At 61.6% G+C, this 55,254-nt stretch carries 56 protein-coding genes (2 of these 56 running past the window's edge); 27 read left to right on the plus strand and 29 right to left on the minus strand.

Annotated features, from left to right (window positions below; all coding sequences use genetic code 11):
- The 7 genes from ABDB84_RS09415 to dnaA form a co-directional block, all read right to left on the minus strand.
- A protein-coding gene (locus ABDB84_RS09415) for a restriction endonuclease subunit S (RefSeq protein WP_345919465.1) crosses the window boundary here: on the minus strand, positions 1-497 show its 5' end (the start). 742 nt of this gene lie to the left of the window's left edge; only the first 497 of its 1,239 coding nucleotides appear in the window; its start codon is at positions 495-497; its stop codon lies off the left edge, out of view.
- Complete coding sequence (locus ABDB84_RS09420; RefSeq protein ID WP_345919466.1) at positions 490-1,668, minus strand: PDDEXK nuclease domain-containing protein; 1,179 nt, start codon at positions 1,666-1,668, stop codon at positions 490-492. The genes ABDB84_RS09415 and ABDB84_RS09420 overlap by 8 nt, the downstream gene beginning before the upstream one ends.
- Before the next feature lie 42 nt (positions 1,669-1,710).
- Positions 1,711-3,345 (minus strand): class I SAM-dependent DNA methyltransferase, encoded by a 1,635-nt coding sequence (locus ABDB84_RS09425; protein ID WP_345919467.1) that lies wholly within the window; start codon positions 3,343-3,345, stop codon positions 1,711-1,713.
- Positions 3,346-3,384: 39 nt separating this feature from the next.
- Positions 3,385-4,500 (minus strand): Fic family protein, encoded by a 1,116-nt coding sequence (locus ABDB84_RS09430; RefSeq protein WP_345919468.1) that lies wholly within the window; start codon positions 4,498-4,500, stop codon positions 3,385-3,387.
- 179 nt (positions 4,501-4,679) lie between these two features.
- Positions 4,680-7,190 carry a DNA topoisomerase (ATP-hydrolyzing) subunit B gene (gene gyrB, locus ABDB84_RS09435; protein ID WP_345919469.1) on the minus strand — a complete coding sequence of 837 codons (2,511 nt, stop codon included), beginning with the start codon at positions 7,188-7,190 and terminating at the stop codon, positions 4,680-4,682.
- A gap of 194 nt (positions 7,191-7,384) precedes the next feature.
- Positions 7,385-8,491, minus strand: coding sequence for a DNA polymerase III subunit beta (gene dnaN, locus ABDB84_RS09440; protein WP_345919470.1), 1,107 nt, complete (start codon positions 8,489-8,491; stop codon positions 7,385-7,387).
- 881 nt (positions 8,492-9,372) lie between these two features.
- Entirely contained in the window at positions 9,373-10,797 is a 1,425-nt protein-coding gene (gene dnaA, locus ABDB84_RS09445) for a chromosomal replication initiator protein DnaA (protein ID WP_345919471.1), read from the minus strand.
- Between the two features lie 439 nt (positions 10,798-11,236).
- Between dnaA and rpmH the strand changes: the two genes are divergently transcribed.
- From rpmH to ABDB84_RS09485, 8 genes are all read left to right on the plus strand, one after another.
- A complete protein-coding gene (gene rpmH, locus ABDB84_RS09450; RefSeq protein ID WP_345919472.1) occupies positions 11,237-11,371 on the plus strand; it encodes a 50S ribosomal protein L34 in 135 nt (44 codons plus the stop codon).
- A gap of 51 nt (positions 11,372-11,422) precedes the next feature.
- Complete coding sequence (gene rnpA, locus ABDB84_RS09455) at positions 11,423-11,812, plus strand: ribonuclease P protein component (protein ID WP_345919473.1); 390 nt, start codon at positions 11,423-11,425, stop codon at positions 11,810-11,812.
- A 14-nt stretch (positions 11,813-11,826) separates the two neighbouring features.
- Positions 11,827-12,018 carry a membrane protein insertion efficiency factor YidD gene (gene yidD / locus ABDB84_RS09460; RefSeq protein WP_428715085.1) on the plus strand — a complete coding sequence of 64 codons (192 nt, stop codon included), beginning with the start codon at positions 11,827-11,829 and terminating at the stop codon, positions 12,016-12,018.
- A gap of 34 nt (positions 12,019-12,052) precedes the next feature.
- Positions 12,053-13,714 carry a membrane protein insertase YidC gene (yidC, locus tag ABDB84_RS09465; RefSeq protein WP_345919475.1) on the plus strand — a complete coding sequence of 554 codons (1,662 nt, stop codon included), beginning with the start codon at positions 12,053-12,055 and terminating at the stop codon, positions 13,712-13,714.
- On the plus strand, positions 13,701-15,050 hold the full coding sequence (mnmE, locus tag ABDB84_RS09470; RefSeq protein ID WP_345919476.1) for a tRNA uridine-5-carboxymethylaminomethyl(34) synthesis GTPase MnmE: 1,350 nt from the start codon (positions 13,701-13,703) through the stop codon (positions 15,048-15,050). The genes yidC and mnmE overlap by 14 nt, the downstream gene beginning before the upstream one ends.
- A 2-nt stretch (positions 15,051-15,052) precedes the next feature.
- Complete coding sequence (locus ABDB84_RS09475) at positions 15,053-15,409, plus strand: hypothetical protein (protein ID WP_345919477.1); 357 nt, start codon at positions 15,053-15,055, stop codon at positions 15,407-15,409.
- The gene (locus tag ABDB84_RS09480) at positions 15,406-16,170 is read left to right on the plus strand and encodes a sulfite exporter TauE/SafE family protein (protein ID WP_345919478.1); all 765 of its coding nucleotides are present in this window, start codon (positions 15,406-15,408) and stop codon (positions 16,168-16,170) included. The genes ABDB84_RS09475 and ABDB84_RS09480 overlap by 4 nt, the downstream gene beginning before the upstream one ends.
- Before the next feature lie 87 nt (positions 16,171-16,257).
- Entirely contained in the window at positions 16,258-17,391 is a 1,134-nt protein-coding gene (locus tag ABDB84_RS09485) for a PQQ-dependent sugar dehydrogenase (RefSeq protein WP_345919479.1), read from the plus strand.
- 27 nt (positions 17,392-17,418) lie between these two features.
- Here the strand turns inward: ABDB84_RS09485 and ABDB84_RS09490 are convergent, their stop codons facing one another.
- Positions 17,419-18,228 carry a siderophore-interacting protein gene (locus ABDB84_RS09490; protein WP_345919480.1) on the minus strand — a complete coding sequence of 270 codons (810 nt, stop codon included), beginning with the start codon at positions 18,226-18,228 and terminating at the stop codon, positions 17,419-17,421.
- Between the two features lie 99 nt (positions 18,229-18,327).
- Between ABDB84_RS09490 and ABDB84_RS09495 the strand changes: the two genes are divergently transcribed.
- The 3 genes from ABDB84_RS09495 to ABDB84_RS09505 all read left to right on the plus strand — a co-directional run bounded on the left by ABDB84_RS09495 (position 18,328) and on the right by ABDB84_RS09505 (position 20,942).
- Complete coding sequence (locus ABDB84_RS09495) at positions 18,328-18,768, plus strand: MarR family winged helix-turn-helix transcriptional regulator (RefSeq protein ID WP_345919481.1); 441 nt, start codon at positions 18,328-18,330, stop codon at positions 18,766-18,768.
- 262 nt (positions 18,769-19,030) lie between these two features.
- Positions 19,031-19,471, plus strand: a complete 441-nt coding sequence (locus ABDB84_RS09500) for a YqaA family protein (RefSeq protein ID WP_345919482.1) — start codon at positions 19,031-19,033, stop codon at positions 19,469-19,471.
- A 127-nt stretch (positions 19,472-19,598) separates the two neighbouring features.
- On the plus strand, positions 19,599-20,942 hold the full coding sequence (locus tag ABDB84_RS09505) for a hemolysin family protein (RefSeq protein ID WP_345919483.1): 1,344 nt from the start codon (positions 19,599-19,601) through the stop codon (positions 20,940-20,942).
- Position 20,943: 1 nt separating this feature from the next.
- Here the strand turns inward: ABDB84_RS09505 and gntR are convergent, their stop codons facing one another.
- Entirely contained in the window at positions 20,944-21,960 is a 1,017-nt protein-coding gene (gene gntR / locus ABDB84_RS09510; protein WP_345919484.1) for an HTH-type transcriptional regulator GntR, read from the minus strand.
- 193 nt (positions 21,961-22,153) lie between these two features.
- On the opposite strand from gntR, the gene ABDB84_RS09515 reads away from it, so the two are divergent.
- Genes ABDB84_RS09515 through ABDB84_RS09530 form a run of 4 tightly spaced genes read left to right on the plus strand, consistent with a single transcriptional unit; the run spans position 22,154 to position 25,563 of the window.
- Entirely contained in the window at positions 22,154-22,678 is a 525-nt protein-coding gene (locus ABDB84_RS09515; protein ID WP_345919485.1) for a gluconokinase, read from the plus strand.
- 22 nt (positions 22,679-22,700) lie between these two features.
- Positions 22,701-23,210, plus strand: a complete 510-nt coding sequence (locus ABDB84_RS09520) for a TRAP transporter small permease (protein ID WP_345919486.1) — start codon at positions 22,701-22,703, stop codon at positions 23,208-23,210.
- Between the two features lie 3 nt (positions 23,211-23,213).
- Positions 23,214-24,494 (plus strand): TRAP transporter large permease, encoded by a 1,281-nt coding sequence (locus tag ABDB84_RS09525; RefSeq protein ID WP_345919487.1) that lies wholly within the window; start codon positions 23,214-23,216, stop codon positions 24,492-24,494.
- A gap of 55 nt (positions 24,495-24,549) precedes the next feature.
- Complete coding sequence (locus ABDB84_RS09530) at positions 24,550-25,563, plus strand: TRAP transporter substrate-binding protein (RefSeq protein ID WP_345919488.1); 1,014 nt, start codon at positions 24,550-24,552, stop codon at positions 25,561-25,563.
- Positions 25,564-25,695: 132 nt separating this feature from the next.
- On the opposite strand, the gene creD is transcribed toward ABDB84_RS09530, so the two are convergent.
- From creD to creB, 3 genes are all read right to left on the minus strand, one after another.
- Entirely contained in the window at positions 25,696-27,048 is a 1,353-nt protein-coding gene (gene creD, locus ABDB84_RS09535) for a cell envelope integrity protein CreD (protein ID WP_345919489.1), read from the minus strand.
- Positions 27,049-27,180: 132 nt separating this feature from the next.
- Complete coding sequence (creC, locus tag ABDB84_RS09540; RefSeq protein ID WP_345919490.1) at positions 27,181-28,614, minus strand: two-component system sensor histidine kinase CreC; 1,434 nt, start codon at positions 28,612-28,614, stop codon at positions 27,181-27,183.
- Between the two features lie 9 nt (positions 28,615-28,623).
- On the minus strand, positions 28,624-29,310 hold the full coding sequence (creB, locus tag ABDB84_RS09545; protein ID WP_345919491.1) for a two-component system response regulator CreB: 687 nt from the start codon (positions 29,308-29,310) through the stop codon (positions 28,624-28,626).
- A 147-nt stretch (positions 29,311-29,457) separates the two neighbouring features.
- Between creB and mnmG the strand changes: the two genes are divergently transcribed.
- Positions 29,458-31,380, plus strand: a complete 1,923-nt coding sequence (gene mnmG / locus ABDB84_RS09550; RefSeq protein WP_345919492.1) for a tRNA uridine-5-carboxymethylaminomethyl(34) synthesis enzyme MnmG — start codon at positions 29,458-29,460, stop codon at positions 31,378-31,380.
- A gap of 14 nt (positions 31,381-31,394) precedes the next feature.
- On the opposite strand, the gene ABDB84_RS09555 is transcribed toward mnmG, so the two are convergent.
- Positions 31,395-31,940, minus strand: a complete 546-nt coding sequence (locus tag ABDB84_RS09555) for a DUF6036 family nucleotidyltransferase (protein WP_345919493.1) — start codon at positions 31,938-31,940, stop codon at positions 31,395-31,397.
- A complete protein-coding gene (locus tag ABDB84_RS09560; protein ID WP_345919494.1) occupies positions 31,937-32,638 on the minus strand; it encodes a helix-turn-helix transcriptional regulator in 702 nt (233 codons plus the stop codon). The genes ABDB84_RS09555 and ABDB84_RS09560 overlap by 4 nt, the downstream gene beginning before the upstream one ends.
- Before the next feature lie 79 nt (positions 32,639-32,717).
- On the opposite strand from ABDB84_RS09560, the gene ABDB84_RS09565 reads away from it, so the two are divergent.
- Positions 32,718-33,065 carry a PIN domain-containing protein gene (locus tag ABDB84_RS09565; protein ID WP_345919495.1) on the plus strand — a complete coding sequence of 116 codons (348 nt, stop codon included), beginning with the start codon at positions 32,718-32,720 and terminating at the stop codon, positions 33,063-33,065.
- A gap of 13 nt (positions 33,066-33,078) precedes the next feature.
- Here ABDB84_RS09565 and ABDB84_RS09570 read toward each other — a convergent pair whose 3' ends face one another.
- Positions 33,079-33,255, minus strand: a complete 177-nt coding sequence (locus tag ABDB84_RS09570; RefSeq protein ID WP_345919496.1) for an AbrB/MazE/SpoVT family DNA-binding domain-containing protein — start codon at positions 33,253-33,255, stop codon at positions 33,079-33,081.
- 320 nt (positions 33,256-33,575) lie between these two features.
- On the opposite strand from ABDB84_RS09570, the gene rsmG reads away from it, so the two are divergent.
- The 7 genes from rsmG to ABDB84_RS09605 are packed head-to-tail and all read left to right on the plus strand — an operon-like array spanning position 33,576 to position 37,284.
- Positions 33,576-34,205, plus strand: a complete 630-nt coding sequence (gene rsmG / locus ABDB84_RS09575; RefSeq protein ID WP_345919497.1) for a 16S rRNA (guanine(527)-N(7))-methyltransferase RsmG — start codon at positions 33,576-33,578, stop codon at positions 34,203-34,205.
- Positions 34,206-34,213: 8 nt separating this feature from the next.
- A complete protein-coding gene (locus ABDB84_RS09580) occupies positions 34,214-34,984 on the plus strand; it encodes a ParA family protein (RefSeq protein WP_345919498.1) in 771 nt (256 codons plus the stop codon).
- 3 nt (positions 34,985-34,987) lie between these two features.
- Complete coding sequence (locus ABDB84_RS09585) at positions 34,988-35,281, plus strand: nucleotidyltransferase family protein (protein ID WP_345919499.1); 294 nt, start codon at positions 34,988-34,990, stop codon at positions 35,279-35,281.
- A gap of 20 nt (positions 35,282-35,301) precedes the next feature.
- Positions 35,302-35,631, plus strand: coding sequence for a HepT-like ribonuclease domain-containing protein (locus tag ABDB84_RS09590; protein WP_345919500.1), 330 nt, complete (start codon positions 35,302-35,304; stop codon positions 35,629-35,631).
- Entirely contained in the window at positions 35,628-36,485 is an 858-nt protein-coding gene (locus ABDB84_RS09595; RefSeq protein WP_345919501.1) for a ParB/RepB/Spo0J family partition protein, read from the plus strand. The genes ABDB84_RS09590 and ABDB84_RS09595 overlap by 4 nt, the downstream gene beginning before the upstream one ends.
- A 13-nt stretch (positions 36,486-36,498) precedes the next feature.
- Positions 36,499-36,822 (plus strand): cupin domain-containing protein, encoded by a 324-nt coding sequence (locus ABDB84_RS09600; protein ID WP_345919502.1) that lies wholly within the window; start codon positions 36,499-36,501, stop codon positions 36,820-36,822.
- Positions 36,823-36,855: 33 nt separating this feature from the next.
- The gene (locus ABDB84_RS09605) at positions 36,856-37,284 is read left to right on the plus strand and encodes an EamA family transporter (RefSeq protein ID WP_345919503.1); all 429 of its coding nucleotides are present in this window, start codon (positions 36,856-36,858) and stop codon (positions 37,282-37,284) included.
- Between the two features lie 8 nt (positions 37,285-37,292).
- Here the strand turns inward: ABDB84_RS09605 and ABDB84_RS09610 are convergent, their stop codons facing one another.
- Positions 37,293-37,802: a hypothetical protein gene (locus ABDB84_RS09610; RefSeq protein WP_345919504.1), complete on the minus strand. Its 510-nt coding sequence runs from the start codon at positions 37,800-37,802 to the stop codon at positions 37,293-37,295.
- An 87-nt stretch (positions 37,803-37,889) separates the two neighbouring features.
- Between ABDB84_RS09610 and ABDB84_RS09615 the strand changes: the two genes are divergently transcribed.
- Positions 37,890-38,576, plus strand: coding sequence for a DUF4197 domain-containing protein (locus tag ABDB84_RS09615; protein ID WP_345919505.1), 687 nt, complete (start codon positions 37,890-37,892; stop codon positions 38,574-38,576).
- A 274-nt stretch (positions 38,577-38,850) separates the two neighbouring features.
- On the opposite strand, the gene ABDB84_RS09620 is transcribed toward ABDB84_RS09615, so the two are convergent.
- The 6 genes from ABDB84_RS09620 to aas all read right to left on the minus strand — a co-directional run bounded on the left by ABDB84_RS09620 (position 38,851) and on the right by aas (position 47,416).
- Complete coding sequence (locus ABDB84_RS09620) at positions 38,851-40,035, minus strand: multidrug effflux MFS transporter (protein WP_345919506.1); 1,185 nt, start codon at positions 40,033-40,035, stop codon at positions 38,851-38,853.
- Positions 40,036-40,098: 63 nt separating this feature from the next.
- Positions 40,099-40,569 carry a protease complex subunit PrcB family protein gene (locus ABDB84_RS09625; RefSeq protein WP_345919507.1) on the minus strand — a complete coding sequence of 157 codons (471 nt, stop codon included), beginning with the start codon at positions 40,567-40,569 and terminating at the stop codon, positions 40,099-40,101.
- Positions 40,566-43,220 carry a S8 family serine peptidase gene (locus tag ABDB84_RS09630; protein ID WP_345919508.1) on the minus strand — a complete coding sequence of 885 codons (2,655 nt, stop codon included), beginning with the start codon at positions 43,218-43,220 and terminating at the stop codon, positions 40,566-40,568. Before ABDB84_RS09630 ends, ABDB84_RS09625 begins: the two co-directional genes overlap by 4 nt.
- 205 nt (positions 43,221-43,425) lie before the next feature.
- Positions 43,426-44,778 carry an MFS transporter gene (locus ABDB84_RS09635; protein WP_345919509.1) on the minus strand — a complete coding sequence of 451 codons (1,353 nt, stop codon included), beginning with the start codon at positions 44,776-44,778 and terminating at the stop codon, positions 43,426-43,428.
- Positions 44,775-45,269 (minus strand): endonuclease domain-containing protein, encoded by a 495-nt coding sequence (locus tag ABDB84_RS09640; protein ID WP_345919510.1) that lies wholly within the window; start codon positions 45,267-45,269, stop codon positions 44,775-44,777. The genes ABDB84_RS09635 and ABDB84_RS09640 overlap by 4 nt, the downstream gene beginning before the upstream one ends.
- Entirely contained in the window at positions 45,266-47,416 is a 2,151-nt protein-coding gene (gene aas / locus ABDB84_RS09645; RefSeq protein WP_345919511.1) for a bifunctional acyl-ACP--phospholipid O-acyltransferase/long-chain-fatty-acid--ACP ligase, read from the minus strand. The genes ABDB84_RS09640 and aas overlap by 4 nt, the downstream gene beginning before the upstream one ends.
- 178 nt (positions 47,417-47,594) lie before the next feature.
- Here aas and ABDB84_RS09650 point away from each other — a divergent pair, with 178 nt between their 5' ends.
- Positions 47,595-49,076, plus strand: a complete 1,482-nt coding sequence (locus ABDB84_RS09650) for a pectinesterase family protein (RefSeq protein ID WP_345919512.1) — start codon at positions 47,595-47,597, stop codon at positions 49,074-49,076.
- Between the two features lie 62 nt (positions 49,077-49,138).
- Here ABDB84_RS09650 and ABDB84_RS09655 read toward each other — a convergent pair whose 3' ends face one another.
- The 4 genes from ABDB84_RS09655 to ABDB84_RS09670 all read right to left on the minus strand — a co-directional run bounded on the left by ABDB84_RS09655 (position 49,139) and on the right by ABDB84_RS09670 (position 51,157).
- Positions 49,139-49,678, minus strand: coding sequence for a YebB family permuted papain-like enzyme (locus tag ABDB84_RS09655; RefSeq protein ID WP_345919672.1), 540 nt, complete (start codon positions 49,676-49,678; stop codon positions 49,139-49,141).
- 69 nt (positions 49,679-49,747) lie between these two features.
- A complete protein-coding gene (locus ABDB84_RS09660; protein WP_345919513.1) occupies positions 49,748-50,077 on the minus strand; it encodes an ArsR/SmtB family transcription factor in 330 nt (109 codons plus the stop codon).
- Between the two features lie 112 nt (positions 50,078-50,189).
- Complete coding sequence (gene pncC, locus ABDB84_RS09665; RefSeq protein ID WP_428715086.1) at positions 50,190-50,678, minus strand: nicotinamide-nucleotide amidase; 489 nt, start codon at positions 50,676-50,678, stop codon at positions 50,190-50,192.
- A complete protein-coding gene (locus ABDB84_RS09670; protein WP_345919515.1) occupies positions 50,675-51,157 on the minus strand; it encodes a phosphatidylglycerophosphatase A family protein in 483 nt (160 codons plus the stop codon). The genes pncC and ABDB84_RS09670 overlap by 4 nt, the downstream gene beginning before the upstream one ends.
- A 155-nt stretch (positions 51,158-51,312) precedes the next feature.
- Here ABDB84_RS09670 and ABDB84_RS09675 point away from each other — a divergent pair, with 155 nt between their 5' ends.
- Positions 51,313-51,933 carry a hypothetical protein gene (locus tag ABDB84_RS09675; RefSeq protein ID WP_345919516.1) on the plus strand — a complete coding sequence of 207 codons (621 nt, stop codon included), beginning with the start codon at positions 51,313-51,315 and terminating at the stop codon, positions 51,931-51,933.
- Here ABDB84_RS09675 and ptsP read toward each other — a convergent pair whose 3' ends face one another.
- From ptsP to ABDB84_RS09690, 3 genes are all read right to left on the minus strand, one after another.
- Positions 51,934-53,652 carry a phosphoenolpyruvate--protein phosphotransferase gene (gene ptsP, locus ABDB84_RS09680; protein WP_345919517.1) on the minus strand — a complete coding sequence of 573 codons (1,719 nt, stop codon included), beginning with the start codon at positions 53,650-53,652 and terminating at the stop codon, positions 51,934-51,936. It lies immediately after the preceding gene.
- Positions 53,653-53,658: 6 nt separating this feature from the next.
- The gene (locus ABDB84_RS09685) at positions 53,659-53,928 is read right to left on the minus strand and encodes an HPr family phosphocarrier protein (protein ID WP_345919518.1); all 270 of its coding nucleotides are present in this window, start codon (positions 53,926-53,928) and stop codon (positions 53,659-53,661) included.
- 288 nt (positions 53,929-54,216) lie between these two features.
- Positions 54,217-55,254: the 3' portion of an FAD:protein FMN transferase gene (locus tag ABDB84_RS09690; protein ID WP_345919519.1), read on the minus strand. 36 nt of this gene lie beyond the right edge of the window; 1,038 of the gene's 1,074 nt are visible here — the last part of the coding sequence; its start codon lies off the right edge, out of view; it ends in the stop codon at positions 54,217-54,219.

Below are 55,254 nucleotides of genomic sequence, written 5' to 3' on the forward strand. Positions count from 1 at the left end.
GCACTAATGGTGTAGTACATGTCACCGATGATTTTCTGAACTGCTGGGTTCGGTACTGGAATACCTAATTTGTCGAAGTCGCCTTTTTTGAAGTGTGGAATCAGTGTCCCTACATGCATATTGCCAATGGCCTGTTGGACTTGGTAGGAACGTAAGGCCGCGAACAGATACTTTGGATAGATCTTGTTCGAGTCAGGTCGCACTGCAACCATATCTTGGGCAATGCAGAAATCGACTGGATCAGGCGCCATACATACTCGGCCGGGAGACCCTTTGGTAACAAATATCAAATCGCCAGGTTCAGGGTGACCTCTAAACCACGTGTCGTAAGTCTCTTGTGAAACGTATCTGGCCTTTTCATAGGTCGGGTAGAGTGAATCGTTGTTGATGCAATTGGTAGCAATCAACGGAATTCCTTGTTCGCTGGTCGGACAACTTCTTCCTCGATTGTCGACAATGCCCGATAGTAGTTCGGTGAAGGGCTTTAACTCACTCATCCCCGCCCCCTACATCCCCACTCAACTCTGCCTCAATCTGCTCAATTGTCGGCAGGCTGCCTTCCAGTTCCTGCGGTAGCGCTCGGGTGAGCTGGGTTTCCCATTCGGCGACGCTGATGGGCTGGGTGCTGCCAGCGAGGGCGTATTCGACCAGCACGCGGTTCTTCTCGCGCACGAGTAGCAGGCCCAGGGTGGGTTTGTCGTCGGGGTGGGCGAGCAGGCGGTCAACGGCGGTCATGTACATGCCGAGCTGGGCGCCATCGCCGGGCGTGAACTTGCGTGCCTTGAGTTCGATGACGACGTAGCGGCGCAGCTTGAGGTGGTAGAAGAGCAGGTCGAGGTAGAAGTCGTCGTCGCCAATTTCGAGGTGCACCTGGCGGCCGACGAAGGCGAAACCCTGGCCGAGTTCGAGCAGGAATTTCTGGATGTGCTCGATGAGGCCTTGTTCGAGCTGTTGCTCGCGGCGCGGGGCGTCGGTGCCGAGAAAGTCGAACAGGTAAGGGTCTTTGAAAACCTGGGCGGCCATGTCGGATTCGGGCGGCGGCAGGGTGGCGGCGAAGTTGTGCTGGGCCTTGCCCTGGCGCTGGTGGCTACGACCTTCAATCTGCACAGCAAGAACGTTACGTGACCAGCCATGCTCAACGGTCTTGGCGGCGTACCAAAGACGGTCTTCAGCCGAGCTTAGTTTTTCCAGCAGGGTGAGGTTGTGGTACCAAGTCACTTGTGCAAGCGACGCTTGCACAACTTGCCGATCCGGCCAGGCGGCGGCAAAGGCGCGCATGTACTTGAGGTTGCGCGGCGAGAAGCCCTTCATGTCGGGGAAGGCATCGCGCAGGTCGGCGGCCAGCCGGTCGATGACCTTGCTGCCGTAGCCTTGCTCGGCCTGCTTGTGCAGAATGCGCTGGCCGATGTCCCAGTAGAGCTGGATCATCACACTGTTGCTGGCCAACACCAGGCGCAGGCGTTCGCCGTGGATGCGCTGCTTGATCTCGGCAAACCATGCGGCGTAGTCGGCGGGCATCTCGCCTGCCGGAGCGGCCACCGGGAACATGGTGCTGCGATCCACGCGGCCGAGTTGCCGGCGCTCGTCGGCCCTTGCGTCTTCGGTCGCCACCCTTGCTGTCGGCGCCTTGGCGGCCTTGCGGGCGGGTGCTTTCTTTGGCGCGATCATGGTCTGACGCCCGTGCAGCGCACCGTTGCACAAGTAAGAGCCTCAGAGCGCATAACCCAGCCCGGCGAGGTTTTTGCGGATTTCGGCTTCGAGACGGGCGCTCTCCTTGAACTGCTCGCCTAAGGCGGCGGTGAGGCGAGCCATCTTGTCTTCGAAGGCTTCGGCGTCCACTTCCTGCGCGGCGGCGCCGACGTAGCGGCCCGGGGTGAGGACGTAGTCGCTCTTGCGAATATCGTCGAGCTTGGCGGCCTTGCAGAAGCCGGCTTCGTCGGCATAGCCCTCGCCACGTTGCCAGGCGTGGAAGGTGGCGGCGATTTTCGCGATGTCCTCAATCTTGAAGTCGCGCAGCACGCGGTCTTTCATGTAGCCGAGATTGCGCGCGTCAATGAACAGTACTTCGCCCTTGCGATTGCGGCTGGCCTTGCGCTGGGCCTTGCTGCGGGTGAGGAACCAGATGCAAGCGGGAATCTGGGTGTTGGTGAACAGCTGGCCGGGGAGTGCCACCATGCATTCAACAAGGTCGGCTTCAACGATGGTTTTGCGGATCTCGCCTTCGTTGTTGGTGTTGCTGCTCATCGAGCCGTTGGCAAGCAGCAGGGCCATGCTGCCGTGCGGCGCGAGGTGGTGGATCATGTGCTGCATCCACGCGAAGTTGGCGTTGCCATCGGGCGGCGTGCCGTACTTCCAGCGCGGGTCGTCGTCCTTCACGCCTTCTTTCCAGGCCTTCATGTTGAAGGGCGGATTGGCCATGATGAAGTCGGCACGCAGGTCGAGGTGCTGGGGCTTGGTGTAGGTGCTGGCGGGCTCTTTGCCGAAATCGAAATCCAGCCCACGAATGGCCATGTTCATCGAGGCCAGGCGCCAGGTGGTGGGGTTGGCCTCTTGCCCATAGATGCTGATCTGGCCGATCTTGCCGCCGTGCTCGACGACAAAACGTTCACTCTGCACGAAGAAGCCACCCGAGCCGCAGCAGGGGTCATACACGCGCCCCTCGTAGGGCTCGAGCATTTCGACGATGAGGCTGACGATGCTCTTCGGTGTGTAGAACTCGCCACCACGCTTGCCGGCAGCTATCGAGAATTCACCAAGGAAGTATTCGTAGATGTGGCCAAGGATGTCTTTGGCTTTGAGCGAGTCGTGGTTGAACGGGATCTTGGAGAATTCGTCGATCAGGCCCGGCAGGGATTCGTCGACGCGCCAGCGCGCGTAGCTCTTGTCGAGCACGTTCTTGAGTTTGGGGTTTTCCTTTTCAACGGCTTCGAGTGCGTCGTCCAGCAGTCTGCCAATGCCTTTGAATTTGTACTCGTAGGTCTTGCCGTTCTTCACTTCAAGAACGGTATCGATGGCGACCTTGGCGTTGTCCTTAAGGAAGTCCCAACGCGCCAGAGCAGGCACCCAGAAGACATTTTTTTCGGTGTAGTAATCGCGTGCTTCGAGTTCTTGCTCGATCAGCTCGCCTGCGTCGTCGCCAAGGTAGTAGTCGTTAGCAGGCTCCGTGAATGCGGCTTCCAGCTCGGTGCGGCGTTCCTTGAAAGCGTCGGAGATGTACTTGAGAAAGACCAGCCCGAGTACGACATGCATGTACTCGCTGGGATTGACCGAGCCGCGTAGGCGGTCAGCTGCTGACCAGAGTTGCTTGTCGAGATTGTTCAGGAAACTTTGTTCTTCGTTATTCATGTTTGCTTTTACAAGGTGCGCATGGCATCTGGATAAGAATCATTGTGACACGACAGGGGCTTTGGCTTCGTCCCGCGTGAGTATCCGGTTCAGTTCACGATTGATGTAGTAATTGGAGCGGCCAACTTTGCGTTTTTCCAGAAAGCCCTCCTTGCACAGCGCGTCCAGGTACTTGGTGGCGGTGAGGCGAGAGACGTTGAGGTCGTGCTCGATGAATTCAATCTTGGTGTAGGGATGCTGGAACAGGCTGTTGATAAGGTCTTGGCTGTAGAAGCGGAAGTTGTCGCGGATGCGGTGTTTGTAGTCCATGACCGCATCGCGAATCAGCGTAACGGTTTCAATGCTGTGCTGGGCAGTCTCTTCCACAGCGCTGAGCATGTAGAGCACCCATTCTTCCCAGGCAGCAGCTCTGTCATCGCCCTCGCGCACGCTTTGCAGCAGCCGGTAGTAGTCGGCCTTGTTGCGCACAATGTGGCGTGAGAGATAGAGCAGCGGAATATCTAGCAAACCCTTCTGCATCAGGTAGAGCACGTTGATGATGCGGCCAGTGCGGCCATTACCGTCGTAGAAGGGGTGAATGCTCTCGAACTGGTGATGAATGATGGCCATCTTGATGAGCGGGTCAGCATCGAATACCGCGTCGTCGTTGATGAAGTGCTCCAGATCACGCATCAGGGCGATGATGGTGTCTGGCTCTTGCGGCGGGGTGTAAACGGTATTGCCCTGTCCGTCTTTGAGCGCGGTGCCGGGCAATTTGCGGAACCCGGCTCGGTTCTTTTCCAGCTCGGCCTGGATCTGGATGATGTGGTTACTGGTCAGCAAACCGGTTCGGGTGACCAGCTCATGCCCGATATGCAGCGCCTGGATGTAGTGACGAACCTCTTTGGCAGCGGGATTGCCCATCTCAGGGAAGGCATCGGACTTGAAAAGCTCGTCATGGGTCGTAACGATATTTTCAATGGCGGAGCTGTCCTTTGCTTCCTGCATCGCCAAGGTGTTGATGAGGATACCGTCGTTGGGCATGGACGCCGCCAGCCCCTTGAGCTCGGCGAGCTTGCGACCCGCCGTCATCGCCTTTTTGAGGATGGCAGCGGTTTCAAATTGCTCCGGTTTTAATGCGCTGAGGTTTTCCAAGGCTGAAAAAACATCGTTCATGTGTAAACAGTCTCCGTTTTTTCTATACATGTTTTTGTGACGTGTATAGAAAATAGCCGTTTTCTATACATTTGTCGCGGACATGTATAGAAAACGGCTATTTTTTAACTGCTGCTTTTTCGAGGCTGAAACCTTGGTGCTTGAAGATCACCCACTGAGTGGATGATGTTCAGCCACGCTTACACATCAATATTCCGTGCATTCAATGCGTTGCGCTCAATGAAGTCCCGACGCGGCTCGACGTTGTCGCCCATCAGCGTGGTGAAGATTTCGTCGGCGGCGATGGCGTCGTCGATTTGCACTTTGAGCAGGCGGCGGACGGCGGGGTCGAGGGTGGTTTCCCAGAGTTGCTCGGGGTTCATTTCGCCAAGACCTTTGTAGCGCTGCTTGCTGATGCCGCGCTCAACTTCATTGAGCAACCAGGTGACGGCTTCGGAGAAGCTCTTGACCGGGCTGTTCTTGTCGTTGCGGCGGATCGCGGCGCCTTCGCCGATGAGGCCGCTGATGAGCTGGGCGGCGCGGCGGATCTGGGCGTAGTCGCCGGAGACGAGGAAGTCGGCTTCGATCAGGGTGCGCTTGATGTTGCCGTGGTGCATGCGTTCGAGCGCGAGCTGCCAGGATTCGCTGATCACGTCGAAGTGCGGGCGCACATTGAGGCTGCTGGAGAGCTGCGCTTGCAGCTTGGCGGCGGAGTCGATGGCGCTGGCTTCGTCGGCCAGTTGCAGTTCGATGTCATGCGCGAGCATGGCGTGCAGGACTTCGCTGTCGATCCAGCTGGTGAGGCGGTTGATCACCGCTTCGGCGAGCAGGTAGCCGCGTGCCAGTTCTTCGAGCGGCGCGCCGGCGATCTCTTCTGCGCCGGCCTTGGGTGTCAGCGCGGCGCCGTCGAGCGCGAGCTTGAGCAGGTGGGCGGAGAGTTCGTGGTCGTCCTTGATGTACATCTCGCTGCGGCCGTGCTTGATCTTGTAGAGCGGCGGCTGGGCGATGTAGATGTGGCCGCCTTCGACCAGCTCGGGCATCTGGCGGTAGAAGAAGGTCAGCAGCAGGGTGCGGATGTGGGCACCGTCAACGTCCGCATCGGTCATGATGATGATGCGGTGGTAGCGCAGTTTTTCGGGCTTGTAGTCGTCTTTGCCGATACTGGTGCCGAGCGCGGTGATCAGGGTGGCGATCTGCTCGGAGCTGATCAGCTTGTCGAAACGTGCGCGTTCAACGTTGAGCACCTTGCCGCGCAGCGGCAGGATGGCCTGGAATTTACGGTCGCGACCTTGCTTGGCGGAGCCGCCGGCGGAGTCACCCTCGACGATATACAGCTCGCATAGCGCGGGATCTTTTTCCTGGCAGTCGGCGAGCTTGCCGGGCAGGCCGATGCCGTCGAGCACGCCTTTGCGGCGCGTCATTTCGCGCGCTTTGCGGGCGGCTTCACGGGCACGCGAGGCTTCGACGATCTTGCCGCAGATGGTCTTGGCGTCGTGCGGGCGTTCGAGCAGGAATTCGGCGAGCTTGGCGGCGACGACTTCTTCCACTGCCGGACGGGCTTCGCCGGAGACCAGCTTCATCTTGGTTTGCGAGGCGAACTTCGGGTCGGGCATCTTCACCGACAGCACGCAGGCCAGGCCTTCGCGCATGTCATCGCCGCTGATCTCGACCTTGGCCTTCTTGGCGATCTCGTGTTCGTCGATGTACTTGTTGATGACGCGGGTCATCGCGGCGCGCAGGCCGGTCAGGTGGGTGCCACCGTCAGACTGCGGAATATTGTTGGTGAAGCACAGCACCTGTTCCTGGTAGCTGTCGTTCCACTGCATGGCGACTTCGACCGTCAGCTCGACGTTCTGCACCTGGCCGGTGGTGACCATGGTGGTGCCGGAGGCGTAGAACACATTCGGGTGCAGCACGCTCTTGGCACGGTTGATGTAGTCAACGAAACCCTTCACGCCGCCAGAGAAGGCGAAGTCTTCTTCCTTGTTGTTGCGCTGGTCGACGAGCTTGATCTTCACCCCGTTGTTGAGGAAGGAGAGCTCGCGCAGGCGCTTGGCGAGGATGTCGTAGTGGTATTCGATCTTGCCGAAGATCTCTTCATCAGCCAGGTAGTGCACTTCGGTGCCGCGCTTTTCGGTGTCGCCGAGCACTTTCAGCGGCGAGACTTCTACGCCGTTCTGCACCTCGATCAGGCGATCCACGGCCTTGCCTTGCTGGAACTCCATGAAGTGCTTCTTGCCATCGCGGCGGATGGTCAGGCGCAGGAACTTGGACAGCGCATTGACGCAGGAGACGCCCACGCCGTGCAGACCGCCGGAGACCTTGTAGCTGTTCTGGTTGAACTTGCCGCCGGCGTGCAGCACGCACATTACGATTTCAGCGGCCGAGCGCTTGGGTTCGTGCTTGTCGTCGAACTTGATGCCGGTCGGGATGCCGCGACCGTTGTCGGTCACCGAGATCGAGTTGTCGGTGTGGATGGTGACGACGATTTCGTCGCAATGGCCGGCGAGGGCTTCGTCGATGGCGTTGTCGACCACTTCGAACACCATGTGGTGCAGACCGGTACCGTCCGAGGTGTCACCGATGTACATGCCTGGGCGCTTGCGGACGGCTTCCAGACCTTCAAGCTGCTGGATGCTGTCTTCGTCGTAACCATCATTGCCTTGCGGCAGCTTCGGCTGTTCGTTCGGTTGTGCGTTCTCTTCGGACATGTAGCGAAATCCCGGTGATGTGTTCTGCCTGCGAAGCAGGCCGAATTTTTTTCTTGCCTTTGATACCTTCAGCGCAGCGCCAGCCCTGTGGATATCGTGTCGATAAACCTGTGGGCTGGTGCTGTATCAGTTGTGCATAAGCGCTGAAAAAGCTGTTAACAAGCTCTGGATAAGCTGTGGATGGATGCGCGTCATCAGATGCGCATCGGCATCACCACAGCCTTGAATTCATCGTTGCCCGGCAGGGTGAACAGCGCGCTGGACATCGGTTCGTTCAGATGAATCTCGACTTCGTCGGTGCCGACGTTGTTGAGCACATCGAGCAGGTAGCTGACGTTGAAGCCGATTTCCAGCGCGTCGCCGCTGTAGTCGACTTCCAGCTCGTCCTGCGCTTCTTCCTGCTCGGCATTGGAGCTGATCACGCGCAGGATGCCCGCTTCAAGCTGCACGCGCAGGCCGCGGAACTTCTCGTTGGTGAGAATCGCCGCGCGCTGCAGCGCCAGCAGCAGTGCCTGACGGCGCGCCTTGACCAGCTTGGGATTGCCTTGCGGAATCACGCGGTCGTAGTCGGGGAACTTGCCGTCGATGAGCTTGGTGATCAGCTCGATCGGGCCAAAGCGGAAACGCGCCTGGTTGCCGATCAGGGTGATCTCCACCGGATCATCGCTGTCCGAGAGCTGGCGCGCCAGTTCGAGCACGGTTTTGCGCGGCAGGATCACCTCGGTGCGCGGCACGCTGCCATCAATCAGGGTGTTGGCCAGGGCCAGGCGGTGACCATCGGTGGCGACCAGGCGCAGCTCGGCGCCATTGGCGACCAGCAGCAGGCCGTTGAGGTAGTAGCGCACGTCCTGCGCGGCCATCGCGTAGGCCACCTGGGAGAGCTGGCGCTTGAAGGCCTTCTGCGACAGCGTGAATTCGACTGCAGCGCCTTCGTTGAACTGCATGCGGGGGTAGTCCGCCGCCGGCAGCGTTTGCAGCGCAAAACGGCTTTTGCCGGCGCGCAGGGTCAAGCGCTTGTCGTCGAGGACCAGGCTGACCTCGGTGCCCTCGGGCAAAGCACGCAGGATGTCCTGCAGCTTGCGCGCGGCCACGGTGATCGAAGTCTCTTCGCCGCTGCCAGCACCTTCGGTGGTGGTGCGGATCTGGATTTCGATATCGGTGGCCAGCAGGGTCAGGGCCCCAGCCCGCTTTTCGATCAGGACGTTGGAGAGAATCGGCAGGGTGTGACGTTTCTCGACGATGCCCGACACCGATTGCAAGGGCGCCAGCAGCTCGTCACGGCTCGTTGTTAACAGAAGCATTTATATATAACTCCTACGTCTACTGATTATTGCGAGGCAAAACTGTGGACAAGCTCATATTGTCCCATTTTTTCAGGACTTTAGGCATGTTGAAGAGTGTGTTCGCAAGCGGGGTCAAATCGCTGTGGGCAAATGTGGATGGAAAAGCCGGCCGGGCTTGAAGCCGCACTTTTTCACAATTCCTACAGTGTTTGCGCTGCATTTATCAACAAGCCTTTCCAAGCTCGACAAGGGTTTCTTTTAAAAACAACACACTAACCACCCAGCGTCTCGTGCGATCAGCGTTTCAGTTGCCAATCACGTCTGCACCGCTGAAGAGCCGCCTGAGCGATTTTCAGTGCTCAACTGCCGGGGTGGCTCGCTTGGCCCCCACAAAAAACGCCTCAGGCGCCGTTTAAGCAGCTTGTGCGGACTTCTTTGCGGCACTTGTTCCTGCACTTTCAGCGCAGCGCTCATTTTTTCATCTGTACTGCAGTACTGCCAGCCTGCCCCGCTCTGCGCCGTACATCGACTGCGCAGCCTGCACGCTGTGAAGCTTGGCCAGTTCAGCCGCCCTGCCCGTCACCAATGGGGTTTTGCAATCTGCTGGTCAGCATCGCTTGCGCGGGGTTCGGTGCTGCCAAGCTGGCACGGTGTTTCATTGTTGTTAGAAGTTAAGAATATAAATAACGTCTACTGATGATTGCTCGGTAAACCTGTGGACAAGCCTTTTTAAGTCAAATTTTTCAATGCTTTAAGCTTGTTGAAGAGTCTGTTCGCAAACGGGGTTAAATCCTTGTGGGCAAATGTGGATGGAAAACGCTTGTGCTCACCAAGCCGCGCTTTTTCACAATTCGTACAGCGCTTGACGAAGCTTTATCAACAGGGTTTTACAAAGGGGATCAACCGCGCAAAGTCTGCGTCAGCACGTGCAGATCGTGGTTCATCTGCTGGTCGGCCAGACGCATTTCGGCGATGGTGCGGCAGGCGTGCAGCACCGTGGTGTGGTCGCGCCCGCCAAAGCCCTCGCCAATGGCCGGCAAGGAGGCTGGCGTGAGCTCCTTGGCCAGGTACATGGCGATCTGCCGTGGGCGGGCGATGTTGCGGGTGCGCTTGGGGGAGAGCAGCTCGGCGAGCTTGAGCTTGTAGTAGTCGGCCACCGTCTTCTGGATGACCTCGATGGTGAGCTGGCGATTGAAGGCGGCGAGCAGGTCGCGCAGGGCTTCACGGGCCAGTTCCAGGCTGATGTCGCGGCCGTGGAAGCGGGCATAGGCCATCACGCGGCGCAGCGCACCTTCGAGCTCGCGCACATTGGAGCGCAGGTTCTTGGCGATCAGGAAGGCGACTTCGTCGTGCAGCTTGATGCCGTCGACTTCGGCCTTCTTCTTGAGAATGGCAACGCGCATTTCGAGCTCGGGCGGCTCGATCTGTACGGTCAGGCCCCAGTCAAAACGCGAGATGAGGCGGTCTTGCAGGCCTTCGATATCCTTGGGATAGGTATCGCAGGTGATGATGATCTGTTTGCGCGCTTCGACCAGGCCGTTGAAGGCGTGGAAGAACTCTTCCTGGGTGCGTTCCTTGTTCTTGATGAACTGGATATCGTCGATCAACAGCAGGTCCAGCGAGCGGTAATAGCGCTTGAACTGGTCGAAACTCTTTTGCTGATAGGCGCGCACCACGTCGGCGACGTAATCCTCGGCATGCACGTAGCGCACGATGGCGCGCGGATTGTGGCGCAGCACTTCGTTGCCGATCGACTGCACAAGGTGAGTCTTGCCAAGGCCGACGCCGCCGTAGATGAACAGCGGGTTGTAGGAGCTTCCGGGATTCTGCGCCACCTGCATGGCGGCGGCGCGGGCCAGGTCATTGGCTTTACCGGTGACCAGGGTGTCGAAGGTGAAATCCAGATTCAGCCGCGTCTTTTCGCGATTGCTGATGAGTGCCGGGCTGCTCGGCTCGGCGGCTTTGGCTGCGCTCTCTTCGGCTTCGACCGGCGCAGCAGGCGCGGCGGCGGCCGGCTTGTCGCTCTGGCGTCGTTCAGGCGTTGCGGCTTCGCTAGGTTTTTGAGCGGATTTCGCTGATTTTCCGCCGAGTTCAAGCAAGATCTCGACAGGTTTGCCGAAGAACTCGGCACCCAGTTGTTCGATGCGGCTGAGGTAACGTTCGCGCACCCATTGCAGTACGAAGCGGTTGGGGGCGAGCAGGTTCACGTCACCATTGAGGCTGCTCTGGTTGGCCTCGAGTGCGCGAATCCAGGTGTTGAACTGCTGTGGAGGCAGTTCCTGTTCGAGTCGCGCCAGGCAAGCGGTCCAGAATTCGTGGCTCACGTTGAATCGTTTTTCCGGTCAGTCAGCACTTTGGCTGACGCAAAAAGCGGGAGTCGGCCAAAGCGATTTGGCCGGATGGAAATTGTCTCGGGGGTCTTGCCTGATCAGCTTTTGATCAGTGTGTCCAGGCGCGCTGTGAGGGGCAGACATCGCATGCGGGCAGTACAGTGCAAGTACTGGGGCAGAGTGCTTCGCATACGCTGAAATTTCATCCCTGGAGCGCCTTTCGGACTTATTCCGCCTGTGTTGGCAAGTTTGATCAAGCTGATCAGGGAGCCATTGCCAGCGGGTGTTATTGGAAGGCAATCTTACCCTGAAGACGAGGAATTATCCACAGGCCGGACGGCACATGATGCTCATACCAGATCAAGCAATGTCTTGACAAGACATCCTTAACACATTGATAATCGCGGGTTTCCGTGCTAACCCGAGAATAATCATGAAGCGTACCTATCAACCTTCCGTGGTCCGCCGCAAGCGCACCCATGGCTTCCTCGTTCGCCAGGCAACCCGTGGCGGCCGCAAGGTGATCGCAGCCCGTCGCGCCAAGGGCCGTCATCGTCTGGCTGTCTAAGTTCTGAGCTCGATTCGGTCCTCCGGCCTCGCCGGTGTGACTGATTTCAAGATGCGCGACATTCCCGGCAATTCTGCTCACGATCAGCTTGGCAACCGGCTTGGCAATCTAGGCTTTCCGCCGGAACGTCGCGTGCGAAAAACGGATGAGTATTCATCCGTTTTTGCTTTCCGGCGCAGCGTTCGCGGTCGGTTCTTCGTCTTGCATTATCGTCCGGTCGCCGGTCCGGCACGTCTGGGCCTCGTCGTGGCGCGCAAGCTGGCCCGTCACGCGGTCACGCGCAACCTGCTCAAGCGGCTTGCGCGCGAACACTTTCGCCATATTCTTGACACTTTGCCGGGGCATGATCTGGCTTTGCGTCTGGCGCAGAAGACCGATGGCGCGACGCGCGCGGAATTGCGCGAAGACATCGTGTCGGTTTTTGCGAGGTTGCCGCGTTGAAATCCCTGTTGCGCGTGCTGCTCAAGGCATATCAGTATTTCATCAGCCCCATGCTGGGGCGTCAGTGCCGCTTTCATCCGAGTTGTTCCAACTACGCGCTTGAGGCCATCGAACGTCATGGTGCCTTGCGGGGTGGCAGCTTGGCTGTGCGGCGCGTTTGTCGTTGCCACCCGTGGTCTGCGGGCGGCTATGATCCAGTTCCCTAGAACTCATTTTTTCCTGCGGTAAATCACCATGCAGATGGATATCAAGAATGCTGTGCTCACCGTGATCTTCACGGCATCAGTTTTTGTGCTGTGGCAGAACTGGGAGATCTATAACAAGCCGGTCAAGCCGGCAACGGCAGTGGCGCAAAGCCAGCCGGTGGTGCCTGCCAGCGCTTCGGCAGCGGGTGCTGCGCCGGTGGCGACAGCTGTTGCGGCAGCGACGCCGGCCGGTGTGGCGGCAGATTACAAGAACAGCCCGCGCGCGACGGTGACGACCGATCTGGTGAAGGCCGAGGTGTCGGCCCTGGGTGGCGACATCATTGATCTGGAACTGCTCAAGCACAAGGCGACCGACGATACGAGCCAGAATTTCCGCATTCTGGATGAAGGCAAGACCCACATCTATGTGGCACGCAGCGGTCTGACCACTGAAGGTCTGCCCAACCACCGCAGCCTGTTCCAGCTCTCGGCACAGAATGTTGCGCTCAAGGACGGCGAAAACAGCGTTCAGCTGCGTTTGACCGCGCCTGCCGTCAATGGTGTGACGGTGAGCAAGGTGCTGACTTTCCACCGTGGCAGCTACCTCATCGATGTCAGCTATGAAGTGTCGAACGCCGCAGCTATCCCGCTGAATACACAGGCTTATTTCGAGCTGGCGCGCGATGGCAAGCCGGCTGAACATACCGGCGGCGTGATTGGTGGTGTGTCGACCTATACCGGTCCGGCGCATTACACGGAAGAGAAGAAGTTCAAGAAAATCAGCTTTGAAGACATCGGCAAGAATAAGGACGACGCCAAGGAAGTCACGGCCAAGGACGGCTGGGTGGCGATGGTGCAGCACTATTTCGTGAGTGCTTATGTGCCCAAGGGTGATGTTGAACGTACTTTCTTTAACCGCAAGCTGGCCGATGATTTCTACGGTACGGGCGTCAAGGTGCCGCTGACGGTTGCTGCTGGCCAGACTGCCAAGCTCGACATGCCGCTGTATGTCGGCCCGCAAGAGCAGAAGAAGCTCAAGGAAATTGCGCCGGGTCTGGATCTGGTGGTCGATTACGGTTGGGTGACGATGATCGCGGTGCCGCTGTTCTGGCTGCTGTCCTTCATCCACAGTGTGGTCGGTAACTGGGGTTGGGCGATCATCCTGCTGACGGTGCTGATCAAGGCGGTGTTCTTCCCGCTGTCGGCAGCTTCGTACCGCTCGATGGCCAAGATGAAGACCTTGATGCCGAAGATGAAGGCGCTGCAGGAGCGTTACGCGACTGACAAGATGAAGCTGAATCAGGAAATGATGCAGCTTTACAAGAACGAGAAGGTCAATCCCATGGGCGGCTGTCTGCCGATCCTGGTGCAGATTCCGGTGTTCATGGCTTTGTACTGGACCCTGCTGGGCGCTGTCGAAATGCGTCAGGCACCGTGGCTGGGCTGGATTCATGATCTCTCGGCGATGGACCCGTTCTTCGTGTTGCCGGTGCTGATGGCGATCAGCATGTTCGTGCAAACCAAGCTCAACCCGACACCGCCGGATCCCATGCAAGCCAAGGTGATGCTGGCGATGCCGCTGATCTTCGGTGTGATGTTCCTGTGGATGCCTTCGGGTCTGGTGCTGTACTGGGTGGTGAATAACGTGCTGTCTATCGCGCAGCAGTGGTACATCACACGTTCTATTGAAGGTGCCAGCGCGGGTGTCAGCAAATAAAACCATAGCCGCCATTGCCACACCGCCCGGTCGCGGTGGTGTTGGCGTGGTGCGCATTTCCGGTCAGGATCTGGCGGAGTTTGCCCGCCGCCTGACCGCAGCCCAAGCCCCGAAGCCCCGCGTTGCGAGTTTGCGCCGTTTCCTCGATGAGGACGGCAGCGTGCTCGACGAGGGGCTTCTTCTTTTGTTCTCCGCGCCGCATTCCTACACCGGCGAAGATGTACTGGAGCTGCAGGCGCACGGCGGCCCGGTGGTGATGCAGATGCTGCTTGCGCGCTGCATTGCGCTGGGGGCCACGCTTGCCGAACCGGGCGAATTCACGCGGCGCGCCTTCCTCAACGGCAAGCTGGATCTGGCCCAGGCCGAGGGCGTGATCGATCTGATCGACGCCAGCACGCAAGCTGCTGCGCGCTCGGCACAACGTTCCTTGTCCGGTCAGTTTTCGCAAGCCGTGAATGCCTGGCGCGACAAGCTGGTGGACCTGCGCATGCTGGTCGAAGCGACGCTGGATTTCCCCGAAGAGGACATCGACTTCTTGCAGGCGGCGAAAGCCTTCGAGCGTCTGGCTTTGCTCGAATCCGAGCTATCGGCTTTGCTGGCGCGTGCGCAGCAGGGGAGTTTGTTGCGCAGTGGTTTGCATGTGGTGCTGGTCGGGCAACCCAATGTGGGCAAGAGCAGCTTGCTCAATCGCCTTACCGGTGAGGACCGCGCCATCGTCACCGATCAGGCGGGGACTACGCGCGACGTGCTGCGTGAGCTGATCCATATCGAAGGCATTCCGCTGCACATCATTGATACTGCGGGTTTGCGTGACACCGATAACGAGGTCGAGCAGATTGGTATTTCGCGCTCCTGGGCTGAGATTGGCAAGGCGGATCTGATCTTGCGCCTGGTTGATGCGCGCACCGGGATTAGCGCCGCCGACCATGAAATCGATGCGCGCCTGCCACAGGGCGTGCCGGTGGTGTGGGCCTTCAACAAGTGTGATCTCTTGCAAGCGCCGATTGCTTACCAGGCTTTGCCGAACGAATCGCTGATTGCCTTGTCTGCCAAGACAGGTGAGGGCATTGATGTTTTGCGTTCAGCTTTGCTGAAGATTGCGGGTTGGGAAGGTCGTGGCGAGGATGTGATTCTTGCGCGTGAGCGGCACCTCGTTGCATTGAGAACAGCGCTGGAACATGTGCGCTGGGCGATTGAGCAAGCGCGTCAGCAGCAACTCGATTTGCTTGCTGAGGAACTGCGGCTGGCGCAGGAAGCGGTGAATACGATCACCGGCGAGTTTGGTGCCGATGATTTGTTGGGTGTGATTTTTTCGCGGTTCTGCATAGGTAAATAGGTATGGCAGATTTTGAGCATCACAGTGGTACGGCGTCGAATATATCGCTGGAGATTGAGCGCAAGCTGATTGCACTCGGTTTGGATTGGCAAGACTCTGCAGCGATGCGCTCGTTGGCGGAAGAGGCATTGGGCACAGAGGGTCATGCTGGCTTTGCAGGTTTGCATAGCGCTGCGCCTGAAGATCTTGCGCGGATGCAGTTGTTCGGTCTGATCGGTCTGATGTTGCGTACGATGGAAGAGAGCGCCGTGAGTGGTCAGGAGATTCACGGCGGCGACGCCTGGAAATCTCTCGCCAAGGCTTTGTGGGCAGTGAAAGAAGCAGGTGGAACAGCTGAGCGTGTTTCACGTGAAACATGAGTTTAGAGCTTGTTGTACTCGGGACTGGCGCCTTTGCAGCAGGTCTGATTGATGCGGTGGTGGGTGGCGGGGGCTTGATTCAGATTCCCTTGTTGCTCGCGACTTTTCCCACAACGCCTATTGCAGTGCTGTTCGGTACGAACAAGCTGGCGAGTATTGTCGGTACAGGTGGCGCAGCGATTCATTACGCTCGCAGCCTGGATATACCCAAACACATTGCTTTGCCGGCGACGCTCGCTGCCTTACCCGGTGCAGCGCTGGGTGCGATGGCGGTGTCACTTCTGCCACCGTCCAGTGTGCGACCGCTGGTGTTTGTGCTCTTGCTGCTGGTGGGCTTGTACACCTTTTTCAAGCCGGACTTTGGCCGACTTGAAGGTCATGGACGTATCCAGCACAAGCTGCCTTGGTACTCGGCCTTGCTGGGTTTGACGCTTGGTTTTTACGACGGCTTCTTCGGTCCGGGCACTGGCAGCTTCCTGATCTTCGGTTTTGTAGCGCTGTTTGGTCTTGATATGTTGCACGCCTCAGCGAGTTCGAAGTTCGTGAATCTCGCCACCAATTTCGCAGCACTGTGCTACTTCGCCTACCAAGGTAGCGTGATGTGGAAGGTGGGCTTGGTGATGGCGGTCTGCAATCTGCTCGGTGGACAAGTTGGCGCACGGTTGTCCTTGCGCCATGGTAGTCGCTTCGTACGTCTGATGTTGTTGGTCATCGTTAGCATCTTGCTGTGCAAGCTTGGTTGGGACTTGTTCAGCAAATAGCTTGAACAAGTGATCGATGTTTCACGTGGAACAGAGAGAAGCAGGGGGCAGGACATGAAAGTTCGGTTTTCGTTGTTGTCAGCACTGATGCTTCTCCTGCTTCCTTCGGTTCAGGCACAGAGCTTGAACCCGGTGGCGAATGCCGCTAATGCCTTGCCCTGCAATAGCGGGCCGATGCTGAGCACGCCCGGCAAGATCTCGCTGAAGACATTTGCCAGCGGCTTGGTCAATCCGTGGGCCCTGGTCTTTTTGCCCGATGGACGCATGCTGGTCACGGAACGGCCCGGACGCATGCGTATTGTTTCGGCCAATGGTGTTCTGTCGGCAGCGATCACGGGTGTGCCGGCAGTTTATGCACGGGGCCAGGGTGGTTTGCTGGATGTAGTGCTGGACCCGGACTATTCTGCCAATCAGCGCATTTTCTTCAGCTATGCCGAACGGAGCGCTGAAGGCGTAGGAACTGCAGTGGCGACAGCTGTACTCGATGCCGCAGCGCTGGCGCTCCGTGATGTTCGCGTGATCTATCGCCAGACACCTAAGCTCAGCGGCGATGGGCACTTTGGTTCGCGTCTGGTCTTTGCGCGCGATGGCAAACTCTTCGTCTCACTGGGCGAGCGCCAGCGCTTCAGCCCGGCGCAAGATCCGTTGCAGTCGCTGGGCAAGATCCTGCGTCTGAATCCCGATGGCAGCGCAGCTGCTGACAACCCCTTTGTCGGCAAGTCGGGCTACCTGCCGGAAATCTGGAGCTATGGTCATCGCAATCCGCAGGGCATGACGCGTCATCCGCAGAGCGGGCAGATGTGGACCGCCGAACATGGCGCCATGGGCGGTGATGAGATCAATACACCCGAGGCGGGCAAGAACTACGGCTGGCCGGTAATCAGCTACGGCCTGAACTACGACGGTTCAAAAATCGGTGAGGGCAGGGCCAAGGCCGGCATGGAGCAACCACGCTGCTACTGGGATCCTTCGATTGCGCCCGGCAATCTGGTCTTCTACACCGGCAACAAGCTGCCGGCCTGGTCGGGCAATCTGTTTGTCGCGGCACTCAAGGATAAGGCGCTCTATCGGCTGATTCTCAGCGATACGCGCATCAGCGGCTGGGAGCGCTTCGATATCGGCCAGCGCGTGCGCGATGTGCGCGTCGGCCCGGATGGCTGGCTCTATCTGCTGACCGATGAGAGCGAGGGGCAGATCCTCAAGCTGAGCGTCCAGCCCTGATCTCAGGGCCGGCGCTGCAAGCTGCGCTCAATCCTGCGCCAGATTCTCGTGATGCCCGGCGGCGCCCAGCTTCCAGTAGGCCGCCGCCTTGACCTGGTGCTTGGCGAGCCCGAGCTGATTGATCAGCACCTCGCGCACGGCGATGATGCCGGCCGATTCGCCGGCTGCCCAGGCAAAACCTTCACCCGCCGGCAATTGCAAGGCACTCACCGCTGCCGGCAGCTGGCTGGTGCCATCACGCAGCAGCCATTGCACCTGCAGATCGGCCTCACTGTTCAAACTGCGCTGGTCGCGCGGATCGCTGGTTTCGGCAATCACGATGGCCCGTGTGCTGGCGGGCAGCTCTTCGAGGCGACGTGAGATGGCGGGCAGGGCGCTTTCGTCGCCGACCAGCAGGTGCCAGTCGTAATTCACGGGGATCAGGGTCGAACCACGCGGACCGCCGATGGCCACTTGCTGGCCGACTTGCGCCTGTGCCGCCCAGCTTGCTGCAGGGCCATCGCCGTGCAGCGCGAATTCGATACTCAAGACGCCGCGTTGCGCATCGAAACGGCGCGGCGTGTAGTCGCGCATCAGCGGACGTGGTGCGCCCTCGGGAAAACTCACGCCATTCGGCCCCAGGATCGGCAACACCAGTTCGCTCTCGGGCGTGGCCGGCAGCATCAGCTTGATGTGGTCGTCAAAAGACGGGCTGGCGAAATCCTGCAGGTCCTCGCCACTGAAGTGGATGCACAGGCTGTGCGGGCTGATCTGTTCGACGCTGAGCACGCTCACGCGGCGCAGCTTGGGTGCCTGGCGCAGGCGTTGCGGGCGGCGTGAGGAATCGGGCTGGTTCATGGTGTTTCTCCTGGCGCGAGGGCGCAGATAGTTGATACAATCAACCAATACTGGAACAACAAGTTGATATTGTCAACTATATTCAAGCTAGCCTGCGCCATGCCCCCGGATAAAGACGATCTCTTCGAGCACTTCCACGCCATCATGCATCTGTTCAAGGACCGCATGCGCCACGCGCTGGACAGCGAAGGCGGCGGCCTCGGTCCGACCGAAGCACGCGCCTTGGGCTACTTTGCGCGCCATCCGGGTTGCACCCAGCAGGATCTGGTGCAGCAAAGCGGGCGCGACAAGGCGCAGATCACGCGCATCGTCCAGCAGCTGATGGAACGCGGCCTGCTGGCACGCGAGGCCGATCCGGCCGACCGCCGCCGCTTCAATCTGCAACTGACCGACAAGGGCCTGCAGATCGAGCAAGCCATGCAGGCTCAGCGCAAAGCCTTGCTCGCCAGCATGCTCGGCGCGCTCGATCACACCGAGCAGGCCCAGCTGATCAGCCTGCTGCAGCGCATGCGGCGTGGCGCAGAGCAGAACAAGCTCTAGATCTAGCTTGTGGATCTCTCGCCTGTTGGTGGCTCGCTCAGCAAGGCGCTAAAACAGGCGCTGAGGCGTTTTAATCCTGCCGGTCAGGGTGTAGTGGTTTTAGCTGGGTTTGAACGCTTGGTGCGCGTTTTAAGCGGTTTCTGGCTGATGCCCTGGATAGCCTGGTGCCAGGGCCTACACTGCTCAGCATTCCGAGAAGCTCTGTACAAGCCATGAAGATGAGACCGCCGCGTATGTCCCTGACCCGCCAGCACATCCCGCAATGAACTTCGCGCTCTACGGCGGACTATTCCTCAGCGCCTTGGCCGCCGCTACGATCCTGCCGCTGCAGTCGGAGGCGCTACTGGTGGCTTTGTTGAGCATGGGCGGTCATGCAAGCTGGCTGCTGATTGCCGTGGCCACCGCTGGCAATGTGCTGGGTTCGCTGATCAACTGGTGGCTGGGCCGTTCCATTGAACGCTACCGTGAGCGCCGCTGGTTCCCCGTGCCGCCTGCGGCGCTGGCGCGCGCCGAGCGGCACTACCAGCGCTATGGCAAATGGTCCCTGCTGCTCAGCTGGGCGCCCTTGATCGGCGACCCGCTGACCTTGGTTGCCGGCTTCATGCGTGAGCCGCTGGGGCGCTTCCTGCTGCTGGTGCTGATCGCCAAGCTGGGACGCTACATGGTGTTGGCATGGCTCACCCTGGCGTATCTGGAGCGCTGAGGGCGGTTGTTTTCACCGAAATCAGACTTCCTGGCTGTGCCGACCCGAAGTTGCTTGCTAAGCAGGCAAGCAACTTGCAACAATCGGAACTCCTCAATACCCGCGCGCAGACGGGCGCGCATCGACGATGGAAATAGTCTTGCTGCTGGCGCTGATCCTGCTCAACGGGGCGTTCGCAATGTCGGAAATCGCCCTGGTCACTGCCCGCAAGACCCGATTGCAGAAACTCATCGACGAGGGCGACCAAAGCGCCATCGCCGCCGCCAAGCTCGGTGAGGACCCCACGCGCTTCCTGTCGACGGTGCAGATCGGTATTACCTCGATCGGCATCCTCAACGGTATCGTCGGTGAATCGGTGTTTGCCCAGCCTTTCAGCGTCTGGATGGTCGGTCTTGGCCTTGAAGAGACACTGGCCAGCTACATTTCCACCGGTCTGGTGGTTCTGGTCATCACCTTCGTCTCCATCGTCCTCGGCGAGCTGGTGCCCAAGCGCCTGGGCCAGCTGCAGCCGGAAAGCGTGGCGCGTCTGGTGGCGCGGCCGATGGCCTTGCTGGCGATTGTCACCAAGCCCTTTGTGCATCTGCTCGCCGGCACCACCCACCTGGTGTTGCGCCTGTTGGGCGTGAAGATCGTCGAGAACGCCAGCGTGACCGAGGAAGAGATTCACGCCATGCTGGCCGAAGGCTCGTCCAGCGGCGTCATCGAACATCAGGAACACGCCATGGTGCGCAATGTGTTTCGCCTCGACGACCGGCAGATCACCTCGCTGATGGTGCCACGCAGCGACATCGCCTATCTGGACGTGGGCCACAGCTGGGAAGACAACCTGAAAGTCATCCAGACCGCCGAGCATTCGCGTTTTCCGGTGGTCAATGGCGGCCTCGACAACATTCTCGGGGTGGTGAATGTCAAACAGCTCTTTGCTGCCTCGGTACAAGGCCACACACCCGATCTGAACACTGGCCTACAAGCGCCGGTGTTCGTCCCCGAAAGCCTGACCGGCATGGAATTGCTGCAGAACATCCGCAGCTCCGGCGTGCAGATGGCCTTCATTGTCGATGAGTACGGCGAGGTGCAAGGCATCGTCACCTTGCAGGACATCATGGAAGCCATCACCGGCGAGTTCAAGACCCTGCACCCGCAGGACGCCTGGGCGGTGCAGCGTACCGATGGCTCCTGGCTGCTCGATGGCCTGATCCCGATCCCCGAGCTGAAAGACCGCCTGGGCCTCGCGGCGGTGCCGGAAGAGGACAAGGAGCGCTACCAGACCCTCAGCGGCATGCTGATGCTGCTGCTCGGGCGGATTCCCCGGGCGGCCGATACGGTCGATTGGGAAGACTGGCGCTTCGAGATCGTCGACATGGACGGCAACCGCATCGACAAGGTGCTCGCCTCCTCGCTGGCGCCGCTCAAGCTCGAAGCCGCTGCGGAAGCGCCTGGCGCACTGCAGTCGGGCGATCAGGCACGCTGATTCAGCTGCTGTCGCGAATCACCAGTTGGAATGCCAGTTCGATGCTGGCTTGCGCCGGAGTTTGCCCGCTCATCAGCTGCAGCAGGGTGCGTGCGCCTTGGTCGCCGATCTCGGCACGCGGCGTGTGTACGGAGCTCAGCGGCGGCAGCATCTGGTCGCTGCCGGCCAGATCATTGAAGCCGGCAATGGCGATACGCTCGGGCACCTTGATGCCCAGGCGGTGCGCGGCAAGCAGGCCGCCCTGGGCCAGGTCGTCGTTGTTGAAGAACACGGCATCGATGTCCGGTCGTGTGCTGACCAGCTCTTCGAGCAGGCGCGCGCCCAGCGCAATCGACGAACGCTCGGGGCACAGCAGTTCCAGGCGGCTGTCGTAGCAGCCGGCTTTTTGCAGCGTGCGTCGATAGCCCTCGGCGCGTAGCAGGGTGCGCGGGTCGAGCTGGGCGGCGGCAAAGGCGATGCGGCGGCGGCCGCGTGAGAGCAGGTGTTCGGTCATCGCCGCGCCAGCCTCCAGCTGCGAAAAACCCACGCAATGCACGCCCGGTGCATCGGTGGTTTCCATCAGATAGACGCAGGGCACGCCGCTTTGCGCGATCAGCTGGCGCGCCGCTTCGGTGCGATCAAAGCCGGTCACCAGCAAACCTGCGGGGCGATGCGCGAGGTAGTTGCGCAGCAGCAGTTCTTCTTCCGCCGGGTCGTAGTGGGTGACACCGATCATCGGCTGAAAGCCGGCCGGGAACAGCACGCGGTGCACCGCTTCGAGCAGATCGACGAACAAGGCATTGGAGAGCAGGGGCACCAGCACCGGCACCTGGGTGCTGCGCGCCGAGGCCAGCGCACGCGCCGCCGGATCAGGCACATAGCCGAGCTTGTCGGCGGCCTGCTGCACGCGGGCCACCAGCTCGGCACCAACCACGCGGCCGCCGTGCAGGGCGCGTGAGGCGGTGATGCGGCTGACGCCGGCTTCGCGGGCGACGTCGTCGAGGGTGATGCGTCCAGTAGAGCGGCTTTTGCGTGGCATGTCGTGCGTGGTGTATAGGCTGAGCTGGCGATGATGGTGCTACGTGTAATCCCTAGGCGCAATTATCACCGCCCTTGTCTAGGATAGCGCTATCCGAATCAAGCAAACACTGCGGACTATCCCTGACGGCGCATAAAAGTCTTGAATATGTCGCCTTCGGAATTGATCTGGCAACAACTGAAAATACTTATAAATGGATAGCGCTATCAAAAACAGCTCGCAAACGACAGGCGCCCTGGTGGTAATGGGCGTAGCCGGCTGCGGCAAATCCAGCCTTGGGGCGGCCTGCGCTGAACGCCTGGGCTGGCGGCTGATCGAGGGCGACGACTACCACTCGGCCGAGGCCGTCGCCAAGATGCGCAGCGGCACGCCGCTGACCGATGCCGACCGTGCTGGCTGGCTGGATCGCCTGGGCGCGCTGCTGCAGGCCGAGCCGGGCGGTGCGGTGCTGACCTGTTCAGCGCTGCGCAAAACGTATCGCGAGCGCTTGCGTGCGGCGGTGCCGGGGCTGCGCTTTGCCTTTCTCGACCTGCCGCAAGCTGTGGCCGAAGCGCGGGTGGCCGCGCGTCCCGGCCATCTCTTCCCGGCCAGCCTGGTCGCCAGCCAGTTCGCTACGCTGGAGCGGCCTTCCGGTGAAGACGGCGTACTGGATCTGGATGCAACGCAGCCGATAACTCAGCTGGTGGATGACATCGCCGCCTGGCTGCAGGCGCGCTGAATATAAAAACAAAGGAGACAGCATGAACCCGCAACACGAGACAGCCGCGCCACCCAACTGGGCGCGGCGCATTACCGAGGCGACTATGGCGATCAGCCTGGGCATCATGGTGCTGGCCGTCTTCATCAATGTCTTGCTGCGTTACGGCTTTGACACCGGCATCGTGTTCTACGAAGAACTCTCACGCCTGATGTTCGTCTGGCTGGTGTGCATCGGCGCGGTGCTGGCTGCGGCGGAGGGCAAGCATCTGGGCTTCGACATGGTGATTTCGCGCCTCAAGGGCTGGCCACTCAAGGCCTGTACCCTGCTCGCGCAGCTGGCCACCGCGTACTGCCTGATTCTCGTCGCCAAGGGCTCCTGGGAACAGGTCAAAGCCGGCATGCACACCTTCAGTACGGTGATCGGTTATCCCTTGGCACTGGCCGCAGCCGGCACTCTGGTGATGTCGGTCGGCATGCTGATCGTGCTGGCGCTGCAGATCAGCGGCCGCCTGAACAATGCGGCCAGCGACGCTGAAAGCCGGGTGGAATAAGCCATGCTCGTCACTGTCATTTTCCTAGCTGTCCTGATCATCGGCATGACGATCGGCATGTCCATCGCCAACGCTCTGGTACTCACCGGCGTGGTGCTGATGTGGCACCTGGACTTCTTCGATTCGCAGCTGCTGGCGCAGAACCTGCAGGCTGGTTTCGACAGCTTTCCGCTGCTCGCCGTGCCCTTCTTCATCCTCGCTGGCGAGCTCATGAATGCGGGCGGCCTGTCGCGACGCATCATCGATCTGGCGCGCGCCTTCGTCGGCCACATCCGTGGCGGCCTTGGCTACGTAGCGATTGCGGCAGCGGTACTGCTCGCTTCGATGAGCGGCTCGGCGATTGCCGACACCGCCGCGCTGGCCACCTTGCTGATTCCGATGATGCGCGAGCAGAAGTATCCGGACAGCTACGGCGCCGGCTTGATCGCCTCGGGCGGCATCATCGCGCCGATCATTCCGCCGTCTATGCCCTTCGTGATCTACGGTGTGACGACCAATGTGTCGATCAGCAAGCTGTTCCTCGCAGGCATCTTTCCTGGCCTGATGATGGGCTTCTTCCTGCTGTTTGCCTGGTGGTGGATCGCGCGCAGCCACAAGCTGGCGCCAATGCCCCGCCTGAACTGGGCTGAACGTGGCCGTGCGCTGCTGCATAGCCTGTGGGCGCTGATGATGCCGGTGATCATTCTCGGCGGTCTCAAGGGCGGCATCTTCACGCCGACCGAAGCGGCCGTCGTTGCGGCTGTGTATGCCCTGTTCGTATCGATGATCATCTACCGCCAGTTGAGCGTGCGCGATGTCTATCAGGTCCTGGTGGGTGCTGCGAAAACCACCGCCATCGTGATGTTCCTGTGCGGCGCGGCGACCGTCACCGCCTACATGATCACGCTGGCCGACCTGCCCAACCAGCTTGCCGAAGTGTTCGCGCCGGTGATGGGCAACCCGACCATTTTCATGGCGCTGATGATGCTGTTCCTGCTCTTTGTCGGCACCGCCATGGACCTGACGCCGACCATCCTGATCTTCGGCCCGGTGTGCGCGCCGCTGGCCATCAAGGCGGGCATCGATCCGGTGTATTTCGGCTTCATGTTCATCTTTGTCGGCTCGGTCGGCCTCATCACCCCGCCGGTCGGCACGGTGCAGAACGTCGTTGCTGGCGTCGGCCGACTACGCATGGAGACAGTGATCAAAGGCACCAATCCCTTCCTGGCGATGTACGGCATCTTGCTGGTGCTGTTCACCGTCTTCCCGCAACTCGTGCTGGCGCCACTCAAATGGATGCACTGAGGCCGGCCGCATAACGCTTTTTACCCCGATGCAGTTCCACCCCGAGGAGACACTCATGAAACTCAAAAAACTGTTTGCGGCCATTGGCCTCACGCTGCTGGCCAGCAGCGGCATCGCACAGGCGGCCGACATCAAGCCGCGCCTGATCCGCTTCGGCTACGGCCTCGTCGAGCAGTCCAACCAGGGCCGTGCGGTCAAGGTGTTTGCTGACGAAGTCGACAAGCTCTCCGGCGGCAAGATGAAGGTGCGCGCCATCGGCGCCGCCGCGCTGGGCTCGGACACGCAGATGCAGCAAGCGCTGATCGGTGGCGCACAGGAAATGATGGTCGGCTCGACCGCCACCCTGGTCGGCATCGCCAAGGAAATGGCGCTGTGGGACACGCCCTTCCTCGTCAATAACGTCAAGGAAGCCGACGCCCTGCTCGATGGCCCGGTCGGCGCCAAGGTCAATGCCAAGCTCGACGACAAAGGCATGGTCGGCCTCGCCTACTGGGAAAACGGCTTCCGCAACCTCACCAACAACAAGCGCCCGGTCGCCAAGCTCGAAGACCTGGATGGCGTGAAGCTGCGCGTGATGCAGAACAATGTGTTCCTCGACAGCTTCAAAACCCTCGGCGCCAACGCCGTGCCGCTGCCCTTCTCGGAACTCTTCACCGCGCTGGAAACCAAGACCGTCGACGGCCAGGAGAATCCCTACAACACCATTCTCTCGTCCAAGTTCTACGAAGTGCAGAAGTACCTGACCGTCACCAACCACGTCTATAGCCCGTGGATCGTCACGGTGAGCAAGAAGTGGTGGGACACCTTGAGCAAGGATGAGCAAGCCGTGCTGCGCGCCGCCGCGATCAAGAGCCGTGACTTTGAGCGCAAGGACACCCGCGACGAAGCCGCCAAGGCCCTCGCCGAGCTCAAGACCAAGGGCATGCAGATCAACGAACTCTCCCCCGCCGAAGCCGCCCGCATGCGCGGCAAGCTGACCCAGGTGAACGCCAGCATCGCCACCAACGTCGGCATGGACCTGTGGAACGAAACCCAGGCCGAACTGGCAAAAATCCGCAGCAAGAAATAATCGGCTGCAGGGCCGATGCTATGCACCGGCCCGCAAACAGGGTGTGAGCAACGCATTCGTTCATCCGAGTGCGGGCAGAACTTTCCCGGTACGCAGGCATTACTTCTGGCGCCGGGAGAGCTGCCATCCAGGTTAAGTGCCTGAAGAGTCCTCCTGTTTCAGTGCAGGACGCTCAGCGAGGAGTGCGTGCCAATCCACACTACGGGTGCTAAGCATGACTGCTGCCAGCAACAGGAATAGCAGCAGCGACCCCATCAGCAAGGCATTTTGCTCAGACAAAAGAATCACATAGAGCACCGCGTACAAAGAACCCAGGCCAAGTGAGAATGCTCCTGCCAACCACAGACTGCGTAACAGGTGTACCGAGTAAATGCCGATCAACAACACGCAGGCACTGCTCGCAGCAAGGTAGGCGCCGCCGAAACCGATGTGTTCGGACAGGCTCAGCAGCAGCAAGAAGAAGATCAGCAGCGCGGCACCGATCATCAGGTACTGCAGTGCGTGCAGACGCAGGCTGCGCAGCAGCTCGAAGAGCAGGAAGCCGCCCAGTGTGATGGCGATGAACAGGCCCGCGTATTTGCAGGCGCGGTCAGCCATGACGTAGATGTCTACCGGGTCGATCAACGAAATGTTGAAATTGTCCATCTCGACCGTGGCTGCCTTGTTGGCCCAGCTCTCCCGAGCATTGGTTGCAAGTGCCGAAATATGCCAGGTGGCGCTGAAACCATGCTGATCCACCTTGCGTTCGCTTGGCAGGAAACGCCCGCCGAACGAAGGATGTGGCCATGGCGATGTCAGCGTTGCTGAATTGTCACGGCCCAGCGGTACGACATTCAACGAATCCGTGCCGACCAGCTCCAGATTGACGCTGAAACGTGCTGTACGGCCCAGCAGTTCATTGATGTCATCCAGGCGTGCGCTCGCTCCGTGCCGGTTGCTGCCATTGCCGACGCCGGGTTCCGCATTGCGTGCTACATCGGCAAGTTTCATGTCGAGCTTGCGCAAACCTCGCGGATCGCTGACAGCCAGCACCATCCACGCTGGTCCGAGTTCGATCTGCGATTCGCTGCGGTCGCGCGGCAATCGCTCCAGCGCAGGTATTGCGAAGTCACCGCTGAGCACTCCTTCAAGCTGGTAGCCATTGACGCGAAATAAACCACGATAGCGCGGGTCGGTGATCAGCTGACCCTTGAGGTCGAAATGTTCGGGCATTACTTCGTAGCGATGAGCGATCTTGCGTGACACCGTGCGCGTTGCGCTGGTGTTGGGGTCGACAACAACTTCCTGATAACGCTCGGTGTAACTGATCGCCAGTGTCACGCCCGCCAATGTTTGTTCTGCCCCCAGGCTCTGGGCGATTGAGGCGCGTGCCTGATTGCGATTCTCCAAACGGTCATTGACCACCATGCGCAAGGTAAAGCCGGCGACTAATAACAGCAGTCCGACCATGCATACGGTTACCAGCTTGCTGGTGAAACTCTTCATGATTACTCCCTTGATTGAACGATGACGGGAGCAATACTGAAGAGCCTGGGTGAGGCCTTGATGAGCGGGAAGTGAGGGCTCTGTGAAGAGAAGGTGAGGCGCGTCTTCTTCTCCGCTTTGCGGAAAGAAAGTTCAGTGCTTCAGATACAGGGTGGCGCTTACGCCACCGTCGGACTCGTTGGCCAGACTGGTCTTTCCACCATGCAGTGTTGCGACTTCCTGCACGATGGCCAGGCCTAGCCCGGAGCCCTTGCTGCCATCGGGCCGGCGCAGTCCGTAGAAGCGCTCGCAGAGCCGTGGGAGCGCATAGTCGGGAATGGCTTGGCCAGTGTTGTGTACGCATAGCGTGACGCCATCATGTCCATCGCATAGCCTGATACGGATTGAGCTGCCTGGGGTGGCGTGGTCAAGCGCGTTGTCGATGAGATTGCCGATGGCCAGCATCAGCCGGTCGCGTTCACCACGTAGTCTGCAGGTTTGCAGATCAAGCACAAACAGCAGTTTGGTAACCTCAGCCCGGCTGCGGCGGGTGTCGACGATTTCGCTGACCAGTTCGTCCAGTTGCAGACTCTCGGCGTGATCGAGCGAGCGTCGCGCTTCCAGTTGCGAGAGTGCCAGCATGCGCTCGATGCTCGCTTGCATGCGCGCGCCCTGCTCAAGAACGTGTGCGGCAAAGCGTGCGCGGTCGGCTTCGGGCAGGTTCGCTTCGGTGAGGATTTCGCCTGCACCGCGCAATGCGGCAAGCGGACTCTTGAGCTCGTGTGTCAGGGCCTGAACGTAACGTTCGATGTACTGCTTGCCATCCAGCTCGGCGCGCATGGCGTCCATGGCCAAGGCAAGTTCGCTGAGCTGCTTGCCACCTCCGGTAGGGGGTGTAACGCGTTTGCCAGCCGCCACATCGCGGGCGTAGGTGCGCAGACGACCAATCGAACTGGTCAGCCAGAAGGTGATGCACAGTCCAATGATTGCAGAGCCGGCAAGCAGCCATGCTCCCTCGCGCACGATGGCTTGCTCGCTACGTGCGATGATGGGTTCTACGCTGGCGATGGGCTTGGCGACCGTCAATACGCCGATGATGCGCTGCTTGTCCATGATCGGCGCCGCGACATGAAACACGGCTGAACGATCATCGTCAGGATCGCTGCGCGTTGAACGCGCGCCGTATTCACCCAGCAGAGTCTTGTAGACATCGTTCCAGCGTGAGTGGTCGAGGCCAACGGCAAGGTGCTCGGTATCCAGTTGCACGATGCCACGTGCGTCGGTCACAAGCACGCGGAAATCGAGGGTGTCCTTGTTGAAATGCCACACCGGTGCGTGGATCTTGCGACGGCGGTATTCCTCGACATATTGGGCAAATTTTCCATCGGCGATGTGGCCAGACTTCATGTCATCGGCCGCCATGACCGCGAGCAGGTTGGCCGAATCGATCATCGTCTCCTCGATGGTTTCGCGCACACCCGGTCGCACTTCATTGACGAAAATGCGCAGCACGAAAAAGGCTGCCAGCCCCAGTACCATGAAGTAACCGAGCAGCACCCGCAGCGGGAGATTGATGTTTCGAATCATGTAGCGGCTTCAGTGCATCGAGAACGAGTAGCCCATACCGCGATGGGTCTGGATCAGGTCTGCTTCTGGCGCGACTGCACGAAGTTTGGCGCGCACGGTCTTGATATGGGTGTCGACGGTGCGATCCGAGCAATCGCGCTCGTTGCCCCACACCGTATCAAGCAGTTGGTTGCGCGAGAACACCTGATCAGGGTGGCGCATCAGCTGACGTAGCAACAGGTACTCGAAACGCGTGAGCGGAAGAGCGCTGCCTTGCCACAGGATGCGCGCCCCACCCTCGTCGAGCTGCAGGCTAGTGCCGGCCGGGGTACTTATGTGGCGGCTATTGCCGTTCTGTCGCCGCAGGATGACGCGGACTCGCGCGACCACCTCGCGCGGGCTGAAAGGCTTGAGCACGTAGTCGTCTGCGCCGATCTCGAAGCCCAGCACCCGGTCTATCTCCTCACTGCGTGCAGTGAGGAACATCACAGGCAGGGCGTCGTGTCGCGCCCGGATGCGACGGCAGACTTCAAATCCTGAGAGATCAGGCAGGCCCACATCGAGTATGACCAGGGCGGGCGGCTCACGCTCGATTCCGGCAAGTGCTGCTTCGCCAGTGGCCGCCCAATCCGGTACATAACCCTCGCTGCGCAGTGCATAGCAGAGGGTGTCGGCAATCGCGGGTTCATCTTCTACGATAAGAATGCGGGGAGACATGGCGTGATCTTACCTTGCCCTGCGATATACCGTTCCGAGCTTGACAGACTCTTCGCAAGCCCATGTTTCAGCTAGGATTTCAGCACAATAAGCCGTATCATCCGCTCCCTCCCCCGGGTTTTCCGTTAGCCAGATTCGAGTCGTTCCATGTCAGCCAGCAAGATCGCCAACACCTTTCCAGATCGCTTCGACGTCATCGTCGTCGGCGGCGGCCATGCCGGTACCGAGGCGGCGCTGGCGGCGGCGCGTACGGGGGTGAAGACGCTGCTGCTGAGCCACAACATCGAGACGCTCGGGCAGATGAGCTGTAATCCCTCGATTGGCGGCATCGGCAAGGGGCACCTGGTCAAGGAAGTCGATGCACTGGGCGGCGCGATGGCGGAGGCTACCGACGAAGGCGGCATCCAGTTCCGCACGCTCAATTCCAGCAAGGGCCCGGCGGTGCGCGCCACGCGGGCGCAGGCTGACCGCATTCTGTACAAGGCGGCGATTCGTCGGCGCCTGGAAAACCAGCCCAACCTGACCCTGTTCCAGCAGGCGGTGGATGACATCGTGCTGGAAGGCGACCGCGTGGCCGGCGTGGTGACGCAGACCGGCATCTGCTTCCGTGGCCAGACCGTGGTGCTGACGGCCGGCACCTTTCTCAACGGCCTGGTGCACATCGGCTTGCAGAATCACTCGGCGGGCCGTGCGGGCGATCCGCCAGCGATTACGCTCTCACAGCGTCTGCGCGAAATGCAGCTGCCGGTCGGCCGCCTGAAGACCGGCACGCCGCCACGAATAGACGGAAAAACAATAGATTTCTCGGTCATGCAGGAGCAGCCCGGTGATGATCCCGAGCCGGTGTTCAGCTTCCTTGGCTCGCGCGCCCAGCATCCCAGGCAGCTGCCCTGCTGGATCACCAGCACCAATACGCGTACCCACGACATCATCCGCGCTAACCTCGACCGCTCGCCGATGTACTGCGGCGTGATCGAAGGCGTCGGCCCGCGTTATTGCCCGTCTATCGAAGACAAGATCCACCGCTTCGCTGACCGCGACAGCCACAACATCTTCCTCGAACCGGAAGGCCTGACGACACACGAGTTCTACCCGAACGGCATCTCGACTTCGCTGCCCTTCGATGTGCAGCTCGACATCGTGCATTCGATTCGCGGCATGGAAAACGCCCACATCCTGCGGCCCGGCTATGCCATCGAGTACGACTACTTCGATCCGCGCAACCTCAAGAGTTCGCTGGAAACCAAGTCGATCAGCGGCCTGTTCTTTGCCGGCCAGATCAATGGCACCACGGGTTACGAAGAAGCCGCCGCGCAAGGTCTGCTCGCTGGCGCGAATGCCGCACTGCAGGCGCAAGGCAAGGACGCCTGGTGCCCGCGCCGTGACGAGGCTTATCTGGGCGTGCTGGTCGACGACCTGATCACGCGCGGCGTCAGTGAGCCCTATCGCATGTTCACCTCGCGCGCCGAATTCCGCCTGCAGCTGCGCGAAGACAACGCCGACATGCGCCTCACCGAACACGGCCGCCGTCTGGGCCTGGTCGACGATGCGCGCTGGGACGCCTTCAGCCGCAAGCGCGAGGCCATCGAACGCGAAGTCGCGCGCCTCAAGATCATCTGGGCGCGGCCGCAGAACCTCGGCGCCGAGGAAATGCAAAACGTCTTCGGTCAGCCACTGGAGCGCGAATACAGCTACTTCAACCTGCTGCGCCGCCCCAACGTGAGCTACGCCCAGCTGATGTCGCTCTCCGGCGCGCCGGAGGATGCGCTGAGCGATCCGCAAGTCGTCGAACAGGTCGAGATTTCATCCAAGTACCAAGGCTATATCGACCGCCAGCAGGACGAAGTCGCCCGCGCCGCGACGCAGGAAAACACGCGCCTGCCCGCCGACATGGACTACACCGGCATCCCTGGCTTGTCCAAAGAGCTGCAGAGCAAACTCAACCAGCAAAAACCCGAAACCATCGGCCAGGCCTCACGCATCCAGGGCATGACGCCCGCTGCAGTGGGCATCTTGCTGGTGTGGCTCAAGCGCGCCGAGCTGCTGGCCAAGAGCAACGAGGCGGCTTGAGCTCAGGCACTTGCCTAACCCTTGGTATCGCGCGCGGATTTTTCCCAACGACGGATTGTTGCGCGCAAGCTTCGCTGTGCCTTGCTGTCGATAGGCATTGTTGCCACCAGCTCCAACACCTGAGCTAGTGTCACATAGCTGTGCTGAAACAGCGCTATGCAGAAGTCACGGTCTTTTTCGCGGCCTGCCGCAGCCTTGGAGAGAAAGAGATCGGGTAGATCGAGGCAATATCCGACGCGGTTCTGCGTATTGCCGTTCTGGACGCGGTGTACGCGCTGCATCCAGTCTTGCGGCAGGACCGCAGTTTCCGGCCCTACGCCTTGGGCGTAATAGCCGTTGGTTTCGTGAAATTGTGAGCCCTCGCCAATCGCGCCTTCAATACGATCTGCTAGTTCAGGTGCCTGAAGCGGATAAATATCCGCCTCCATCGAGACCGTGAATGCGTGATCCGGCCTCGGAATGGCCCCGAGTATCGATTGGCTCCCGACGATCACGAACTCGTATTGATCCGTGATATCGCCGCTTGCTCGAATGATGTGTTCGAGTTCGTCGCGCGTCATGGCGCAGGCTCGATGTCTGCCTTGTTCTGCCTATTTTCTGTTGCGCCGCCGATCTCGATGCCTGCTTTGAGCTCTGTCACTTGCTGCAGGATGCGCGCTCGCACCTCTTCCGGCAGGATAGTCACCAGCGGCGAAGTCTGGCGTAGCTGTTGGGCATGACGCGTACGACCAAGCACCTTGCGCCAGGCTCGTGCATCCAGGATGTCCAGCCAGCTGCGCCACAGGCTGGCTGAACGCAGGTCACCCTCTGATAGCCAGCGTCGCGTCGTCTCTTGCGCCTGCTGCACCAGCACCGGATCAGCTTTGGCCCGGCGCACGGCTTCCTCGTGAAGGGCGAGGCTTTGCAGATCCTGAAGACGGTGTCTTGTATTGTCTGAAGCAACGCGTACCTGGACGACCGGTGCCGTGCGCCATGATCGGGCGGCCGCAGAGTCCGCAGGTGGCGGCTGCAGGCTGTCACCGGCCAGTAGCGCCAGTTCGCCGCTGATACCCAGAACGGACATGACCCTGAGGTAGGTCCCGATAGCAGGTGTAGGATCTCCCGCCTCGACGGAACGCAGTGTGTTGCGGGCAATACCCGCGCGCGCAGCCATCTCGACCGTACCCAAACCCTGGGTCTGGCGCAGGCGCTTGAGTCGGTCGCCCAGTTGCAATAACAACTGGCGTTCCAGAAGGGTGCTGATGTCCGGGGTGCTCATATGAGCGACATATTAATCAAAAATCAGCATTTTGATCAATTTGTTGAGCAATTGATCAGATCGGGCAGCGCTTCCACTTGTGGTTCCGGAGGCGCTGGAGATTTTCAACCGCCAGCATGGATGCATGGCGCTGTCAGCGATTACGGTCGCAGAGCTGGTGCATGGCGCGGAGAAGAGCTGCCGGCCCGAGCAGAATCTCGCCGTGGTGGAGGACTTCTGCAGCCGTCTGGCGATCCTGCCTTATGGTGAGCGCGAAGCCTTCCACTACGGCAGCATCCGCGCAACCTTGGAGCGGCTGGGTCAGCCCATCGGCGTGAATGATCTGCACATTGCAGCGCATGCGCGTGCGCAGGGGCTCACGCTGGTGAGCAATAAGCTGCGCCAATTTGAACGCGTGCCGGGTTTACTGACGGAAAACTGGATTTGAGCCCGCAGGACCGTCATGGCGAGCTAGTTGATTCCGCCAACACGTCGGGTGTATCAGACAAGAACAGCGTGTCGCCCTTCTCCAGCTTCACGCGCGCCAATACCTCCTTGTGCAGGGTCATGCCGGCCCGAATGATCGATCTGGCTCTGAGTTTGCGGGCTTGCGGCTTGCTAAAGTGATTGTTCAGCAAGGTTTGTCGCTTGGCGGTCGGCCGGTGCAAGCAAACCGCTGCAGCGCCGCGCAGGAGCGAACTATTGCGCCTGTTGAGCCTTGGCGAAAGCGAGGATGACTTCGTGGACCACCTTGCGCTCGTCTGGCGACACGCGTTCGCAGATCTGCTCGACCAGTTCCAGTGGGGCGGCCTTGTGTGCGGCGGGCTGCTTGACACACTTCGAGTGGCTACAACTCGGTTCCCACGGGCAGCCTTCCGCGCGGGGTTTAGGCAGCGCTCGGCAATGCGCTTAAAATAGCGGCTTTGCCCGCCCCCACCGGGGCTGACCGGAGTCTGGTTTGTCCGCTTCCCAACGACTTGATGCGCATATCGCCGCTCTTGGCCTCGATCTGGACCAGGCTCAGCGCGACAAGCTGCTCGCCTATGTCGCCCTGATCCTCAAGTGGAACAAGGTCTATAACCTCACGGCGATCCGCGATGAGGCGCAGGCCATCGATCTGCACATTGCCGATTCGCTGACCTTGCTGCCGCATGTGGCGGCTGAGCGGCTGGCTGATATTGGTGCCGGCGCGGGCTTGCCGGGCATCGTGCTGGCGATCTGCCGGCCGGATCTGCAGGTCGAGCTGGTCGATACGGTGGACAAGAAATGCGTCTTCATGCGCCAGGCGGCGGGCACCCTGGGGCTCAAGAACGTGGCGGTGCATCACACGCGGGTCGAGAACTTCAAGCCGGCGGCGCCTTTCCCGGTGATCACCTCACGCGCCTTTGCCGAGCTGGCCGATTTCGTGCGCTGGACGGAGCATCTGCTGGCCGAGGGCGGTCACTGGCTGGCCATGAAAGGCGTGTATCCTTCGGATGAAATTGCGCGCTTGCCGGCCACTGTCCGCGTGAGTGAGAGCAGACCGCTGCAGGTTCCGGGGCTGGATGCCGAGCGCCACCTGATCATCATTGAAAAAATTGCGTCCTAGAGGCTGACATGGCCCATATCTTTGCTGTTGCCAACCAGAAGGGTGGCGTTGGTAAAACCACCACGACGGTCAATCTGGCGGCCGCGCTGGCGGCCCACGGCCAGCGCGTGCTGCTGGTCGATCTTGACCCGCAGGGGAATGCCACCATGGGTTCGGGCGTCGACAAGCGCAGCGCGCCGTCGACCGTGTACCAGGTGCTGGTCGGCCTGAAGACCCTCATCGAGTCGCGCCAGCGCTCCGAAGCGGGCGGCTACGACGTGTTGCCGGCCAATCGTGATCTGGCCGGTGCCGAGGTCGAGCTGGTCGAGATCGACAACCGCGAAAAGCGCCTCAAGGATGAGCTGGCCACCGTCGATGCCGACTACGATTTCGTGCTCATCGACTGCCCGCCTTCACTGTCGATGCTCACCCTCAACGGTCTGTGTTCGGCGCACGGCGTGATCATTCCCATGCAGTGCGAATACTATGCGCTGGAAGGTCTGTCCGACCTGGTCAACACCATCAAGCAGGTGCATGCCAAGCTCAATCGCGATCTGAAGATCATTGGCCTGCTGCGCGTCATGTTCGACCCGCGCAGCACCCTGGCGCAGCAGGTCTCGGCGCAGCTGGAGCAGCACTTCGGCGACAAGGTGTTCAAGGCGGTCATCCCGCGCAATGTGCGCCTCGCTGAAGCGCCCAGCCACGGCTTGCCGGGCGTGATCTTCGACAAGAATGCCAAGGGCTCGCAAGCTTATCTGAGCTTTGCCGCCGAGATGATCGAGCGGATCAAGACGGTTTGAGTCATGGGACAGCTCCTGCAACGCGCACGTACGAATCGGGCTGCCATCCTGTTGCTGCTGGAGCAGTTTCAGGCCAGTAATCCGCGTTTGTTCGGCTCCGTTGCACGCGGCGAAGAGAACGAGGCCAGCGATATTGATCTGCTGGTTGAAATGCCCAAAAACATTTCCTTGCTTGATGTTGCCCGTTTGGAGCTGGCTTTGTGCGATCTGCTGGCGCACAAAATCGATCTGGTGATTGAAGATGAGCTGCATCCGCGCATTCGTGAGCGGGTGTTGAGCGAGGCGAGACCGCTGTGAGCGCAGAGCGTGAGCCGCGTGTGTATCTTGACGATATGATTGCTGCTGCCAGCGAGCTGGCGGCGATTGCCGCTGAAGGAGAGGCGCAGTTCAAGCAGAACCTGCGTAGTCGTTTGGCGGCCGAGCGCCTGATCGAAATTCTCGGTGAAGCCGCCACGCATATGCCGGACTCCGTGAAGCAGCGTTTTCCTGCGCTGCCTTGGCGAGGATTGAGTGCTACGCGCAACCGCGTCATTCATGCTTATCATTCGCTTGATGTTGATCGTATCTGGACCCTGGCTGCGATCAGCGCCCCCGAATTACTTACACAGCTAAAGGCCGTTTTGCAGGCCATCGATTCAGAACAATGACACCACCCAAACTCAAAGGCCTCGGTCGCGGCCTCGACGCCTTGCTGGGCGGCGACACCTTGCCGTCTGATAACGCCGGCAATCTCACCACCTTGCCGGTCGGCAAGCTGCAGCCGGGCAAGTACCAGCCGCGTACGCGCATGGATGCCGGCTCGCTCGAAGAGCTGGCCGCCTCGATCCGCGCGCAAGGCCTGATGCAGCCGATTACCGTGCGCGCCGTTGCCGGCGACATGTACGAGATCATCGCCGGTGAGCGTCGCTGGCGCGCCTCGCAGATCGCCGAGCTGAAGGAAGTGTCGGTGATCATCCGCGAGATTCCGGATGAAGCCGCGCTGGCCATGTCGCTGATCGAGAACATCCAGCGCGAAGACCTCAACCCGCTCGAAGAAGCACAGGGCATCCAGCGCCTGATCGACGAATTCGGCATGACCCACCAGCAGGCGGCCGATGCACTGGGCCGTTCGCGCCCCGCCACTTCCAACCTGCTGCGCCTGCTGCAGCTCTCCGAGCCGGTGCGCGAGCAGCTGATGGTCGGCGACATCGAAATGGGCCATGCCCGCGCGCTGCTGGCGCTGCCGGCGGCTGAGCAGATCCTGCTTGGCAACCAGATTGTCGCCAAGCGTCTGTCGGTGCGCGACACCGAAAAGCTGGTCAACAGCCAGCTCAATGGCCAGGACGCCAAGACCGCCAAGCGCGCCGAAGCCAGCCAGGATTTGCTGCGCCTGGAAGAAGAGCTCTCCGACAAGCTTGGCGCGACGGTCAAGATCAAGGCCAACAAGAAGGGCGTCGGCGCGATCACCATCGACTTTGCCAGTCTTGATCAGCTCGACGGCTTGCTGGCGCGCCTGAAGTAGTCGGCAGGCGGGCATGACGCCGGAACTCTTCAACCTGTTCGCGCAGCTGCCTGTCACGGGCGAGGAAGAGCATTTCCAGTGTCTGTTCGAGTCGGATCTGGTGCGCATCGAGCGCATCGTCTCCGATGGCCAGCACAGCGCTGCTGACTTCTGGTACGACCAGCCGCATGACGAATGGGTCATGCTGCTGCGCGGCGAGGCGGCGCTCGAATTCGCCGGCGGTGCCCAGCAGGTGCTGCGCCCCGGCGACAGCCTGCATATTCCGCCGCGCTGCCAGCATCGCGTGGCCTTCACGGCGCCGCGTACGGTGTGGCTGGCGGTGCACGTTTTCGGTTGAGTCACCGCAAGCGCATCACCCAAGGAGTGCGTCATGAGCATGGGCTGGATTCACTGGGCACTGTTGTCGGCGAGCTTTGCGGCGCTGACCGCCATCTTCGCCAAGCTGGGCTTGCAGGGCATTGATTCGGACTACGCTACGCTGATCCGCACCTGCGTGATCCTGCTGGTGCTGGCCGCTCTGGTGATGGTGCTCGACAAATGGCGCAATCCCTTCGATCTGCCCGCGCGTTCCCTGCTCTATCTGGTGCTCTCGGCGCTGGCTACGGGCGCTTCGTGGCTCTGTTATTTTCGCGCCCTCAAGCTGGGTGAGGCCTCGCAGGTGGCGCCGATCGACAAGCTCAGCGTGGTGCTGGTGGCGATCTTCGCCGTGCTCTTCCTCGGTGAGCGCCCGGATGCGCGCGGCTGGCTGGGCATCGCCCTGGTTGCGCTGGGTGTTCTGGTGCTCAGCCTCAAGCGCTGACGGGTCGTTCAGTCGCGCAGCTGCCGCAGCCAGTCGCGGATGCCGGTCTTGATGCGGCGGGCCAGTCGCCAGGCGGGATGCGCCTTGACGCGCGCATAGACGTATTCACGCAAGCGGATCAGCCCGGCCCACAGGCGTGCGAACCAGGCCAGCTGCATCAGTGCAGGTCGCGTCAGCGCAAAGATGCGTGCGCCCAAGGCGGTGCCGACGACCTTGGCCGACAGGAACACGCTCATGCCGGAGAACAGGTGCCCCTTGCCCAGCAGCCACAGACCGGCCAGCTTGAAAGGCAGCAGGCTTACCAGGGGAATCGCGAAGCAAGCCAGTGCCAGCCAGGGCGGCGCACGGCGGATCAGGGCTTCGATATTGCGGATCAGCGGCAGCTGGCCGATACGCCGCATCAGCTCGCCCAGTGGCTGCCACAGCCAGTCTTCGAGCCAGATCAGCAGTGCTGCAAGCAGCACGAAGGGAAAGCCCAGTGCGCGCAGCAGGCGCTTTTTGAAACGAGGATCTGTCACAGTGCGTGTCGCACGCGCGAGCGTGCTTGTCTCCAGTCATTGCGCTCGGTAGTCTTGGTCAGATTCTATCCGCCGAGGACATTTCAAGTGAATAAACGCCGTCAGCTGCTGGCCTTATTGGCCGCCTCACCCTGCTTGGCGCACGCCGGCCTGCTCGATAGTCTCTCCAGCAAGGACGCTGGCACCGCGCTGAAGCAGGCGCTGGAACAGGGCGCCTCTCAGGCGGTGGCGACGCTGGGCGCGGCCGATGGCTTCTTCGGTAACGAGCGCTTCAGGCTGCCCTTGCCCGATGTGTTGCAGAAAGCGGCGCCGATCTTGCGCACCCTGGGGCAGGGCCAGGCGCTCGATGACTTGCAGCTGACGATGAACCGCGCAGCCGAGACCGCGGTGTCCGAAGCCAAACCCCTGCTGCTGGCGGCAGTGAAGTCGATGAGCGTACAGGACGCCAAGGGCATCCTGTCGGGCGGCGAGGATTCGGTGACGCAGTTCTTCCGTGGCAAAACCCAGGCGGCGCTGACACAGAAATTCCTGCCCGTAGTCAGCAAGGCCACTTCGCGCCTGCAGCTGGCCGATCAGTACAACAAGCTGGCCGGGCAGGCAGCGACTTTCGGCCTGCTCAAGGCCGAGGATGCACAGCTCGAGGGCTTCGTCACCCGCAAGGCGCTCGACGCGCTGTACCTGCGCATCGGCGACGAGGAAAAGGCGATCCGCCAGAACCCGGCACAGGCCATCGGCAGCATGGCCAAGAAGGTGTTCGGCGCGCTGGGGAACTGAGTGCGCCCAGGGCGTGTTCACATTCACGCGACGGTTGCGCGGGTACTGAATTCGGCACAGAACAAGGCGCAGCGACGCTGTCAGGGTGGTCCCCTGGCAAGGAGCTGCAACGCAGTGCTGTGTCGAATTCAGTGCCCGCCCGGAGGGTTGAAGTGCAGGGCTCGCCATACTGCGTTGTGCTCCTTGTGCAGGGGGCCACCCTGCACTGTGTCGCACGCCTTGTCTGGCAAGCCCTGCACTTCAACGCAATCCGCCGGGTGAATGTGAACACGCCCTAGCCCCGCTTGCCGCGCAGTGCGTAGGCACAGGCGGCAGCGCTGATCAGGAAGCTCGCGGCGGCGCCCCAGGCCAGGCTCAGGGTGCTGCCCCACAGCAGGGGGGCGATCAGGCCGGCGGCAATCGCCATGATCAGGGTCTGGATGGTGCCCTGACAGCTGGCGGCCAGACCGCGCCGCGCGGGGAACATGTCCAGCGCGTGCAGGGTCAGGGTCGGCATTGCCGTGCTCATGCCCAGGGTGTAGAGCATCAGCTGCGGGATGCGTGCCGCCAGTGTGTCAGGCAGCAGCAGGTTGAGTGCAAGATTGATCAGCATGGCGCTGCCTGCAATGCCATAGGCGAGCTTGACTGTGCCCATGGCGTGGAATTTGCCCGCCAGGCGCGCCGAGAGTACAGAACCGAGCACCATACCGCTGACCAGGGGCACGAACATCCAGCCGAATTCGGTGGCTTCCAGGTGCAGGTGCTGCATCAGGAACACCGGTGCCGACATCACATACAGGAAGAAGCCGCCGAACAGGCTGGACATGGCCACCGAGAGCAGCACGAAGCGCGCATTGCCGAAGACTTCCAGATAGGCGTGCAGCAGGTGCAGCGGGTGCAGCGACTGGCGTTTTTCGACCGGCAGGGTTTCCGGCAGCTTGTGCCAGACCAGCAACATCAGCGCGGCCGACATGATTGCCAGCAGGACGAAGATCGAGCGCCAGCCCCATTGCGTGGTCAGCATGCCGCCGATGATCGGCGCCACGCCCGGCGCAATCGCGAACACCATCGCCACGTGCGACATCAGGCGCTGTGCTGCGGGGCCGTCGAGCAGGTCGCGCACGATGGCGCGGCCGACGATCACCCCCGAACCGGCCGACAGGCCTTGCAGGGCGCGCCCCAGCCACAACAGCTCGATGCTCTGGGCAAAACAGCACAACAAGGACGCGAGCAGGTAGAGCGACATGCCGACGAGGATCACGCGGCGGCGGCCCAGCGCATCTGAGATGGCGCCATGCCACAGCATCATGATCGAGAAGGGCAGCATGTAGGCGGTCAGCGACTGCTGCACTTGCAGATTGCTGGCACCCAGCGAGTCCTGGATGGCCGGGAAAGCCGGCAGGTAGGTGTCAATCGAAAACGGGCCGATGGCGTTCAGCGAGGCCAGGATCAGCGCGAGTAAAAGGTAGGGAATCTTCACAACAATCTCGTTTGCGGCAACGCAGCATCGCCGGGTTCGCAAGCCTATCAGGCTGCGCCGGACTCAGGGGCGCGCGAGTTGAATCTTGTTGAGCAGACGATTGTTATCGGCGTCCAGCACGCGGACCTGGCGAAGGCCTTTGCGCTGTACGCGCAGCAGTGCGCAGGGTTCGCTGAGGGCCAGCGTGTTGATCGCGCCGGTAGCGGGTTTGAGTTCGCGCACATAGAGGCTCAGGCTGCCCTGGCTGAAGCGGCTGCGCTGTAGCGTCAGGCTGTAGCCGCCGCCGGGGCGCGCGCCGAGTGTGGCGATCACCACCAGCTGGCGCGACCAGTCCAGTGGCTGCAGGAACACAGCGTCCGCGGCGGCGGCATCAAACGGGAACAGCGCCTGCCAGTCCGCTGCGCGCTGCACCAGCTTCACACCCGCATCCTTGCTGTGCCAGGGGCACTGCTGGCTGGTCTGCACCTCAAGTACCGGTGCAGCCAGGCAGGGCAGGCTCAGCATGGCGAGCAGGGGCAGCCAGCGCTTTTTCATGGCGTATTGCGCAAGCTCAGCGCATTGCCGCCGACCGACAAGGCGCTGCTGCTGGAGATCCCGGTCGGCGCGACGACGAAGTCGATACCGCTGACATCACCCTTGACGGCGATCACCTGGCCCAGTGATGGATATTGTCCGCAGACCTCGCCGTTGTCGCAGACATCACCGTCGTAATTGGCGTCCGAGCCCGCCGCGACGATCACACTACCGGCCTGTACGCCTGAAATGCTCCAGGCGTACTTGCCATTGCTGACATTGACGCTGGTGAAGGTGAGTGCGTTGCCGGTGGTGGCGTCGACCACGAACACGAACAAGCGGCCAAAATTGGCGGTGCTGCTGGTCCCCGAACTGGCTGCCTTGGTGACGCTGAGCTGCACAACAAAGCTGCGCGCCGAGGTGGTGACGGTGAGTGTCGGGTAGAAGGTTCCGGTGGCCAGCAGACTGCGACTGACCGTCACCGTGTAGGTGCCCAGCCCGGTCGAGCTATCGATGCTGGTGGCGCTGACCGAGACGGCGGTACTGCTCGACACGATGCTGGTCACCGTTTCGCTGGTGCTGGCCGTCGTTTGCAGGCTCAGCGTGGCGCTGCTGGTGGTGCTGCCGAAGTTGATTGACGAGGGCGAGGCGACGATGATGCCCGCCGGAGCCGTGCTGGTGCCATTGGCCAGCGCAATCGCTTCGTCGACCGCCTTGCGGGCGTTGATCAGGCCATAGCCATAGGTGCTGTCGCGCCCGCTGCTGCCGATGTCGTCGGTGATTTTGCTCAGTGCGATGAGGGTGTCGACCTGCGACGGGGTGATGTTCGGATTGACCCAGCGCATCAAGGCCATCACGGCCGCGACGTGCGGCGAGGCCATCGAGGTGCCCATCATGCCGCCGAACGATGCTGTGCGTACGCCTTTGGCATTGAAGCTGCCGAGCGTCGCATAGACCGCGTCAGGATAGCCCGTGCCGGTGGTCGACTGGCTGCTGTCACCGCCGGGGGCGGCCAGGGTGAGGTTGCTGCCGGAGTTCGAATAATAGGCTTGGGTCTTTTGTGCGTTGAGCGCGCCGACCGAGATCACGCCTGTGCAATTGGCCGGGCTCGATACGGCGACACTGGTGCCCAGATCATTGCGTGCGTCATTCCCCGCTGCGGCAACGATGATGGTGCCCTGCGCCCGCGCCTGGGTGATCACGTCGGCGTAGCTGGCCGGGCAGGAGCCCGAACCGCCCAGACTCATATTGATCACGTCGGCGCGCCGCGTGGGAACGCTGCCGGAGCCGTTGCTCAGACCCGCCGCGTAAAGGATCGCCTGGCTGACATCGTAGCTGGTGGTCGTTGCCACGCCGGGGCGGAACACGCGCAGCGGCATGATCAGCGCCTGCGAGGCAAGCCCTGCGCCGTACAAGCCGTTGCTGCTCAGCGCAGCGATCGTGCCGGCCACATGGGTGCCGTGCCAGACCGGGTTGTTGGCGCGCGTGCTCGGATCATCACCGCCGGGCGCATTGTTGTCGCCCGCCGTGCTGACCGAGATGAAGCTGTAGCCGCTGACTTGCTGGCCGAGCAGGTCGGGGTGGTCGGTGACGATGCCGCTGTCGATCACCGCCACGATGGGGCGCACGGTCGGTGCGGTGCTCAGGGCATTGATGCGGTCGATCGCCGAAGCCTGGTTGATCATGTCGAAATGCCAGCGCTGCGGCGCGTAGCTCGGATCAGTCGGCGTGTAGTTCAGTGCCATCAGGAAATTGGGCTCGACGTAGTCGTAATCGCCGGACTGGCTCAGATGCTTGGCGTAGCTCAGGGTGTCGATTTCGCGCTGCATGCGTGCGTCGATGGCCGCTGCATCGCTATTGTTTGCCAGCAAGCCGGCCAAACGCACGCTGAGCGTCTCGTTATGCTTGCGGGCACGCACGCCCATCGCACGCAGCACGCTGCCATCCGGCACCTCAAGCAGACGCGGGTGGCGGCCCAGGCGTGCGCTGTCTTCGCCGATGCTGAGTGCTGCGGCCGACAGCTGACGCTCTTTGGCCACCAGCTGACCGCTGGCGATCAGGGCCGTGCTGCTGGCCGCGTTGCTGCAGCTGCTCGCTTCGCCCGGCGCGCTGATATACATGTTGTAGAGACCATAACCGCTGCTGGCCTGGACGCCGATGTAATAGCTGCCGGCTTTGGAAACGGTGATGCACTCGCGATTGCTCTTGCCTTGCGACTTGCCGACCGTACTGCCGCTGGAATTGAACAGGAAGAGGTCCAGATCGTTGCTGCTGACATCGCCGACGAAGCCCAGATCAATAGTTTGGCCGGCGGACAGGCTGACGCTGAACACATCCAGTTCGTCACCATTGGTGTAGTTGTAGCCGGTTGTCGGCCCCTGTCCGGCGCGGTTGACCGAACCGATCAATTGCACCGGCGCAGTGATGGCCTGGGCGGTGGCAATCGTGTCATTGCGCACCCAGCCGACTTGCAGGGGATCATTGGTATCGCTATCGACGGCGGCATTGTCGGGAACCGAGATGCTGCCGCTCAGCGTAAAGCCGCTGCTGGTACGCGGTGTGCTGCTGGTGGTCGAAGTACTGCTGCCACCACCGCCGCCGCCACCACCACAGGCAGCGAGACTCAGGGTGGCAAGCAGGGCCAACAAGCGAGGCATCAATGAAACGGACATTCCCGGAAGCTCCGACAGTTCAGCGATTAAAGGGGGCCGGCGTTTTGAGTACTGGCAGGTATGCTGTCATCCTGAACCAAGTCTGGCAAGGCAAGCTCCCCGTTTGGACAAGTTTGACAAATAAAAACAGCAGGTGAAGCACCAGCGGACCCGGTCGGCCGCCGGCTGCGACCAGCGGCTGCGGTGGCTTGATGAGTCCGCATGTTCAAGGTCCGGTTTTGCCTGAGGGACGCCGCAGCACCCAGGCGCGCAAACGCTCGGCAAACTCTGGCACCTGTTTGCAGAGGTAGAGCAGGAACACGATGTTGATCAGCGCGGTGATCAGGAACACCTGCGGAATGCTGGCGCCAGCGGCCATCGCGACGCCCGCGAAGAGCGCCGAGACGACCAGGAATGCGGCATTGAGGATGTTGTTGGCGGCGATGATGCGCGAGCGCTCGGCAGGTTTGGCGCGCGACTGGATCAGCGCATAGAGCGGCACCGTGTACAAGCCGCCGGAGACGCCGATCATCACCAGATCGAAGAGGCCGCGCCAGTGGGCAGAGTCGGCGAAGAAGGCTGCGACGCTGACGAATTGCGGCGGCGTGGCCGGACTGACCCACCACACATCGATGCCGAACAGGCTCAGGCCGATGGCGCCCAGCGGCACCAGACCCAGCTCGACATGCTTGCCCGACAGGCGCTCGCAGAGGAAGGAGCCGACGGCGATGCCGACGATGAAGCTCGACAGCAGGGCGGTGACCAGCAGCTCGTTGCCGCCCAGCACGACTTTGACATAGGGCGCGAACTGCGAGAGGAAGATCGCGCCGTAGAACCAGAACCAGGAGATGCCCAGCAGGGCGTTGAACACCGTGCGGTCGCCGCGCGCCAGACCGATATTACGCAGGGTCTCGCTGAAGGGATTGAGATTGATCCGCAAATTAGGCGCGGCCGCTGGCGCATCAGGAATGGCGCGGCTGATGCCGTAGCCGGCGAGGGCAACCAGCACGCAGCAGGCACCGGCCAGTGCTGCGCCCTGCGGCTTGATCGCCATCAGCAAGCCGGCCAGCACCGAGCCGAGCAGGATTGCCACGAAGGTGCCGCTCTCCACCCAGGCATTGCCGGCGACCAGCTCATCCTCATGCAGATGCTGCGGCAGGATGGCGTATTTGAGCGGGCCGAAAAAGGTCGAGTGCAGGCCCATCAGGAACAGCGCGGCAAGCAGCAGCTCGGCATGGGCGGTGGCAAAGCCGAGGGCGGCCAGCGCGGCAATGAAGATCTCCACCGCCTTGACGATGCGCACCACGCGCGCCTTGTCGTACTTGTCGGCAATCTGCCCGGCCATCGCTGAGAACAGGAAGAAGGGCAGGATGAACAGCCCCGCCGCCAGCTGCACGACGATGGCCGGATCCAGCCCCAGCACGCTGCCGCTCTGAAAAGCCAGCAGCAGCACCAGCGCGTTCTTGAAGATATTGTCGTTGAAGGCACCGAGGAACTGGGTGAGGAACAGCGGGCCGAAACGGCGGGCGCTGAGGAGGCTGGGGCTGGATTGCTGGGCGTTGGGGGTTGAGTTGTTCATGGTTTTCTCGGGCGCGTTGCAAGGGTGTGTACGTGTGCGAGAGATTTCCCCTCTCCCGGTCCTGACGGACCACCCTCCCCCTGGGGGGAGGGAACTGCAGACCTCGTTGCGAGGTGGATCTGTTCGAGCACTTGTTGCGTGCGGAGAAAAACGTCGTCATTCCAGAAGCGCAGCACGGTAAATCCTTGTTGGTTCAACCAGAAGCTGCGTTGTGCATCGTAATTCACTTCATTGAGATGCTGACTGCCATCTAGCTCGACGATGAGTTTATGTTCCGGACACAGGAAGTCCGCAATGTAGTGCCCGATGGGTTCTTGCCGTTTGAACTTCAATCCCATGAAACGACCAGCACGCAGGTAATACCAGAGCCGATTCTCGGCTTCTGTTTCTGTCGAACGAAGCTCACGCGCTTTATCGCGCATGCTCGTAGCAGTTCCCTCTCCTTGAGGAGAGGGTGGCGCGCCAGCGCCGGGAGAGGTGAGGCGTTTCATACTCCCTCCGTCCACTTTTTCAGCGTCACATAATCCGTCTTCCCCGTCCCCAGCAGTGGCAGCGCTTCCACTACGACGATCCTGCGCGGCACGGCCAGCTCAGGCCAGCCGCCTGTCTTGGCGGTGTTCAGCAAAGCCTCACGGTGCAAAGTCTTGTCGGTCGTGAACAGCACCAGCGCTTCGCCCTTGGCTTCGTCTGCAACCGCGCTGCAGGCATGCGCGAAGCTGGGTGAGGCTTGGGTGGCGAGTTTTTCGACAGCTTCCAGGGAAATCATTTCACCTGCAATCTTGGCGAAGCGTTTGACGCGACCGACGATGCGCAGGAAGCCCTCGTCGTCGATCTCCACCACGTCGCCGGTGTTGTACCAGCCGGCGCCCAATTCCGAGGCGGCCGCTTCGAGCACGCCGGGGCGTTCGGCCTTCAAGTAGCCGGACATCACATTCGGCCCGCGCACATGCAACACGCCGCCCTGGCTGATGCCGGCGACCGGCAGCAGCTGCGCCTCGATGCCCGGCAGCAGCTGGCCGACGGTGCCGCTGCGGTAGGCCATCGGCGTGTTGACCGACAGCACCGGCGCGGTTTCGGTGGCGCCATAGCCTTCGAAGATGCGCACGCCGAATTTCTCGAACCAGCTGGCACGCACGGATTCCGCCAGCTTCTCGGCGCCGGCGACGACGTAGCGCAGGCGATAGAAGTCGTAGGGATGCGCGTGTTTGGCGTAGTTGCCGAGGAAGGTGCTGGTGCCCAGCAGTACGGTGCAGGCGCGGTCGTAGGCCAGCTCCGGGATGATGCGGTAATGCAGCGGTGAGGGATACAGGAAGACCTTGGCGCCGCTGAGCAGGGGCAGCAGGCCGCCGGCGTTGAGGCCGAAGGAGTGGAACAGCGGTAGCGCATTGAGGATCTTGTCCTCGACCGAGAAGTCGATCACCGCGCGGATCTGCGCCACATTGGCAAGCAGCGCGCGGTTCGACAGCACGACGCCCTTGGGCTTGCCTTCAGAGCCTGAGGTGAACAGCACGATGGCGGTGTCTTCGGGCGAGGCTTTCTGGGTGGCCAGGCGCGGGAAGGGCAGCGCCCACAGCATCAGCCACAGCTTGTCGGTGATGCTCATCGCAGCGCGCAGATCTTCAAGGTAGTGAATCTGCACGCCCTGCAGCGCGGCGAGCTTGTCGCCAAGCTTGGCTTGCGTGATGAAGGCGCGCGAGCTGACGATGTGGCGGATCGTCGCCGCCGTGCAGGCCGCCTGCATGCCCTCGACACCGGCCGTGTAATTGAGCATCGCCGGCACGCGGCGCAGACCATTGAGGCCGAAGATCAGGGCCAGGGTGGGCGCGAGATTGGGCAGCAGGACGCCGACGCGTTCCTCGGGCGCGGTGAAGCGCGTGACCAGGCGCGCCAGCGCGAGCGCCATCTTGAGCAGATCGCCGTAGCTGTATTCGACCTGCTTGATGTCCTCGACGACGCGAGATTTGCGGCCATGTACGGCGATGCTTGAGAGCAGCGCAGCAAACAGGGTTTGCTGCGGGCGGCTGGCGAAGATCATGTTCTGCATCACGCGGCGCATGGCTTCGCCGGCACGGCGGCGGCGTTCGCGTGCGGTACCCGTGGCCGGCATCTCGATCCGCGTGGGTGTGCAGACGCTCAGCGAGATCTGCGGCAGCAGGCGGCGCGGAAAGTGGCCGGACATGCGCGAGAAAAAGCTGCGCGCCGCGCCATCGATGCGGATCGGCAGCACCGTGGCGCCGGTCTTGGCGGCGACGAAGGCGGGGCCGTCATAGGTCTTCATCAGGCTGCCGGTCTGGGTGATGCGCCCCTCGGGGAAGATCACCACCGGGCGGCCGGCTTCGAGCAGGCGGATGACTTTCTTCATCGCCAGCGGGCTGCTGGGGTCGACGGTGAGGTAGTCGCAGAGCAGCAGCACCAGGCGGAAAAACGGGTTGCGCACCACACCGGTGTGCACGATGAACACCGGGTTCTGTGGCAGCCACAGGCCCAGCAGCAGGCCATCAAGGAAGGACTCGTGATTGGCAATGATGAGCAGGCGCTCGGCTTGCAGATCCGCATCGCCACGCAGCTGCACACGGAACAGCAGACCGGTCAGCTGACGCAGAACGAATTTCAGACTCAGACGCAAAAACTTCGGCATGTTTGGGCTCCGGGTGGAGGAATTCTGGATGATCCTGCTTTATGTTTCGCTGCGCAGTAATCTCGCCCGCCTGGGCTTGCGCAAGGTGCTTGCGCCCTCATGGTGGGCGCGTAGAATCGCTCCCCGTGCCTGTTACCGAAAACATCAGTGGCGCGACATCAAACAAGGAGGAGATTCCATGCGTGACTTGAAGAATTCCATTGCCGCGTGTCGCACGCTGGCCGTGGCTGCGCTGTTGAGCCCGGTATTGCTGGCGTGTTCGACGCCGCCCGCGGCGAGCAGCCGCGTTCCCTCGCTGCCCCATCGCCCGCAGCTGAGTGATGCCCAGGCGGCACGCTACAGCTATGCCGAAGTGCTCAAGGTGACGGGGGCCGTCGGCGCCCTGAAGAATGATCCCTGGGACCCGCTGGCCGATGCCTTCATGGCGGGCAAGGCTACGGTGACGGCGGACTACGTGGTCGACAAGAATAGTGCAGCCGACGGCGTCAAGCGCTTCAACAGCATCCAGGCAGCGGTGAACAAGGCGGTGCTCGATGCTACGGCCGGCGCACGCAGCCAGCGTATTTACATCAGCATCGCGCCGGGCACCTACAGCGAGCTGGTCTACGTGCCGGCGCTGGGCGCGCCGATCACGCTCTACGGCACCGATGCCGACGCGACCAAAACGCGCATCGCCGTGAACATCGACGCCGGCATGCCCGGTGACGAATACGCCGCCAAGTTCGGCCCGCAGTTCAAGGATGTCGATGCCAGCATCCAGGCGATGGCCAAGGTGCAGCTCGATCGCGGCAAGAGCGGCATCGGCACCAGCGGTTCGGCGATGGTGTGGATCAAGAACGATGGCTTCCAGGCCAAGAACATCACCTTCCACAACACCTACAACGCCAATCGCGGCGCTTGCAAGGAAGCGCTCAACGCGCTGGGCCAGTGCCCCACCGGCAACCACCAGGCGGTGGCTTTCCTGATCGACGCGGCTGACAAGGTCTACGTCGAGAACGGTCGCTTCCAGAGCTACCAGGACACGCTGTACTTCAAGTCCAGCGGCGTCGGCAAGACCAATCGCTCGTTCTACAACAACTCCTATGTCGAGGGCGATGTGGACTTCATCTTCGGTCGTGCCACCGGCTACTTCCGCAAGACCGAGATCAAGTCGCTGGGCGTACGCAGCGCGTCGGTCTTTGCCACCGCGCCGAGCACCAATATCGGCACGCCTTACGGCATCGTCTTCGATGACTGCAACTTCACCAGCGACGGCAAGGGCGTTGCGGCGACCGGCGACACCTATCTGGCGCGCCAGTGGTTCGAAGGTCAGCGCTGCAGCCCCTACGGCAATGATCGCGACAAGTGCAGCATCGATGCGAGCAATAGCGCCGCAGTGACGGCCACGGTGATCCGCAAGGAGAACATCGAAACCGTTGGCAAGACCATCGTGATGAACTCGCGTCTGGGCGCGCACATCAACAAGCGCGGCTGGGCGGACTGGGAAGGCGATCCGGCCAAGACTTCGTTCCGCAAGGCGACCTACAGCTCCGACGTGTTCTTCGACAATCTGCAGGCGGCTGGCAAGAATCCCGCCGCGCTGGGCTACAGCAAGCCGCAGCCGGTCGAGTACTTCCTCGCCGAGTACAACAACAGCGGTCCGGGCGCCTCGCCGAACTGAGTCGTGTCGTACTGAGCCGAGGGCCGCCGTGTGCGGCCCTTTTTCCTGGCGCGCCATGGTCTTCAGCCCAGCACGGTCTTGAGCTGCGGGCAGCGCAGCTGGCTGGCCGGGGTGATCGTCTCGCGCTGCCAGGGAATGCGCCCGAAGAACCACAGGCGCCAGAAGCCCAGCGGCGCCTGGGGATTGCTGCCGAGCAATTCGGCAAAGGTCTCGATGCGGCCGATTTCCACGCCGCAGGCCTCGAACAGCACCTCGCGGACGAACTTGGAGCAGAACTGGCGGCGGGCACGCAGCGCAAATCCGGTGTGATAGAAGCTGCCCAGGCGTTCGGCCACCGCCACCTGCAAGCGCGCCTGCTGCGCGGCATCCAAACCCTGCGGCAGGCGTCGCACGACGTAGCGGCCGTTTTCGGAGCGCGCCACAAAGGCGCTGAAGCTGCGCAATCGCGCACGCGGCACGCAGCTCTCAGCCACCAGCCATTCGCCATCGCGCTGGCCGACGACCACGCCTACGTGATTGGTCCAGCTTTGCGTGGTGTCGGCCACCTTGCAGAACAGCGCGGCGGGAATGCGCGTGAAGACCACATCGCCAATCTCCAGCATCAAGCCCGGGGATGCAGTGTCTTTTAAGTCGATATGTTTAAGCATTTCGATATATTGAGGCAAAAAAATTTACAGGGCGTTTTCCAGGTAGTCGCAGACATCCCCGAAAACCTCTTGCAGAAAAGCCTTGTTGATCCAGAAGAAGACTTCCTTGCCGACTTTCTCCGAACCGAGCACACCGGCCTCGCGCAGGATCTTGAGGTGATGCGAGACCGTCGAGCGGCTCAGCGTCGACACCTCGACCAGCTGGCCAACATTGAGCCTCTCGCCCGGCTCGAAACTCAGCACCAGGCGCTGGCGATGTTCGTCGCCCAGGGCTTCGAAAACGCGGGCCATGTGTTGCCACTGGGCGGGGATTGCACGGGAGTAATCACGGTTCATGTCGAAATAATCAAACATTTCGATATGTGTGTCAAGCGTGAGGACGAATCTCGATTTTTCGTGACTTCTCAGTGCCCGCTGCTTCGACCTATCTGGCACGCCAGGCCAGCAACTGCTCCAGTACGGCCAATCAGATTTTCAGGCCGATGATTTCCTGCAAGGCATGCAGACTGGTTTGCAGGCGTACCGCTGCACGATCACCGGCGAACAGGTGTCGCTCGCTATGCACGTGTTCACCAGGCCAGGCCCAGGCCAGACACACGGTACCGACCGGCTTGTCGGCAGTGCCGCCGCCGGGACCGGCAATGCCCGAGACGGCGACGGCAATATCGGCATGGCTGTGGGCCAGCGCACCGAGCGCCATCTCGCGTACCGTCGCTTCGCTGACCGCGCCATGCTGCGCCAGGGTGCTTGCCTGCACGCCGAGCAGCTCCATCTTTGCTTCATTGGAATAGGTCACGAAGCCGCGTTCAAACCATGCGCTGCTGCCGGCGATCTCGGTGATGGCGGCGGCGATCAGGCCGCCGGTGCAGGATTCGGCGGTCGCCAGGCGCAGGCCGCGCGCCTGCAGCCACAAGCCGCATTGTTCAGCGAGCTGGATCAGCTGCGCTTCCATCAGGCGAGCACCTGTGCGGCGATGAGCAGGACCAGCAGGCTGTAGCCTGCCGCCAGCAGATCGTCGAACATCACGCCGAAGCCGTTTTTCAGGCGCGCATCGGCAACGCGGATCGGCCAGGGCTTGAGGATGTCGAAGAAGCGGAAGCTGATCAGGGCGGCCAGCTGCCAGGGCCAGCTGGCGGGCACCAGCCACTGCACCAGCCACAGGGCGACGAATTCATCCCACACGATGCCGCCGTGATCGACCACGCCCAGCGCTTTGCCGGTGTGACTCACCGCGACGCAGCCGAGTGCAAAACAGGCCAGCAGGAACAGGCCGAACCAGGCCGGCGGCACCATCAGCACCAGCAGCGGGTAGAGCAGCCAGGCCAGCACGCTGCCCACCGTGCCGGGGGCCTTGGGCGAGAGGCCGCTGCCAAAGCCCAGCGACAGCAGGTGGGCGGGATGTGAGCAAAGCAGCTGAAAGGTGGGGCGTGACATCGTGATGAGCAGTAATCAGGGCAGGCGCAAGCTTACGTCAAACTGGGCCGCATGCCTGCGTCAGAACAATTTGCAACATCGCGCTGATTGCGATGCGCGCCAGCAGGCGCAATACTTCGCCTGATGCTTATGCTGCTGTTGCGCTGGAGAGTTTCATGTCACTGATCCGTACTGCTGTTGTTCCACGCTTTCTTGTCCTGAGCACGACCTGGCTGGCTTTGAGCGGCTGCGCGCTGAGCCAGCTTGATGCGCAATGGGTCGATGGCCAGGCGGCCGGGACTTCGTTCGCGGGCAGCAAGGTGCTGGTCGTCTGCGATGCGGCCGAACCGACCGTGCGGCGCATCTGCGAGGATCAGCTGGCGCTGCAGCTGCGTGCGGCGGGCCTCGAACCGCTGAGCAGCGATGCCACGGCGGTGATCAGCCCGAACCCCGCCGAGCGCAATCTCGCCGCCGCCAAAAGCCTGGGCGCGCAGGCGATTTTCCATGCCGTGATTTTCTCGCGCAGCATCCTCACGCAGTCTTCGCCGATGTTCACGATGGGCATGGAGACCGGGCGCTGGCGGCGTGGCTGGGGCATGGGCATGGACTTCCCTTACGAGCCGGTGCGTGAGCTGGGCACGGCGTATTCCAGCGACAACACCTTGAGCAGTGGCACGACCGGCAAGGCGATCTGGTCGGGCAAGGTGTCTACCGTCAGCTCGCAGGACATCAGCCAGCAGATTGCGGAACTGAGCCGCACCGCCGTGGCCTCGGCGCGCAAGGCCGGCTTTCTCTGATCAGAGACGCTCGACGGCTTCGCTGATCTTGTCTGCCTCGTCGTAGCGCAGCAAGCGCATCACCTTGGGGGTGAGTTCCTTGCTGTCGGCGCGCAGGACTTCCTGTTTCACTTCGAGGATCTGCGTCGGGTGCATCGAGAAGCTGCGCAGCCCCATGCCCAGCAACAGGCGCGTGTAGCGCGCATCACCGGCCATCTCACCGCATACCGACACCGGCACGCCCGTCTTGGCGCCGGTGACGATGGTCTGTGCGATCAGGCGCAGCACCGCAGGGTGCAGCGGGTTGTAGAGGTGGGCGACGGCCTCGTCGGTGCGGTCGATGGCCAGGGTGTACTGGATCAGGTCATTGGTGCCGATCGACAGGAACTGCAGGCGCTTGATGAACACCCCCAGCGACAGCGCAGCAGCTGGAATCTCGATCATGCCGCCGACGGCGATGTGCTCGTCGAACTTCACTTTCTCGGCGCGCAGCTGCGCCTTGGCCAGCGCCAGCGCGCTCAGGGTGGCGTCGATCTCGTGCGCGTGGGCCAGCATCGGCACGAGGATCTGCACCTTGCCGTAGTGCGAGGCACGCAGCAGGGCCCGCAGCTGGGTGAGGAACATCTGCGGCTCGGACAGGCTGTAGCGGATCGCACGCAGGCCCAGCGCCGGATTGGTCTCGATGCGCGGGCCGCCGGACTTGAGCGGCTTGTCCGAACCGATGTCCAGTGTGCGGATGGTCACCGGCTTGCCATTCATCGCCTTGGCCACCGCGCGGTAGGCCTCGAACTGTTCTTCCTCGCCGGGCAGTACGTCGCGATTCATGAACAGGAATTCGGTGCGGAACAGGCCGACGCCGTCTGCCTCGACCGCCCGTACCTGGGCGGCATCGCCGGGCAGTTCGATGTTCGCTTGCAACGACACCATCTCGCCATCCAGGGTGGCCGAGCGGGTGCTGCGCAGGCGCTTGAGCTTGGAGCGCTCCAGCTCCAGCTCGGTGCGGCGCAGGCGGTACTCTTCGAGCACGCGTTCATCGGGATCGACGATGACCACGCCGCGAGCGCCATCGACGATGACGATATCGTTTTCGCGCACCACGTGGCGCACATGGCGCAGGCCGACCACGGCAGGAATGCCGAGGCTGCGTGCGACGATCGCGGTGTGCGAGGTGGCGCCGCCGACATCGGTGACAAAGCCTGCGATCTGGTTGTTCTTGAAGTGGATGGTGTCCGCCGGTGACAGATCATGTGCCACCACGATGGTGCCCAGACCATCCTGCTGCTTGCCCGGCACCGAGCCCGGATGACCGAGCAGCACCTTGAGCAGGCGCTCGACCACCTGCACTACATCAGCCTTGCGTTCGCGCAGGTAAGCGTCTTCAATGGCCTCGAACTGCTCGACCACCTGTTCCATCTGCTGCACCAGCGCCCACTCGGCATTGCAGCGCCGCTCGCGCACCAGGCGGCGGGCGGCATCGACCAGCATCGGATCATCGAGCAGCAAGGTGTGCAGATCGACGAAGGCAGTCAGTTCAGACTGCGCCGCAGTCGATGTCTCGCGCAGCGCGCGCAGTTCGAAATGTACCTTGGCTGCCGCGTCGTCCAGACGGATCACTTCCGCCTCGACATGGCGCGGCGCGATCAGGAAATGATTGACCTCCAGCAGCGCATGCGACACCAGGTGGGCGTGGCCAATGGAGATGCCTTGCGAAACGGGGAGACCATGGATGACAAAGGGCATCGGCGTTTACTCGCGCTCTCCGAAACGACTGGCGATCAGTTCGACGATGGCCTGCAGCGCCGCTTCGGCATCTTCACCTTCAGTTTCGATGGTCAGGCGCGTGCCCTGCGCAGCGGCCAGCATCATCACGCCCATGATGCTTTTGGCATTGACGCGGCGACCCTGGCGCTCCAGCCAGACCTCACTGCGGAACTGGGTGGCCAGCTGGGTCAGCTTGGCCGAGGGGCGGGCGTGTAGCCCGAGACGGTTGGAAATCTCCGCTTCTGCGCGTGGCATTTAATACTCCTGATTCGCCTTCGATTGCATTACGCCACCACTTGCTGCCTGATGGTCTTGAGGGCGGCCCCGGGAAGATCGGTCTCCCGGCCATGCTGCACGGCAGCAGCGCATGGCTGGTCCGGGCAGTACCGGCGGCATCGAGTCATTCGAGGCAGCCCCTGAGTCTTGAATCCTGTCACCGTCAATATCGCGCCTGTCGCAGCAGGTCAAGCTGTGCAGCAGCATTGGCAGCTACGTGCCGACAGTCGTTGCGGCAAGCGCGTGGGCGAGCGTCTCGCATGACGCTCAATTTACCACTTCATCAGCGTGTCTGCCTTCGCTCCAGCGCAATCTTGCCTGCATTGCCTGGGTGACCTGGATGCGGCCAGTGCCATCGACGCGCAGCACATGCTGGATATCCATGCGTTGTGCCATCGCGCGCCAGCCGTCTGCTCCGCCGAGAAACACCGGTTTGCTGGTGACGTCGGACAACATGCCAGCATGCGCGCGCGGCGTGACCAGTACGGTGACCGCTTCTGTCCCTTCTGCAGGTCGACCGCTGCGCGGATCGATGAGGTGACTGTAGCGCTGCCCGCCGAGTTCGAAAAAGCGCTGGTAGTCGCCCGAGGTGCCGACGGCTTCGCCGTCGTACAAAGACAAACTGGCGATGGCGCCGCTGCCGCGCGGATCCTGGATGCCGACCTGCCAGGGCTGATCGCCCTTCTTGCCCAGCGCCATGACGTTGCCGCCGATGTTGATCAGCGCATTGTGCACGCCGTGCGCGTGCAGGATGGCGGCCGCCTGGTCCAGCGCCCAGCCTTTGGCGATGCCGCCCAGATCCAGCGCGATGGCCGGGTTGTGGCACTGCAAGGTATTACCTGCGAAGCTGATCTGCGCGACCTGCGGATGCGCCGCCAGCAGCGCCTTGATCTCGCTGTCGGCGGGCAGGCGCGGGGTGAAGGTGTCGGCGTGAAAGCCCCACAGCTCGATCAGCTTGCCGATGGCCGGTTCAAACAGCTGCTTGCTGCGCTGCGCGAAGTCCTGCGAGGCGCGGATCAAGCCGGCCATCTCGGCCGTCACTTGCAGCGGCTTGCCGCTCTGGCAGGCGGCCGTCACCGCAGTCAGCTGTGAGGGCTGCCAGGCGTGGTAGGTCTGGTGGATGCGGTCGAACTCGCGCAGCACGGCTGCCAGCGCGTCCTGCGCCTGTTGTTCGGCCACGCCAGCGCTGAGTACTTCGACACGGGTACCGAACACATAGGATTCCTGGCGGACCAGGGGGTTGCGATCACAAGCCACCAACAACAAGCAGGCCGCCAGGCTGATCAGCAGATACAGGGCGATGTG

Source organism: Uliginosibacterium sediminicola (genome assembly GCF_039631295.1).
Classification (GTDB): Bacteria; Pseudomonadota; Gammaproteobacteria; order Burkholderiales; family Rhodocyclaceae; genus Viridibacterium; species Viridibacterium sediminicola.

What these genes read in the sequence shown, in the direction of transcription:
- ABDB84_RS09555 (WP_345919493.1), bottom strand. Translation starts at nt 31,940, where the DNA reads ATGACGCGCGACGAACTCGAACACATCATTCGAGCAAGCGGCGATATC.
- ABDB84_RS09640 (WP_345919510.1), bottom strand. Translation starts at nt 45,269, where the DNA reads ATGAAACGCCTCACCTCTCCCGGCGCTGGCGCGCCACCCTCTCCTCAA.
- ABDB84_RS09530 (WP_345919488.1), top strand. Translation starts at nt 24,550, where the DNA reads ATGAAACTCAAAAAACTGTTTGCGGCCATTGGCCTCACGCTGCTGGCC.
- ABDB84_RS09500 (WP_345919482.1), top strand. Translation starts at nt 19,031, where the DNA reads ATGAACTTCGCGCTCTACGGCGGACTATTCCTCAGCGCCTTGGCCGCC.
- ABDB84_RS09505 (WP_345919483.1), top strand. Translation starts at nt 19,599, where the DNA reads ATGGAAATAGTCTTGCTGCTGGCGCTGATCCTGCTCAACGGGGCGTTC.
- ABDB84_RS09525 (WP_345919487.1), top strand. Translation starts at nt 23,214, where the DNA reads ATGCTCGTCACTGTCATTTTCCTAGCTGTCCTGATCATCGGCATGACG.
- ABDB84_RS09485 (WP_345919479.1), top strand. Translation starts at nt 16,258, where the DNA reads ATGCTTCTCCTGCTTCCTTCGGTTCAGGCACAGAGCTTGAACCCGGTG.
- ABDB84_RS09475 (WP_345919477.1), top strand. Translation starts at nt 15,053, where the DNA reads ATGGCAGATTTTGAGCATCACAGTGGTACGGCGTCGAATATATCGCTG.
- ABDB84_RS09685 (WP_345919518.1), bottom strand. Translation starts at nt 53,928, where the DNA reads ATGCCACGCGCAGAAGCGGAGATTTCCAACCGTCTCGGGCTACACGCC.
- ABDB84_RS09625 (WP_345919507.1), bottom strand. Translation starts at nt 40,569, where the DNA reads ATGAAAAAGCGCTGGCTGCCCCTGCTCGCCATGCTGAGCCTGCCCTGC.
- ABDB84_RS09595 (WP_345919501.1), top strand. Translation starts at nt 35,628, where the DNA reads ATGACACCACCCAAACTCAAAGGCCTCGGTCGCGGCCTCGACGCCTTG.
- mnmG (WP_345919492.1), top strand. Translation starts at nt 29,458, where the DNA reads ATGTCAGCCAGCAAGATCGCCAACACCTTTCCAGATCGCTTCGACGTC.
- ABDB84_RS09630 (WP_345919508.1), bottom strand. Translation starts at nt 43,220, where the DNA reads ATGTCCGTTTCATTGATGCCTCGCTTGTTGGCCCTGCTTGCCACCCTG.
- ABDB84_RS09600 (WP_345919502.1), top strand. Translation starts at nt 36,499, where the DNA reads ATGACGCCGGAACTCTTCAACCTGTTCGCGCAGCTGCCTGTCACGGGC.
- ABDB84_RS09670 (WP_345919515.1), bottom strand. Translation starts at nt 51,157, where the DNA reads ATGTCACGCCCCACCTTTCAGCTGCTTTGCTCACATCCCGCCCACCTG.
- ABDB84_RS09515 (WP_345919485.1), top strand. Translation starts at nt 22,154, where the DNA reads ATGGATAGCGCTATCAAAAACAGCTCGCAAACGACAGGCGCCCTGGTG.
- ABDB84_RS09490 (WP_345919480.1), bottom strand. Translation starts at nt 18,228, where the DNA reads ATGAACCAGCCCGATTCCTCACGCCGCCCGCAACGCCTGCGCCAGGCA.
- ABDB84_RS09430 (WP_345919468.1), bottom strand. Translation starts at nt 4,500, where the DNA reads ATGAACGATGTTTTTTCAGCCTTGGAAAACCTCAGCGCATTAAAACCG.
- ABDB84_RS09650 (WP_345919512.1), top strand. Translation starts at nt 47,595, where the DNA reads ATGCGTGACTTGAAGAATTCCATTGCCGCGTGTCGCACGCTGGCCGTG.
- dnaN (WP_345919470.1), bottom strand. Translation starts at nt 8,491, where the DNA reads ATGCTTCTGTTAACAACGAGCCGTGACGAGCTGCTGGCGCCCTTGCAA.
- ABDB84_RS09660 (WP_345919513.1), bottom strand. Translation starts at nt 50,077, where the DNA reads ATGTTTGATTATTTCGACATGAACCGTGATTACTCCCGTGCAATCCCC.
- ptsP (WP_345919517.1), bottom strand. Translation starts at nt 53,652, where the DNA reads ATGCCCTTTGTCATCCATGGTCTCCCCGTTTCGCAAGGCATCTCCATT.
- rpmH (WP_345919472.1), top strand. Translation starts at nt 11,237, where the DNA reads ATGAAGCGTACCTATCAACCTTCCGTGGTCCGCCGCAAGCGCACCCAT.
- ABDB84_RS09635 (WP_345919509.1), bottom strand. Translation starts at nt 44,778, where the DNA reads ATGAACAACTCAACCCCCAACGCCCAGCAATCCAGCCCCAGCCTCCTC.
- ABDB84_RS09580 (WP_345919498.1), top strand. Translation starts at nt 34,214, where the DNA reads ATGGCCCATATCTTTGCTGTTGCCAACCAGAAGGGTGGCGTTGGTAAA.
- gyrB (WP_345919469.1), bottom strand. Translation starts at nt 7,190, where the DNA reads ATGTCCGAAGAGAACGCACAACCGAACGAACAGCCGAAGCTGCCGCAA.
- ABDB84_RS09425 (WP_345919467.1), bottom strand. Translation starts at nt 3,345, where the DNA reads ATGAATAACGAAGAACAAAGTTTCCTGAACAATCTCGACAAGCAACTC.
- ABDB84_RS09420 (WP_345919466.1), bottom strand. Translation starts at nt 1,668, where the DNA reads ATGATCGCGCCAAAGAAAGCACCCGCCCGCAAGGCCGCCAAGGCGCCG.
- yidC (WP_345919475.1), top strand. Translation starts at nt 12,053, where the DNA reads ATGGATATCAAGAATGCTGTGCTCACCGTGATCTTCACGGCATCAGTT.
- creB (WP_345919491.1), bottom strand. Translation starts at nt 29,310, where the DNA reads ATGTCTCCCCGCATTCTTATCGTAGAAGATGAACCCGCGATTGCCGAC.
- ABDB84_RS09495 (WP_345919481.1), top strand. Translation starts at nt 18,328, where the DNA reads ATGCCCCCGGATAAAGACGATCTCTTCGAGCACTTCCACGCCATCATG.
- creC (WP_345919490.1), bottom strand. Translation starts at nt 28,614, where the DNA reads ATGATTCGAAACATCAATCTCCCGCTGCGGGTGCTGCTCGGTTACTTC.
- aas (WP_345919511.1), bottom strand. Translation starts at nt 47,416, where the DNA reads ATGCCGAAGTTTTTGCGTCTGAGTCTGAAATTCGTTCTGCGTCAGCTG.
- ABDB84_RS09520 (WP_345919486.1), top strand. Translation starts at nt 22,701, where the DNA reads ATGAACCCGCAACACGAGACAGCCGCGCCACCCAACTGGGCGCGGCGC.
- ABDB84_RS09605 (WP_345919503.1), top strand. Translation starts at nt 36,856, where the DNA reads ATGAGCATGGGCTGGATTCACTGGGCACTGTTGTCGGCGAGCTTTGCG.
- creD (WP_345919489.1), bottom strand. Translation starts at nt 27,048, where the DNA reads ATGAAGAGTTTCACCAGCAAGCTGGTAACCGTATGCATGGTCGGACTG.
- ABDB84_RS09655 (WP_345919672.1), bottom strand. Translation starts at nt 49,678, where the DNA reads ATGCTGGAGATTGGCGATGTGGTCTTCACGCGCATTCCCGCCGCGCTG.
- ABDB84_RS09560 (WP_345919494.1), bottom strand. Translation starts at nt 32,638, where the DNA reads ATGAGCACCCCGGACATCAGCACCCTTCTGGAACGCCAGTTGTTATTG.
- ABDB84_RS09480 (WP_345919478.1), top strand. Translation starts at nt 15,406, where the DNA reads ATGAGTTTAGAGCTTGTTGTACTCGGGACTGGCGCCTTTGCAGCAGGT.
- ABDB84_RS09675 (WP_345919516.1), top strand. Translation starts at nt 51,313, where the DNA reads ATGTCACTGATCCGTACTGCTGTTGTTCCACGCTTTCTTGTCCTGAGC.
- rnpA (WP_345919473.1), top strand. Translation starts at nt 11,423, where the DNA reads ATGCGCGACATTCCCGGCAATTCTGCTCACGATCAGCTTGGCAACCGG.
- gntR (WP_345919484.1), bottom strand. Translation starts at nt 21,960, where the DNA reads ATGCCACGCAAAAGCCGCTCTACTGGACGCATCACCCTCGACGACGTC.
- ABDB84_RS09585 (WP_345919499.1), top strand. Translation starts at nt 34,988, where the DNA reads ATGGGACAGCTCCTGCAACGCGCACGTACGAATCGGGCTGCCATCCTG.